This window comes from Bifidobacterium tibiigranuli (genome assembly GCF_022655035.1).
GTDB lineage: Bacteria > Actinomycetota > Actinomycetes > Actinomycetales > Bifidobacteriaceae > Bifidobacterium > Bifidobacterium tibiigranuli_A.
Genome location: NZ_JALCUA010000008.1, coordinates 1 through 57,045 on the forward strand (window position 1 = coordinate 1; position 57,045 = coordinate 57,045).

Annotated in this window: 51 protein-coding genes and 2 pseudogenes; 27 read left to right on the top strand and 26 right to left on the bottom strand. The window is 60.5% G+C overall.

The features are described 5' to 3' along the window. Positions 1 to 299: 299 nt before the first annotated feature. Positions 300 to 1,490, bottom strand: a complete 1,191-nt coding sequence (dapE, locus tag LKK40_RS08175; RefSeq protein ID WP_434735099.1) for a succinyl-diaminopimelate desuccinylase — start codon at positions 1,488 to 1,490, stop codon at positions 300 to 302. A 226-nt stretch (positions 1,491 to 1,716) separates the two neighbouring features. Here dapE and LKK40_RS08180 point away from each other — a divergent pair, with 226 nt between their 5' ends. Further along, the gene (locus LKK40_RS08180; protein ID WP_304310219.1) at positions 1,717 to 2,658 is read left to right on the top strand and encodes an AEC family transporter; all 942 of its coding nucleotides are present in this window, start codon (positions 1,717 to 1,719) and stop codon (positions 2,656 to 2,658) included. A gap of 34 nt (positions 2,659 to 2,692) precedes the next feature. On the opposite strand, the gene LKK40_RS08185 is transcribed toward LKK40_RS08180, so the two are convergent. Then, the gene (locus tag LKK40_RS08185; protein ID WP_304310220.1) at positions 2,693 to 4,135 is read right to left on the bottom strand and encodes an ABC transporter permease; all 1,443 of its coding nucleotides are present in this window, start codon (positions 4,133 to 4,135) and stop codon (positions 2,693 to 2,695) included. A 227-nt stretch (positions 4,136 to 4,362) separates the two neighbouring features. Continuing rightward, positions 4,363 to 5,382 (bottom strand): annotated as a pseudogene (locus LKK40_RS08190) (ABC transporter ATP-binding protein); the annotation flags it as partial. A gap of 294 nt (positions 5,383 to 5,676) precedes the next feature. On the opposite strand from LKK40_RS08190, the gene LKK40_RS08195 reads away from it, so the two are divergent. Beyond that, complete coding sequence (locus LKK40_RS08195) at positions 5,677 to 6,153, top strand: hypothetical protein (RefSeq protein WP_152581578.1); 477 nt, start codon at positions 5,677 to 5,679, stop codon at positions 6,151 to 6,153. A 183-nt stretch (positions 6,154 to 6,336) separates the two neighbouring features. Here the strand turns inward: LKK40_RS08195 and LKK40_RS08200 are convergent, their stop codons facing one another. The 10 genes from LKK40_RS08200 to LKK40_RS08245 all read right to left on the bottom strand — a co-directional run bounded on the left by LKK40_RS08200 (position 6,337) and on the right by LKK40_RS08245 (position 18,584). Further along, a complete protein-coding gene (locus tag LKK40_RS08200) occupies positions 6,337 to 7,815 on the bottom strand; it encodes a Maf family protein (protein ID WP_152581579.1) in 1,479 nt (492 codons plus the stop codon). 21 nt (positions 7,816 to 7,836) lie between these two features. Continuing rightward, positions 7,837 to 8,892 carry a homoserine kinase gene (gene thrB, locus LKK40_RS08205; protein ID WP_152581580.1) on the bottom strand — a complete coding sequence of 352 codons (1,056 nt, stop codon included), beginning with the start codon at positions 8,890 to 8,892 and terminating at the stop codon, positions 7,837 to 7,839. Between the two features lie 46 nt (positions 8,893 to 8,938). Next, positions 8,939 to 10,252 carry a homoserine dehydrogenase gene (locus LKK40_RS08210; RefSeq protein WP_152581581.1) on the bottom strand — a complete coding sequence of 438 codons (1,314 nt, stop codon included), beginning with the start codon at positions 10,250 to 10,252 and terminating at the stop codon, positions 8,939 to 8,941. 149 nt (positions 10,253 to 10,401) lie between these two features. Beyond that, positions 10,402 to 12,021: a diaminopimelate decarboxylase family protein gene (locus LKK40_RS08215; RefSeq protein ID WP_304310221.1), complete on the bottom strand. Its 1,620-nt coding sequence runs from the start codon at positions 12,019 to 12,021 to the stop codon at positions 10,402 to 10,404. Between the two features lie 79 nt (positions 12,022 to 12,100). Then, on the bottom strand, positions 12,101 to 13,897 hold the full coding sequence (argS, locus tag LKK40_RS08220) for an arginine--tRNA ligase (protein WP_304310222.1): 1,797 nt from the start codon (positions 13,895 to 13,897) through the stop codon (positions 12,101 to 12,103). A gap of 242 nt (positions 13,898 to 14,139) precedes the next feature. Beyond that, on the bottom strand, positions 14,140 to 15,690 hold the full coding sequence (locus LKK40_RS08225; protein ID WP_304310223.1) for a glycoside hydrolase family 30 protein: 1,551 nt from the start codon (positions 15,688 to 15,690) through the stop codon (positions 14,140 to 14,142). Between the two features lie 790 nt (positions 15,691 to 16,480). Then, complete coding sequence (locus LKK40_RS08230; protein ID WP_152581584.1) at positions 16,481 to 16,870, bottom strand: Rid family detoxifying hydrolase; 390 nt, start codon at positions 16,868 to 16,870, stop codon at positions 16,481 to 16,483. Positions 16,871 to 17,250: 380 nt separating this feature from the next. Further along, complete coding sequence (locus tag LKK40_RS08235; RefSeq protein ID WP_434734875.1) at positions 17,251 to 17,502, bottom strand: GlsB/YeaQ/YmgE family stress response membrane protein; 252 nt, start codon at positions 17,500 to 17,502, stop codon at positions 17,251 to 17,253. A 159-nt stretch (positions 17,503 to 17,661) separates the two neighbouring features. Further along, positions 17,662 to 18,261: a GNAT family N-acetyltransferase gene (locus tag LKK40_RS08240; protein WP_304310224.1), complete on the bottom strand. Its 600-nt coding sequence runs from the start codon at positions 18,259 to 18,261 to the stop codon at positions 17,662 to 17,664. 20 nt (positions 18,262 to 18,281) lie between these two features. After that, positions 18,282 to 18,584, bottom strand: coding sequence for a hypothetical protein (locus LKK40_RS08245; RefSeq protein WP_304310225.1), 303 nt, complete (start codon positions 18,582 to 18,584; stop codon positions 18,282 to 18,284). A gap of 327 nt (positions 18,585 to 18,911) precedes the next feature. On the opposite strand from LKK40_RS08245, the gene LKK40_RS08250 reads away from it, so the two are divergent. Beyond that, complete coding sequence (locus LKK40_RS08250) at positions 18,912 to 19,532, top strand: HutD/Ves family protein (RefSeq protein WP_304310226.1); 621 nt, start codon at positions 18,912 to 18,914, stop codon at positions 19,530 to 19,532. A 145-nt stretch (positions 19,533 to 19,677) separates the two neighbouring features. On the opposite strand, the gene LKK40_RS08255 is transcribed toward LKK40_RS08250, so the two are convergent. After that, positions 19,678 to 20,592 (bottom strand): DMT family transporter, encoded by a 915-nt coding sequence (locus tag LKK40_RS08255; protein ID WP_304310227.1) that lies wholly within the window; start codon positions 20,590 to 20,592, stop codon positions 19,678 to 19,680. A gap of 88 nt (positions 20,593 to 20,680) precedes the next feature. On the opposite strand from LKK40_RS08255, the gene LKK40_RS08260 reads away from it, so the two are divergent. Continuing rightward, positions 20,681 to 21,556: a LysR family transcriptional regulator gene (locus LKK40_RS08260; protein WP_304310228.1), complete on the top strand. Its 876-nt coding sequence runs from the start codon at positions 20,681 to 20,683 to the stop codon at positions 21,554 to 21,556. 90 nt (positions 21,557 to 21,646) lie between these two features. On the opposite strand, the gene LKK40_RS08265 is transcribed toward LKK40_RS08260, so the two are convergent. Further along, positions 21,647 to 21,970, bottom strand: a complete 324-nt coding sequence (locus LKK40_RS08265; protein ID WP_304310229.1) for a hypothetical protein — start codon at positions 21,968 to 21,970, stop codon at positions 21,647 to 21,649. Positions 21,971 to 22,348: 378 nt separating this feature from the next. Between LKK40_RS08265 and LKK40_RS08270 the strand changes: the two genes are divergently transcribed. Both LKK40_RS08270 and LKK40_RS08275 read left to right on the top strand, forming a co-directional pair. Continuing rightward, on the top strand, positions 22,349 to 22,771 hold the full coding sequence (locus LKK40_RS08270) for a MarR family winged helix-turn-helix transcriptional regulator (protein WP_304310230.1): 423 nt from the start codon (positions 22,349 to 22,351) through the stop codon (positions 22,769 to 22,771). Positions 22,772 to 22,846: 75 nt separating this feature from the next. Next, a complete protein-coding gene (locus tag LKK40_RS08275; RefSeq protein WP_304310231.1) occupies positions 22,847 to 24,031 on the top strand; it encodes an MFS transporter in 1,185 nt (394 codons plus the stop codon). Positions 24,032 to 24,120: 89 nt separating this feature from the next. Here LKK40_RS08275 and LKK40_RS08280 read toward each other — a convergent pair whose 3' ends face one another. Next, on the bottom strand, positions 24,121 to 25,344 hold the full coding sequence (locus LKK40_RS08280; protein WP_304310232.1) for a trans-sulfuration enzyme family protein: 1,224 nt from the start codon (positions 25,342 to 25,344) through the stop codon (positions 24,121 to 24,123). Positions 25,345 to 25,382: 38 nt separating this feature from the next. On the opposite strand from LKK40_RS08280, the gene LKK40_RS08285 reads away from it, so the two are divergent. Further along, positions 25,383 to 26,228, top strand: a complete 846-nt coding sequence (locus LKK40_RS08285) for an IclR family transcriptional regulator (protein WP_304310233.1) — start codon at positions 25,383 to 25,385, stop codon at positions 26,226 to 26,228. Here the strand turns inward: LKK40_RS08285 and LKK40_RS08290 are convergent. The 5 genes from LKK40_RS08290 to LKK40_RS08310 form a co-directional block, all read right to left on the bottom strand. Continuing rightward, positions 26,169 to 26,960 (bottom strand): IclR family transcriptional regulator, encoded by a 792-nt coding sequence (locus tag LKK40_RS08290; protein WP_304310234.1) that lies wholly within the window; start codon positions 26,958 to 26,960, stop codon positions 26,169 to 26,171. The genes LKK40_RS08285 and LKK40_RS08290 overlap by 60 nt on opposite strands. Before the next feature lie 80 nt (positions 26,961 to 27,040). Further along, positions 27,041 to 28,504 (bottom strand): amino acid permease, encoded by a 1,464-nt coding sequence (locus LKK40_RS08295; protein ID WP_304310235.1) that lies wholly within the window; start codon positions 28,502 to 28,504, stop codon positions 27,041 to 27,043. Between the two features lie 169 nt (positions 28,505 to 28,673). Then, entirely contained in the window at positions 28,674 to 29,969 is a 1,296-nt protein-coding gene (locus LKK40_RS08300; protein ID WP_304310236.1) for a type II toxin-antitoxin system HipA family toxin, read from the bottom strand. After that, positions 29,966 to 30,277, bottom strand: coding sequence for a helix-turn-helix transcriptional regulator (locus tag LKK40_RS08305; RefSeq protein WP_304310237.1), 312 nt, complete (start codon positions 30,275 to 30,277; stop codon positions 29,966 to 29,968). Before LKK40_RS08305 ends, LKK40_RS08300 begins: the two co-directional genes overlap by 4 nt. A 113-nt stretch (positions 30,278 to 30,390) precedes the next feature. Then, positions 30,391 to 30,912 carry a PadR family transcriptional regulator gene (locus tag LKK40_RS08310; RefSeq protein ID WP_304310238.1) on the bottom strand — a complete coding sequence of 174 codons (522 nt, stop codon included), beginning with the start codon at positions 30,910 to 30,912 and terminating at the stop codon, positions 30,391 to 30,393. Positions 30,913 to 31,080: 168 nt separating this feature from the next. Here LKK40_RS08310 and LKK40_RS08315 point away from each other — a divergent pair, with 168 nt between their 5' ends. The 6 genes from LKK40_RS08315 to LKK40_RS08340 all read left to right on the top strand — a co-directional run bounded on the left by LKK40_RS08315 (position 31,081) and on the right by LKK40_RS08340 (position 35,511). After that, positions 31,081 to 32,823 (top strand): MFS transporter, encoded by a 1,743-nt coding sequence (locus tag LKK40_RS08315; protein ID WP_304310239.1) that lies wholly within the window; start codon positions 31,081 to 31,083, stop codon positions 32,821 to 32,823. Between the two features lie 124 nt (positions 32,824 to 32,947). Beyond that, a complete protein-coding gene (locus tag LKK40_RS08320; protein ID WP_304310240.1) occupies positions 32,948 to 33,238 on the top strand; it encodes a hypothetical protein in 291 nt (96 codons plus the stop codon). Continuing rightward, positions 33,225 to 33,530, top strand: coding sequence for a hypothetical protein (locus LKK40_RS08325; RefSeq protein ID WP_152581594.1), 306 nt, complete (start codon positions 33,225 to 33,227; stop codon positions 33,528 to 33,530). The genes LKK40_RS08320 and LKK40_RS08325 overlap by 14 nt, the downstream gene beginning before the upstream one ends. 93 nt (positions 33,531 to 33,623) lie before the next feature. Beyond that, complete coding sequence (locus LKK40_RS08330) at positions 33,624 to 34,421, top strand: aspartate/glutamate racemase family protein (protein ID WP_304310241.1); 798 nt, start codon at positions 33,624 to 33,626, stop codon at positions 34,419 to 34,421. 142 nt (positions 34,422 to 34,563) lie between these two features. Then, entirely contained in the window at positions 34,564 to 34,950 is a 387-nt protein-coding gene (locus LKK40_RS08335) for a helix-turn-helix domain-containing protein (protein ID WP_304310242.1), read from the top strand. Between the two features lie 12 nt (positions 34,951 to 34,962). Further along, positions 34,963 to 35,511 (top strand): PIN domain-containing protein, encoded by a 549-nt coding sequence (locus LKK40_RS08340; protein ID WP_304310243.1) that lies wholly within the window; start codon positions 34,963 to 34,965, stop codon positions 35,509 to 35,511. A 60-nt stretch (positions 35,512 to 35,571) separates the two neighbouring features. Here LKK40_RS08340 and LKK40_RS08345 read toward each other — a convergent pair whose 3' ends face one another. Further along, complete coding sequence (locus LKK40_RS08345) at positions 35,572 to 36,183, bottom strand: TetR/AcrR family transcriptional regulator (RefSeq protein WP_304310244.1); 612 nt, start codon at positions 36,181 to 36,183, stop codon at positions 35,572 to 35,574. Positions 36,184 to 36,273: 90 nt separating this feature from the next. Here LKK40_RS08345 and LKK40_RS08350 point away from each other — a divergent pair, with 90 nt between their 5' ends. The 4 genes from LKK40_RS08350 to LKK40_RS08365 all read left to right on the top strand — a co-directional run bounded on the left by LKK40_RS08350 (position 36,274) and on the right by LKK40_RS08365 (position 38,718). Further along, positions 36,274 to 37,563 carry an alpha-amylase family protein gene (locus LKK40_RS08350; protein ID WP_304310245.1) on the top strand — a complete coding sequence of 430 codons (1,290 nt, stop codon included), beginning with the start codon at positions 36,274 to 36,276 and terminating at the stop codon, positions 37,561 to 37,563. Between the two features lie 90 nt (positions 37,564 to 37,653). After that, positions 37,654 to 37,923, top strand: a complete 270-nt coding sequence (locus LKK40_RS08355; protein ID WP_304310246.1) for a hypothetical protein — start codon at positions 37,654 to 37,656, stop codon at positions 37,921 to 37,923. After that, a complete protein-coding gene (locus tag LKK40_RS08360; RefSeq protein ID WP_304310247.1) occupies positions 37,920 to 38,210 on the top strand; it encodes a hypothetical protein in 291 nt (96 codons plus the stop codon). The genes LKK40_RS08355 and LKK40_RS08360 overlap by 4 nt, the downstream gene beginning before the upstream one ends. Before the next feature lie 178 nt (positions 38,211 to 38,388). Beyond that, on the top strand, positions 38,389 to 38,718 hold the full coding sequence (locus tag LKK40_RS08365) for a hypothetical protein (RefSeq protein WP_304310248.1): 330 nt from the start codon (positions 38,389 to 38,391) through the stop codon (positions 38,716 to 38,718). Between the two features lie 57 nt (positions 38,719 to 38,775). Here the strand turns inward: LKK40_RS08365 and LKK40_RS08370 are convergent, their stop codons facing one another. Continuing rightward, the gene (locus LKK40_RS08370) at positions 38,776 to 39,597 is read right to left on the bottom strand and encodes a TetR/AcrR family transcriptional regulator (protein ID WP_304310249.1); all 822 of its coding nucleotides are present in this window, start codon (positions 39,595 to 39,597) and stop codon (positions 38,776 to 38,778) included. Positions 39,598 to 39,723: 126 nt separating this feature from the next. On the opposite strand from LKK40_RS08370, the gene LKK40_RS08375 reads away from it, so the two are divergent. After that, on the top strand, positions 39,724 to 40,197 hold the full coding sequence (locus LKK40_RS08375; protein WP_304310250.1) for a flavodoxin family protein: 474 nt from the start codon (positions 39,724 to 39,726) through the stop codon (positions 40,195 to 40,197). A 92-nt stretch (positions 40,198 to 40,289) separates the two neighbouring features. Here LKK40_RS08375 and LKK40_RS08380 read toward each other — a convergent pair whose 3' ends face one another. Further along, complete coding sequence (locus LKK40_RS08380) at positions 40,290 to 40,886, bottom strand: sugar O-acetyltransferase (RefSeq protein WP_304310251.1); 597 nt, start codon at positions 40,884 to 40,886, stop codon at positions 40,290 to 40,292. A 209-nt stretch (positions 40,887 to 41,095) separates the two neighbouring features. On the opposite strand from LKK40_RS08380, the gene LKK40_RS08385 reads away from it, so the two are divergent. Further along, positions 41,096 to 41,932 (top strand): aminoglycoside N(3)-acetyltransferase, encoded by an 837-nt coding sequence (locus tag LKK40_RS08385; protein ID WP_304310252.1) that lies wholly within the window; start codon positions 41,096 to 41,098, stop codon positions 41,930 to 41,932. A gap of 71 nt (positions 41,933 to 42,003) precedes the next feature. Here LKK40_RS08385 and LKK40_RS08390 read toward each other — a convergent pair whose 3' ends face one another. Together LKK40_RS08390 and LKK40_RS08395 are read right to left on the bottom strand one after the other, a co-directional pair. Then, entirely contained in the window at positions 42,004 to 42,924 is a 921-nt protein-coding gene (locus LKK40_RS08390) for an alpha/beta hydrolase (protein WP_304310284.1), read from the bottom strand. Positions 42,925 to 43,170: 246 nt separating this feature from the next. Then, positions 43,171 to 46,419, bottom strand: coding sequence for a heavy metal translocating P-type ATPase (locus LKK40_RS08395; RefSeq protein WP_304310253.1), 3,249 nt, complete (start codon positions 46,417 to 46,419; stop codon positions 43,171 to 43,173). A 543-nt stretch (positions 46,420 to 46,962) separates the two neighbouring features. Between LKK40_RS08395 and LKK40_RS08400 the strand changes: the two genes are divergently transcribed. From LKK40_RS08400 to LKK40_RS08435, 8 genes and pseudogenes are all read left to right on the top strand, one after another. Continuing rightward, complete coding sequence (locus tag LKK40_RS08400; protein ID WP_304310254.1) at positions 46,963 to 49,935, top strand: YhgE/Pip domain-containing protein; 2,973 nt, start codon at positions 46,963 to 46,965, stop codon at positions 49,933 to 49,935. Continuing rightward, the gene (locus LKK40_RS08405; protein ID WP_304310255.1) at positions 49,932 to 52,298 is read left to right on the top strand and encodes a YhgE/Pip domain-containing protein; all 2,367 of its coding nucleotides are present in this window, start codon (positions 49,932 to 49,934) and stop codon (positions 52,296 to 52,298) included. Before LKK40_RS08400 ends, LKK40_RS08405 begins: the two co-directional genes overlap by 4 nt. Positions 52,299 to 52,346: 48 nt before the next feature. Continuing rightward, entirely contained in the window at positions 52,347 to 53,183 is an 837-nt protein-coding gene (locus tag LKK40_RS08410) for a TetR/AcrR family transcriptional regulator (RefSeq protein ID WP_304310256.1), read from the top strand. Positions 53,184 to 53,311: 128 nt separating this feature from the next. Next, on the top strand, positions 53,312 to 53,593 hold the full coding sequence (locus LKK40_RS08415; RefSeq protein WP_304310257.1) for a hypothetical protein: 282 nt from the start codon (positions 53,312 to 53,314) through the stop codon (positions 53,591 to 53,593). A gap of 12 nt (positions 53,594 to 53,605) precedes the next feature. Continuing rightward, a pseudogene (locus LKK40_RS08420) lies at positions 53,606 to 54,079 on the top strand (class I SAM-dependent methyltransferase); the annotation flags it as partial. Between the two features lie 139 nt (positions 54,080 to 54,218). Further along, positions 54,219 to 55,247: an ATP-binding cassette domain-containing protein gene (locus LKK40_RS08425; protein WP_304310258.1), complete on the top strand. Its 1,029-nt coding sequence runs from the start codon at positions 54,219 to 54,221 to the stop codon at positions 55,245 to 55,247. After that, positions 55,244 to 56,011 carry an ABC transporter permease gene (locus tag LKK40_RS08430; protein WP_304310259.1) on the top strand — a complete coding sequence of 256 codons (768 nt, stop codon included), beginning with the start codon at positions 55,244 to 55,246 and terminating at the stop codon, positions 56,009 to 56,011. Before LKK40_RS08425 ends, LKK40_RS08430 begins: the two co-directional genes overlap by 4 nt. Beyond that, on the top strand, positions 56,011 to 56,880 hold the full coding sequence (locus LKK40_RS08435) for an ABC transporter permease (protein WP_304310260.1): 870 nt from the start codon (positions 56,011 to 56,013) through the stop codon (positions 56,878 to 56,880). The genes LKK40_RS08430 and LKK40_RS08435 overlap by 1 nt, the downstream gene beginning before the upstream one ends. The last annotated feature ends 165 nt before the right edge of the window (positions 56,881 to 57,045 follow it).

The following is a 57,045-nucleotide window of genomic DNA, read 5'->3' on the forward strand; positions in this document are numbered from 1 at the left end:
AACACCATCGGAGGCTTTGGCGGCTTGCAGAACCACCGATGTCCAGTATGACACAAAAATCTGAACGCATCGGCACTTTCGCGGTTTGCTGTCGGCGATTCTGCCCCGCAGCCGTGTTCTGCCATGCCATGCTATATGCGTGCCATATGCCCGGCTCAGCGTACGTTTTCCAGCATCTTCGCGAGGTCCGTATTGGAAAACGTACGATAACCGCTGCTCAGCGTACGTTTTCCAATACGGGAGTACGGAAGGTGTGGGAAAACGTACGCTGAGGGTGGGTGCCCGTCTGTTGTTGTGACTTAGGCACTGAGCCATTCTTGGAGAATGTCGGCCAACAGGGTCAGGTCGCTTATGGCCGCCTGCTCGTCGCGCTTGTGGGCCAGCAGGGCGCTGCCCGCGCCGAGGTTCACGGCCGGGATGCCCAGCTGCGCGAAGCGGGCCACATCCGTCCAGCCGAACTTGGCCTGCGGGTCGCGGCCGGTGCGCTCCTTGACCAGGGTCGCCAGCGATGTGGTCAGCGGCGAGTCCATGCCGGGCCGGGCGCTGGGCGATTCATCGCGCATCTCGATGCCGAAGCCGGCGAACATGCCGCCGGTGGCCTTATGCTCGCCGTTGCCCAGCTGCGCGCCGCACTCCTGCCCCATCATGAGCGCCTTGGCCTGCTCAAGCGTTTTGTCCGGCGCGAAGCGGTAGTTCACGTGTACACGGCATTCGTCGGGGATGACATTCGTGCCGGTGCCCCCCGAAATCAGCGTCGCGTTCACGCCCTCGCGATAGGTCAGCCCGTCCACGAGCACATCCTGCGGCTCGTACGCCTGCAGCCGGTCCAGCACCTCGGCGGCCTTGTGGATGGCGTTGTCGCCCATCCATGCGCGGGCCGAATGCGCGGCGACGCCATGCGTGACGACGTCGAAGCGAATTGTGCCGTTGCACCCGCCCTCGATGCCGCAGCTGGTCGGCTCGGCGATGATGGCGAAATCGCCGCCCACCCAGTCGGGATGCGCTTCAATCAACCGCCGCAAGCCGTTCTTATCCGCCGAGACTTCCTCGTGATCATAGAGAATGTAGGTCAGATCGTATTTCGGCTCGCGCAGGGTCGCCGCCAAGTACAGCAGCACGGCGTCCGAAGCCTTCATATCCGTGGCCCCGCGCCCCCACATCACCCGTTCGCCAGGATGCTCCTGCGCGATATCCTCGCGGATGAGCGGGTCGCCCGGTTCAAGCCAGCGCGGCGGGAAATTGTCCGCCACCGGCACGGTGTCGAGATGACCGGCGAGCACCACATGCTGGCCGCGCCCGGCGATGTCGTCGGCGATGACCGTGTCGCCGTGGCGGCGGACGCGCAAACGCCCCAGCGAATCCAGGAAGGTTTCCACCGCATCGGCCAATGGCCCTTCGTCATCGCTGACCGAATACATGCCCATGATCTGCGCGAAGATGCGGCTCAGCGCTGCCTGCGCGGTCTCGTCAGGGTCTACGGGGTCTATCATCTGCTGCTCGTTCGCCATGCCTGCCATGGTATCAGGGTGCTTGCCGCAGCCCCCACAAGCAGCTCCACATAATCGATATCCCAACATGTACCCCACATGCACCCGCTTACGCACACCGATTTCATCGTACCCATGTCCAAATATGTGTTCACGCCTTGGGACTGCGCCACGCCGATGACGGCGCGCCATGGCACACTGGAAGCCATAGGTAGGGAAGGGAAGCGCCATGGGTTTGCTCAGCGCCATGCAGGGGTTCTGCGTCATCGGCATCGTGATCCTCGTGGGGTACATCGCCGCCCGAATGCAGATTGGCGGCCCGAGCGCGCAGATGGTGCTCAACCGCTTCAGCTTCTTCATCTCGAGCCCGTGCCTGATGTTTGCGATTATGGCGAAGGAGCCGATAGCGGAGATTTTCCACCCTTCGATCATCGTTGCCTTCTTCAGCGCAATGGCGGTCGGCGTTGCCTTCCTTGTGCTCAACCGGCTGTTCTTCCACCTCAATGCCGCCGAGGCGACCATCGGAGCGCTTAACTCGCTGTATCTCAATTCCAATAACATCGGTCTGCCGATTGCCACCTACATCCTCGGCAATCCGGGGCTGGTGGCTCCGATTCTGGTCATGCAGCAGGCGGTGTTCACGCCGATCGGGCTCACCGTGCTCGATGTGACGACCAAAGGCGAGGTCTCCGTCAAGGAGATCGCGAGCCAGCCGCTGCATCAGCCGCTGCTGCTCGGCTCGCTGGGCGGCATCGTGGTTTCGGCCATCAGCGCGCGCACCGGCTGGTTCGTGGTGCCGAAGTTCCTCTTTGACCCCATCGATATGATCGGCGCGTCGGCGGTCCCGATGATTCTGATGGCCTTCGGCATGTCGCTGTACGGCAGCCAGCCGATGCAGAACAAGCGCAACCGCGATGCGACCGTTGCCGTCGTCGTGCTGAAGAACATCGTCATGCCGGTCATCGCCTTCCTGCTCGCCTACTTCGTTATGGGCTTCCGCGGCGCGACGCTCTACGCCTGTGTGGTGCTCGCCGCGCTGCCGACCGGGCAGAACGTGTACAACTATGCGGCGCGCTACAACGTGGGGCTGAGCTTCGCGCGCGACGGCATCCTCGTCTCCACCCTCACCAGCCCAATCGTCATAGCCGTGGTCGCAGCGATATTGAGCTAGCTTTCCTACACGATGTCTCAGGCATCGTCGGCGCTCAGTCATCCGCGCGATAATCGAGCAGATCGAGTTTCGAGGCCACGCGATTCGAGGCGAAGGCGCCGATGGACACGAGCGCGTAGCACAGCGCGATGCCGCCGAAGAAAGCCAGCAGCGTCGCCGCGTTCGTCATGGCTCCGGCCATCAGCGGGAACATGAGTGCCATCGAACAGCCGCCGGCGATGAGCACCACGACGTTGAGCGGGGTGAGCACCTCGGCGAAGCGCGCCCGGTTGAGCGTGCGCGTATCCGTGCCTTCGAGCGCGAGCATGCGATACTCCTCCGCCTGCTCGTAGACGTTCCCGGCCTGCATCACCCCGCAGCTCACCGCCGCCAGAATCGCCGCGAAGGCAAGCGTCAGCAGCCCTCCGGTGCCGATATCGCGTATCAGGGTCATGCTGGAATCATCGTGCCCGGCACTCGCATTGGCGGCCTGCGAGAACATCGCGCACACCGAGGTGATACCGGCGATGAACACGGCCAGCGCGATGCCTGACACGTTGCGCCATGCGCGTTTGGGATTGTCGAGGATGCGGCGCATCGCAATCATCGTCGCGGCGTTGCGCGGCCTGCGCAGCCGGCTCTTGGCGCGGGCGGATATGGCCCATGTGCCCACGAGGTTGATCAGGAAAAAGCACAGCATGATGAATCCGATGACGATAACGACCATCACGCTCTGCCCCATATGCGCAGCCAGTTGCGGCGTGCGGAATGCGCCGATCGCCAGCGCTATCGCACCGATGAACACCACGACGCGCCATGCGGTCGGCAGCGGCTGCGACGCGCGGCTGGTCACCCCAAGCGGCGTGATCGCCACCCGGCGCAGCGCCGCCAGCGCCGACACCAATGACATAATCGTCACGCCGAGGCATACGGCCAGCAACGCCCACGGCCCGACCCAGAGCTGTACGAAGGTGAAACGCTGATTCTGGAAGGGTATCAGCATCACCAGCGGCATCAGCGCCAAGTACCCGCCGATGCCGAGCAGCGCGCCAGACAGGGCCTGACCGGCGGCGTCCAGAGCAGTCAGCCCTGAGACCTGCGGCACTGTGGCACCGACCAGTCGCAAGGCGGCGAGCCGTGCGTCGCGGCGGGACGCGGCCAGTCGCGCGGCCGAAGCGGCGAGTGCGGTGAAGGGAACCACGAGCAGCAGGCAGGCGAAGCCCGCAAGCGCTACATAGGTTCCGGCCATGGGGTCCTGCCCGGTTGCGGCCGCTGCGCTGCCCGACACATGCGTTGCCGACACGCAAGCATGTTCGTTGAGCAGGCAGGCAAGCGTGTGATCGCTCGAAGCCCGCCAAATGAACGCATGCACGCCCCCGAGCACGGTGAGGAAAATCGCGCTCGCCGAGGCGAATGCGATGACGGCCAACAACGACGTATGCCGTTGCGCGCGCAAGCCAGGGCGGTGAAACAGCCGCCACAATCCGAAAATATTCATCGCCAGGTTCCCCTTCCGGTCGCCGCTGCGATTGGTGATGACGACAGCGCCGACGCTGCGAATGCCGGCGTCGATGCCGCCGCGCCCAAGGGCGAGAAAGCCGACTGCTGCATCGCCATGAACCCGGCTACTGACGGCCGGTACACCGTCGACCGCTCAGCAGGCAGCTGATTGTTCGCGAACGTTCCGGCTTGATGCGCAGGCATGGATCGCTGCTGCGCCACAGTGGGTGCGGCATTGTGTGGCAGTGCAGAAGCGGGCTGATTCGCTGCGGATGTCGGCTGTTGCGCAGGTTGCGTAGGCTGCACAGGTTGCGCCGCCGCTTGCTGACTGCGATTCGCGCGGCGCGGCTCCGCTTGCGAAAGCCGGCCGTCGCTCATCGTGACCATGCGCGAGCAGAATCCGGCGACGTTGACATCGTGCGTGACGACGATGACGGCGGCACCGCAGTCGTGCGCGGCCTGCATGAGGATGCCCATCACTTCGCGGCCCGTGGTCTGGTCAAGCGCTCCGGTCGGCTCGTCGGCGAAGACCACGGCCGGCTCGATGCACAGCGCGCGGGCGATGGCGATGCGCTGCATCTGCCCGCCGCTCATCTCGCCCGGGCGCTGCGCGGCAAGATGGCGCAGACCGAGGCGTTCGAGCCACAGCATCGCACGGTCGGTGGCCTGCTCGTAAGACAAGCCGCCCAACATCAGCGGCAAGGCGATGTTCTCCACAGCCGGCAGCTCGGGAAGCAGCTGACCCGACTGGAAGACGAAGCCGAATGCTCCGCGCCGCAGCTTGGTGCGCTCGGCGTCTTTCATCGCGGTCAAGTCGTTGCCTTGGAAGCGCACGGTGCCGCTGGTGGGCCGGATGATGCCGGCGAGCGCATGCAGCAGCGTCGTCTTGCCCGAGCCGGAAGGCCCCATCACCGCGACGCTCTCCCCCGCGGCGAGCGCGAAACTCACATGATTGAGCGCCAAGGCGTGCGGCACAGCAGGCATGGCGTTGGGAGAGCTGTTGTATGAGGTGCTGTTATACGGGGCGCCGGCTTGCGGAGCGCCCGCTTGCAGAGCTCCAGGGACTGCCGCCACGCCGGTTGCGCCATGCTCCGACCGCGCCCGGGCGATGTCGGCGGAATAATCCATCACGAGGTCGTTCGACTCAAGGACGATGCGGCCCGGCTGTGTCGCGTCATAGTTTGCCATTGGCGATGCGCCCGGAATTACCGTGCTCTGTGTTGGAGATTGCCAGGCCGGCGGCATCGAATCGCTACGCTGCGCTGAATTACGCGCTGCCGAATTACGCGCCGTAAAAATCCGCGTCCCCGAAATCAGCAGTGCTGCGTTCCGTGTCATTGTGCTCAGTATTGTGTTCATGCCTTTGAGCCTACGTACGCAACAATTCCGTCGTTATCGGGCAACGGGATGATTCCGGTGCAATTCGGCGCTCGCGCCTCATTCTCAAGGACTATGCGGCAGCGTCTTGCCACCATTCGTGCACACTCAATCGCATCCATGACACAACGACGATATGGCACGCCGTTACTATGATTCGCTATGCCTACACTTGCCCAGAATCTTGCCATCGGACTTGCCGTATTCGCGTATATCCTCTACCGGCAGCTGCACACCCGGCCGGTGAAGGGTCGTTCGCTGCTGCCGTGGATCCTGCTTGCGCTCGGCGCGGTGCAAATCGCGGGGACGACGGGTCGTCATGGACCAGGCAGCCACGTTGGGGCGTTCAACACCGATCTGCTCGTAGTCGTGGCCGCCATGCTCATCGGCGCGGGTTTCGCATGCGCCAGAGCGTACACCTTGCGTATCTGGGTCGATAAGGGCATCGCGTATCGCAAAGGCAACGTGTGGACGGCGCTGCTCTGGATGCTGTCCATCGCCGTGCATTTCTCGCTGGACGCCTTCGTGCACACGCCCGGGCTGGCGGGCACATCGCTTGAGGCCTATTTCGGACTCATGCTGCTCATTCAGCGCGAAATCGCAATACGGCGCGCGGCGAAACTGCAATCTGCGATATAAGCCACTCGCCGGCACGTATGCGTAGCTTTTTGTACGCTAACTCGAGTCTGCCGTATGAAATGCAACGTTATGAGGCTCGATTGCGTTGCATTATGCACGTCAGCGTCGAGTTAGCGTACAAAAGAATACGCAGCAGAGCGACGCAAACCGCCAACATGGAACAGCGCATCGCGAACGCTTCGGCTATGCAGACTGTTCGACAGCAGCGTTGCCCGGTGCAGCATGCAAAACGCCATACGACGCGGCAAGCCCTTGCAGTCGCGCTGCAAAGTTGGGCCAGTCGGTGCGCAAGGCGGTCAGGAGACGGCGATCGGGGACCTGGTCGAAGGGCACCCATTCGATTTCGAGGCTTTCATCGTCGTTGGCGCAGGGCATGACGCGGCGGCCGGGCTTTTCGAAGGCGAACACGGTGGTGTAGGCCCACGGACCGTGCTCCTCGCGGTAGGAGCCGACCACTTCGATGTCCTGTGACGTGATATTGGCCTCCTCGAAGCTCTCGCGAAGCGCCCCTTCGATCGGGCTTTCGCCGTCGGCGATGGCACCGCCGGGAATGCCCCAAGCACCGCCTTCGGCACTCCACACGGCGCGGTGCTGCATCACGATGTCGCTTACGGCACCAGTCTGCGGGTCGCGACGTGCCAGCAGCACGCCGGCGGCCCCGTTCGTGCCCCAATGACGACGCCCGCACGCGCAGCTCACCCAGCCATCGCCCGGCTGATGCACGGTTTCCTTGGGCGGAACGGGCTGTGTCGCGTCCTTTTTGCTCGTACCCGCTGGAACGCCACGGCTGACATTCCACAAGTCGGTCCATTCGATGCCGAGTTGTGCAGTCAAATGGCGCAGCAGCGGCAGGCTCACGCCCATCACGCCGTGCGGGTCGCCGTCGATGCCCTCGATGAATGCGGAGCCGAAGCCCTCCAAAGTGAATGAGCCAGCGACTTCCAGCGGCTCGCCGGTGGCGATGTACCGCTCGATCTCCTGATCGGAATAGTTGCCGAATCGCACTGTGGCGTGGCTTGCGCCGCGAGACACATGCCCCGTAGCGAAATCGATGACGCAGTGCCCGGTCCACAATTCGCCATCATGGCCGCGCATCGCACTAAGCCGCCGCTGCGCCACATCGGCGTCATGCGGCTTGCCGTAGCATTCGCCATCAAATAGGAACATCGAATCGCAGCCGATGATAAGCGGCCCGACCGCGCTGTGGGCGATGCCGTCGTGGTTGGCCAGCACTTGAGCAATCGGCTCGGAAGCGGTCGGCACATCGATGCCGGAGAAATCACGAGTGAAGGTCGAGCGCTCCGCGGGCTCGGAGCCCTTGGTATCGTTGTCGTTGCTGCCGTCGTTGGCTTCGCTGGTCTCGCGCGATGACGCCACAGCCTGCAGCGGATAGGCGGTTACCTGGTCGCCGTGCGCCTCGTCGGCCGCGCCCGCCACGTCTCGGTAGGCCCGGAACACGGCCTGTGCCTTGGCTTGAGCGAGTATCATCACGCGCTGCCCGATGCTCAAATCCTGCACCGTCACCCCGGACTGCGCAGCAGCGCGTTCCAAAGCGGCCGGCTCGTCCACATGCGAGACGCGGATGATCGGGCATACGCCTGCGGTGTACAGCACGTCGCGGCGCGACGGCGACTGCGATGCGAGCACGACTGGTATCGACAACTTCAGGCCTCCTCGATGGCGTTACTTAGCTTCGACCTCGACGCCGGTGGTGTTGACGCTCAGGTGCAGCACCCGCCAGATTCCCGATGACAACTGCCGCTGCGCGATGCGTTCGATGACCTCAGAAGCCGAACCGCTGTGCAGCACCAGCACGCACGGGCCTGCGCCGGAAATGGCCGCAGCGAAGCCCTGCGCACGCAAAGCCTCGATAAGCTCCCATGACGGAGCCATGAGATCCTTGCGATAGGGCTGATGCAGGCGGTCCTGCGTGGCGGCGAATAGCAGCGTGTTGGCATCTTCACGCAACCCCGCGTCATATGAACTGGCACCACGCGGACCCATCGCCGCGGGCAGCAGCGCTATGCGCGATAGGTTGAATGCCGCGTCCGCATAAGGCACCTTCGCGGGCAGCGCCTGTCGAGCCAGCTCGGTTGACTGCTCGAAGTCGGGAATGAAGACACATGCGCGAATCGCGTCGTCGACCGGGTACATCGTGGTGTGGAACCCGACCGACAGCGGCTCGCCGTCGCGAATCGGCACCGAACCAACGCCCTCTCCAGCGTCGAAGCGCCATGAAACCGTCAGCCCGCCGAACACCGCCGGCGCGACATTGTCAGGGTGGCCTTCGATGGACGCGGCCATGTCGAATACCGACTGCCGGTCGAAATGCTCGCCATGCGCGAACGCCGCAGCCGCGCTGATGCCGGCGACAATCGCCTCGGCGGAGGAGCCCATGCCGCGCGCCTGCGGAATGCGGTTGTGCGCCTCAAGCGTGAAGCCGAGCCGCCCCAGTCCGAAGACCTGACAGGCCTTGCGGAAGGTGGAAACCACCAGATGGGTTTCATCGCGCGGCAGCGTGTCTTCCCCCTCGCCGTGGATGATCACGCGCACGGAATCATCAGTGGCGTCATCAGTGGCGGAGCCGCCAGCTGCAGCACCATCAGCCGGGCTGTCATTCAGCGTGAACTTGAGCTCATCGTAATAGTCGAGGGCCAGCCCAACGGTGTCGAAGCCGGACCCCAGATTGGCGCTGGTCGCCGGAACGCGCACATGCACCTGACGGAATAAGGGATTCATAGATGAAGTCTTCCTTTGAAGCTTTGCTGCATATCAGTGCCGCATATCAGTCAAGCACTCGCAGGATCGACGGCGTGCCGGTCACGAAATCGAGGCTGCACACCGCCTTGACGGTCTCGCGCAGGGTCAGCTCGTCGCACTGATGCGTCACGATGCGCAGCTGCTGCAATTCGCCCGAATAGCCCGGATCGTGGCGCGTTGGCTGCAAATCCTGGTTCACGCCGTTGATCGACACGCCGCGATCGGCGAACTCCGTGGCGATGGCGGCGAGTACGCCGGGCTTGTCGTGAATCAGGAAACGGACGGCAAATGCCGCCTTCGAAGCGTCGATCGGCGCCTTGGGCAGGTCCTTGTAGAGCGGGATGGAAGGCCCGGTGCAGCCCTGCGCGATATGCCGCGCCTCGGTGACGATGTCGCCCACAACTGCGGAGGCAGTAGGCGCGCCACCGGCCCCGCGGCCGTAGAACATCAGGTCGTCGGCCGCCTCGGCGTGCACGAAGACCGCGTTGAAGCTGCCATGCACCGAGGCGAGCGGGTGGTTCTCGTCGATCAGCGCCGGGTAGACGCGGGCCGAAACCCCGGCCTCGCCGTTCTCCACGACGGCCAGCAGCTTGACGACCTTGTGCTCGGCGGTCGCGGCAGCGATGTCGTCGGCAGTGATCGAGGTGATGCCTTCGACGGTCACATCGTCGATGCTCGTGGCAGTGTGGAAGGCGAGCGTGGCCATAATCGCAGCCTTGTTCGCCGCATCCTCGCCCTCGATGTCGCCGGTCGGATCGGCCTCAGCGTATCCCTTGGCCTGCGCGTCATTGAGCGCTACCTCGAAGTCCAGCCCCTTGGTGGTCATCTCGTCGAGAATGTAGTTTGTGGTGCCGTTGACGATGCCGAGCATGCTGCTCACCCGGTCGCCGACCAGCGATTCGCGCAGAGGTCGCACGAGCGGAATCGCGCCGCCTACCGCCGCCTCGAAGTAGATATCGACGCCGTGCTCGTTCGCAGCCTGATAGAGCTCCGGGCCGAATTTCGCCAGCAGCGCCTTGTTCGCTGTCACGACGCTCGCCCCGGCTTCGATGGCCGTGAGCACGAAGGTGCGCGCAGGCTCCAGCCCGCCGATAAGCTCCACAACGATGTCGGCACGTTGGCACAGCTCGGCCGTATCGGTCGTCAGCAGCGCCTTATCGATCCACGGCGCATCGACCTTGTCAGGATTAAGGCAGGCCACGCCAACCAGTTCGATGGGCCTACCAGTGCGTGCCGAAAGCTCGTCGCGCTGCTCGACCAGCAGCCGGGCGGTCTGCGAGCCGACCGTTCCTGCGCCAAGCAGCCCTACGCGGATTGGGGCCTCGTCATGCTGTGTCATAGTGTCCTTCCCAAGTGTGTCTCATGTGCCGTCACTGCCCCGCAGGGCAGCCGCAACGCCTTACGCCGATGCATACCACGTCTATTCTAAAGGTTCCCGTCGGCCTTCGCGCCGCATGCCCATGTCGGTACAGGTTAGCGCCGTAAGCATCAGTTGCTTACATCCCACGACAGCAGGTCATCGATGGTCTGGCGTCGTATCATCACATGCGCGCCGGACACGCCCACTGCCACGACTGCGGGAATCAGCGCCTGGTTGTAGTTGCTGGCCATCGTGCGGCCGTACGCGCCGGTCACTGGGATGGCGAGGATGTCGCCGCGCGTGATGTCGGCTGGGAGTTGGCATTCGTGCACGAGGATGTCGCCCGATTCGCAATGCGTGCCGACGACGCGCGCGAGCATGGTCTCAGGCGCACCAGATCGGCTCGCCAGCCGCACCGCGTAATCCGCGTCGTAGAGCGCCGGGCGAATGTTGTCGCTCATGCCGCCATCGACCGAAACGTAAGCCCGCTCGTTGATTGCGCTGCCGTCCTGCGCCGTGGTTCCCTGCGGCAAAGCGACATGCTTGATCGCGCCGACGCGGTAGAGCGTCACGCCGGACGGGGCTGCGATGTAGCGCCCCGGTTCGAAGGAGATAACCGGCGCGGGCATGCCCAGCGCGTCGTTGGTCGCGGTCACAGCGTCGGCCAGCCGGCCGAGTTCGACGTCGATATCCATCGCGTCTTCGGCGTCGGTGTAGGCCACGGAGTAGCCGCCACCCAAGTCCACTTCGGGCAGGGTGTAGGCGTTGGTGGCGTAGAAGGTCTTGCGCAGCAGCATCATGCGCTTGGCCGCCTCGATGAAGGCGTTGGCGTCATGAATCTGCGAGCCGATATGCGAGTGGATGCCGACGAGTTCGAGATCGTCGCTCAGCCCGGCAATCGTCGCGAGCACAGCATGCGCGGGGCCATCCGCCACCGCCTGCATCGCGTCGGCGAGCGCACGGTCCGTGGCTGAGACCTCGTTGCCGTGCAGGTCGTAGGGGTAGCGCACGTCGTACTGCAGCTGGCGTTCCTGCGAGTCTTGAGGCTCTTGTGATTCAGTTGCCTGTTGCTGCGCCGCTGTATCCTGCCGTTTCGGCATAATGCGGGCGTTCGTCACGGCGGGCGTGGCGGCGGCGATCATATCGTCCAGAATGCCGAGCACTGCGGTCGGCGTGCCGGCCGGCAGCAGCGCCACGCCGAATTTCTGGTCTTCGTGCGCCGTGGAAATATACTCATGCCCGCCTGCGTGGATGCCGGATGTGACGCGCAGCATGACCTTGGCGCGTTTGCCGAGCTTGTGTGCGATGGCAGCGATGCGGGCAGGCTCGCCCGGCTCATCGACGACGATTTTGGCGAAGCCCTGCTCGACGGCGAGCGCGATCTCCTCGTCGGACTTGTTATTGCCATGCAGCACCAGCCGCCGGCCCGGAACCCCTGCGGCAAGCGCAATGCGCATTTCGCCCATCGAGCATGTATCGACGAACATGCCTGCCTGGGCCACGATGCGCACGACTTCCTTGGACAGGAAAGCCTTGCCTGCGTAGCTCGCATGGGTTGTCGTGTTGCGGAAGGCCTTCGCCGCCGCAGCGACGAAGCGCCGTGCGCGCGCAGAAACCTCATCCGTGTCCATGACGTAGAGCGGCGAGCCGAATTCGCTCAGCAGGGACGAGGCGGTGCGCCCGTGGAAGGTCATCTCGCCGGAATCATTGATACCCGTGGCTTCGGGCCAAATCGGCGTCACGCCCATATGCTGCTCCTTGCTTGCTGTGTGTTGTATGTCCCGCTGTGTTGTATGTGGCCGGTTATGGCTGGTCGTAGCGTAATTCCTACATCTGCTGCGGGGCGCTGACCCCGAGCAGATCAAGCCCCGACGCGATGACGGTGCGCACGGCGTCGTTGAGCTTGAGCCGTGCCGCGGCACGCGCCGGTTCCGGATTCTTGGCGATGCGCAATGCCTCGCGCGCCTCCTCCGGCTCGCGCTCCTCAGGGTCGGTCAGCGCCATCGGCACGACGCGTTCGAGGTTGTACCACTTGTGATAGGCGGACGCGAGGTCCTCCAGATAATGCGCCACGCGATGCGGCGCACGCGAATCGCCCGCCTGCGCGAGCACCGAGGGCCACTGCGCGAGCGCTGCCAGCACCACGCCGTCCGCTTCGGTGTCCAAAAGGCTGAGATCGGCATTGTCCGTGCTGATTGCGGCGGCCTCGGCATTGCGCTCGACGTTGCAGGAACGCGCATGGGCGTACTGCACGTAATAGACCGGATTCTCGTTGGTATGCGAGGCGAGCAGGTCCAAGTCGATGTCCACGCTCGTGTTGTAATCGGTGCGCGCGAGCGAATACCGCGCCGCGTCCACGCCGACTGCCTCAAGCAAATCGTCAATGGTGACGACGTTGCCGGCGCGTTTCGACATGCGTACGGCCTTGCCGTCCTTCATCACGTTGACCAGCTGGCCGATGAGAATCTGCATGTTCTCGCCCGGCGTGTCGCCGAACGCCGCGCACATCGCCATCATGCGGCCGATATAGCCGTGATGGTCGGCGCCGAGCATGTAGATCGCCACGTCGGCCGGATCCACGGCGCGATGCCGCTTGTTCCAGTAGTAGGCGATGTCGGCGGCGAAGTAGGCGTAATTGCCATCCGATTTGATGATCACGCGGTCCTTGTCATCGCCATGCTTGGTGGATGCGAACCAGGTCGCCCCGTCCTTCTCGAAGAGGTCGCCATTTTCGCGCAAGACCGCGAAGGCCTTATCCACCTCGCCGTCCTCGTACACGCTGTTCTCGTGGAACCACACGTCGAAGTTGACGCGGAAATCGAGCATCGACTGCTGGATTTCGGCGAACATCATCGGCACGGCGCGTTTGCGGAACTCTTCGCGCTGCTCGGAATCGCCCTCGCCAAGCGCGTTGCCGTCCTTGTCCACGCCGCCGTCGACGCGCGGCAGATTCAGGATGTCGACGCCATTAGCCTTGGCTTCGGCGATCACCCTGTCGGCGATTTCGTTGATATACGCGCCTTTGTAGCCGTCAGCCGGCGTTTCCTCGCCGTGCGCCGCAGCGAGCAGGGACTTGGCGAAGCGGTTGATCTGCTCGCCGTGGTCGTTGAAATAATATTCGCGCACGACCTTCGCGCCATTGGCTTCCAAAACCCTGGCCATGGAGTCGCCGGTGGCCGCCCAGCGCACGCCGCCGATATGGATGGGCCCGGTCGGATTGGCCGAAACAAATTCGAGGTTCAGCGTCTTGCCGCTCAGATGGTCGTTGCGCCCGTATTGTGCGCCTTGCTCGAGAACCGTGTCGACCACAGCCGCAGCCGAAGCGGAGTCGAGAGTGATGTTGATGAAGCCGGGGCCTGCCACTTCTACCGAGGCGATGCCCTCGGCATCGGACAATTTGGCTGCGAATAATTGCGCGAGATCGCGCGGCTTCATGCCGGCCTTCTTGGCCAGCTGCATGGCGATATTCGACGACCAATCGCCGTGGGCGCGGTCCTTCGGCCGCATCACGGCCAGCTTCTCGACCGGCGGAATCATCGCGCCATCCAGCGCGCCAGTATCAGGGCCTCCGGCCAGTTCATGGGCAATATCGCAGATCAATGCACTCAATGCTTCGGGATTCATTCTTATCAGTGTAGCTAATACGGCGACAGCGGAGTTCTTTCACGTTTTTGGCTCACACTTTTTTGCACCCGAGGAAAAAGTGTGAGCCAATCGCACACACCACATGGTAGCTTTTATCTGCACAAATGTTAGAATAGCAACGTTTACCACTCAGCAAAAACGAACAACGAATGTTCGTTTGACTCACACTTTTTCGAGCATGCCCAAAAAGTGTGAGCCGCATTGCGGAACACCGCCAAACCTCAGCGCCCCCACACCAGTGTGCTCAGCGAGCGCGGGGGCAGTTCGACCGGCCACAGCTCGTCTCCGTCCTGCACAGCGATGCGGCACGGGACTGCGTCGCCGTTATTGACCACAAGCACCAGATGATTGCTCGGCGTAAGAAAAGCCACATGCTGCACGTCGGGCATATCGCGCGAAGCAGCACTGCCTACGCACTGCGAGCCAACTGGCACGAAACGGCCGAAATGGCCGATCACGTAGTAATCCGCATTCTTGGTGACCGCGCCGCTTGCGCGATCAATCGTGAGTAGCCCGCGGTTTTGCGAGTGCTGGCGGTCATGGCGCAGATAGTAGTAATCCGGGCCGCCGCTCGTGTCCAGCGCGACGTTCCACAGCACCACGCATTGCGCCCAGTTGCGCAGCATCGCGATGACGCGGCTGCTCATGCGCAGCAAGGCCGCCTCCCAATTGCGCGGCCCCCAGTCGCCTCCCGAAGCCTCGGTAACCCAGATGCCTTTGCTCGGCCAGCGCTCGTGAATCCGGCTCATCGTGGATGACGCCCCGCCGTAGTAATGCCACGCCGACCCGGCCACGGCCCGCAAGGCATCGTCGTGTGCGTAGAGCCTTTTCACGAACGCGCCGTCGGGATAGCGCTCGGTCGAATAGTTGTGATCCCAGCACATGATATTGACCTCGTCCAAGCCCTCGGCATGCAGCTCAGGCGCGAGATAATCGGCAATGAACACGGCCTGCTCCTCGGGGCTCATCGCCATTGAAGGCCATACCGCCTGCGCATTATCCGGCTCGTTGACTGGCGTGAGGCCGAACACATCGAGACCATAATCGCGGTACAGCCGCACGAATGCCGCCAGATAGCAGGCGTAGGCATCGTAATACGACCGTCGCAAACGCCCGGTGCGGTGTGGCCAAGCCCAGCGCCGGCCCAAGACGCTAAAATTCGTTTTCATCCACCACGGAGCGCTCCACGGCGAAGCGATGATGCGCAGGCCTTGTCGCTGCTGCTGCCCTGCGTCTCGCTGCGCGTCTCGTGTTGCAGCCCGCGCTGCTGTCCGTATCTCTGTCTGCACCACTGTCGGACTGGCACCTTGCCGCGCATCCTGTCGCCCATTCTCCTGTTCCACGCCACGTTCCATGCCTCGCAATGATGCAGCCTGAGCCGCCTTGAGCATCGGCAGAATCCGCTGCTCTTCCGGACCGAATTGCAGCGAGCGCAGCCGTCTGTCAGGCCATCGGCGCACGAATGAGTATGGCCGCGTCACATGGTCGGAAGGCCCAATCGGCTGGCGCAGCATCGACAGCCCGATGCCCTCAACCGGGTCGAACAGATCGCGAATCATCTGGTCTGGGTCACTGACCGCATGCGACCACAAGTCAGCGGTTGCCTCAGTTATCGACGCTCCGAAGCCATCAATCCGCTGCCGAAGATTCGCAGTATCCACCACGATTCGGGGCAACGAATCCACCGGTGCCCAAGCTGTTGCTGTTGCCGATTCGGCCGATGACCTCTCAGATACCGGCGCGGCCTCCCCCGGCACTTCAACTTCCTCCATGCAGTGCAGCAGGCACGAGTCATCGTCTTTAGCCTGAGTAACAACCATCCGCATGCCATTCATAGCCCAAGCATACGAACGCACGCCTACAGTGTGCGTGCGCCCACACTACGTGAATCCCTTGCCCGTCATTCGGTCTTCATCTATTAAGCAGATTGCAGTGCAAAGGTGCCTTTGTGCGGTTTCACCGAACGTTGCCGCATTCCGAAAACTGGCGGAATTCCAAGAATTTCGTGAAGGGCGATACGAACCTATAGTCGGTGGCTACTTTCGCATGTGCTGAATAGCCGAAAAAAGTGCTTAATAAACGTAACTGCATGGCAGTTGGTTGCGGATGGCCGCGTTTGCTACGATATTTCCTGATGGTTTTCATGGGGAACTCGAATATTCATCTGGATTTCCTACTTGAATGCGGCTTCGGGACGTAAAAGACCATATTGCTGCGTTTATTAAGCACTTTTTTCGGCTATTAAGCACTTCGCAAAGTAGATGACGAAATTCGCTAACACCATTTCGGCGGAATATCGCCATTCTTGAGTCCCGACTACTGTGCGCCACTGCACGCTGGACAGCGCAATCCGCCCAAATGTGCTTAATAAATTTTCAAAGAGGCTGCAGCGCATACAAATCACAGATCGTACAAGCCAACAGAGGCTTTTTGCGTTGCGACGTGGCGAAGGCCGTACTCCTAACAAACCGTATGACCTTCATACACCTACACCGCAACGTAGAACAGCCTAGATACCAGACGACGCCAAGCGAGAGCGCCTAAGCGGCCTTCCCCAAAAAATCACGCAATCGCGATGGCGTCAATCTCGACTAGCGCACCCTTGGGAATCGAGTTGCCGCCGAAGGCGACGCGGGCGGGCTTGACCGCGCCGGTGAAGCACTGCGCGTATTGCTTGTCGACCTCCGAGAAGTCCTCGACGTTGGCGAGATATATCGTGGCGCGCACGACGCGGCTGACGTCCGAGCCGGCTTCCTTCAATATGGCGGCGATGTTCTTCAACGACTGCGTGGCCTGTTCGGCGGCGCTCGCGCCTGCCAGTTCGCCCGTGGCGGGGTCGATGCCGAGCTGGCCCGAGACGAATACGAATCCGTTGGCCTTCACCGCCTGGCTATATGCCCCCAAGGCGGCTGGCGCGGATGCGGTCGCTACTGCTTCGATGGCGTCACTCATGTGCTGTTTCCTCGTTTCCTTCGATGAATCCTCAACGTATATGTGTGCCGCGCGGCCCGAGTGGGCTGGTGGGCACTGTGTTCTGAACGCTGTGTTCTGAGCACTGCGCCCTGAACGCTGTGTTCTGGACACAATGACCAATATAGACGCCTGATGTCACCGAAGGCATACTAGGCAGAAGCCAAGTGCCATGAACCCCAAGCTCATGCAAATAAAAACACCGCAGGCCCCCGCCCATAAGGACCATAAGGACCATAAGGACAGAGACCTGCGATGTACAAGACGAGCAAACGACTATATTCGTTCAACAGTCGACATTCAATAATTGCCATCCACCGATTGGCGTTCAACAGTCGGCATTCAGCTGCCGATAATCACGCCTATTTATTGACCTTGCCTACAATGAACGAGACAATCAGCACGATAATCACCGCGCCTACTATGGCAGGGATAATCGCTATTCCAGCCGCCTGCGGACCCCAAGAACCAAGAAGCGCTTGGCCGAGGGACGAACCCACAAGGCCGGCAACGATATTCGCAATCCAACCCATCGACTTGCCCTTGCTGGTGATGGCTCCTGCGATAGCACCAATGATGGCTCCTACAATGAGCACCCATATCCAATGCAACATGATCAGACCTGCTTTCTCTCAATGGCGTAACTGCTTGTGACGCTTGCAATTTTACCCGAGGGCAGAAGCTCGTGCGGGTCCGTTCTTAGCGAAAAACCCGGCTGCAAGTTGCGCATCGTCCGCACAGTGCATCCATCTGCACAACGCACCATCCGCACATCACCTCGCGGCACGCCACTGCGCTGCGGCTATCAGCCGCACCACGCCGTCATGGTATTCGTCAATCAGCGGGAAGTAATCGCGCTTCGTCGTGCACACGACCTTCATTCCGCACTTTTCCATGACGCGCCCGGACTGCGGATTCGCCGCGTAATGGCCGCCCCACACGGCATCGGCATGCAGCGTGTCGAAGGCAAATGCAAGCACCGCGTTCAGCGCCTCGGGCATGTAGCCCTTGCCCCAGAATGGCCGGCCAATCCAATAGCCCAGTTCCTTCGCATTGTGCAACGCCCCGCCATACTTCGCCACGAGCTCGGCAGCGGCGGCGATCGGATCGGCAATGTAATGGCTGACCGGCTTCAGCGCGATGCTGCCGACCGGCTCGCCGCAATCCTTGATGGTGATGGCCCAATTCCCGTCGACCGCAAGAACATTCTTGATAACGGACATGCTGTCTTCGACGCTCGTATGCGGCGGCCACCCGCAGCGCGGCCCGATTTCGGGGTCGCTGGCATAACGGAACAGCGACTCGGTCTCGGCCCGGTCATCGGTTTTCCAAGGGCGCAACAGCAAGCGCTCGGTTTCGATTGTGCTATTCATGCCCGCATCCTATCGCAAACTCAAGCAACTGGAACGTGCACACGGTATTCGAAGGTCCATGCGACGCGGGCATGCTCACAAGCCAAGGCGAACCTCGGCGATGTGGGATCCATGAGATTGCACAGTTTCGCCCAATCGTCGTCGTCCAATGCGGCCCGGGCGGATGCACCGTGGAAGCACGCGAAGTCCTGCAGCACATATTCCTGCACCGGATTTCCCGCGCTGTCAGGCGTCGAGGCCACTTCGGCTAGTCGCGAGTGATCGATGAGCTGAAGTTTTTCGCGGACATCCATCAAGGTGGGGAGCTGCGGTTCATCGGCCATGCTGCCGTCCTTTTCGCTGGGTCTCGTGGCTTTCGTGCGCTGCATTGCGCTGCATTGCGTTGTTTCGTGATATTGTACTATGCCGCCTCAGGCCTGTTCGCCGCCATAATGCTGTCATACTGCTGCCATGATTGGCTGTGCAGCGCGGAGACGGCTTGCTCGATTCGTCATAGTCGCGCTGTCCATGTCCAGACAGACCATGTAGCCATATTTCCAGCCAAAGGCATGCTGGTAACAATGCTGATGACGCAGGCAATGCCACCGAAATCAGACCGCAAGCAAACGCTACCAAACCGCTACCAAACCGCAATGCATAGGAGCCCAACCATGACGACGACAGTGCTGCACCACGACGACTACGCGCAGTCGCGCTGGAAGAACGGGCTCGGCGTCACGCGCACAGTCGACATCGCACCGGAAAGTGCCGACTTCGACACCTTCGCATGGCGGGTGAGCATGGCGGATGTCGGCGATCCGACGCCGTTCTCGCCGCTTCCCGGCGTTGACCGCTGGCTCATGCCCATCGCCGGATCGGGATTCGAGCTCACCATCAACGGCGCGTCATACCGCCCTGCGCGGGGCGAAGTCGTGCGCTTCTCCGGCGATGACGAGGCTGCAGGCGGCGCGTCTGGCTCTGGGTCGCGCGACCTCAATCTTATGGTGCGACGCCCCACGCCGCTGCCGACCTGCGCACACTTGCGATTGCAGCAAACGCACCACTCGCCGCCCGCACGCTTGCGGCGCATGGCGGTACCGTGCTGGCTATCCTGCTCGACGGCGATGCCGAGGTCGCCGGTGCCAAGCTGTCCACATTCGACGCCGTACGCCTCGGCGAGGATGCGTGCGAAACCTTTGAGACCGCCGCAGGCTGCCTGCTCGCCGTCGTCTCGCTGGCAGGCCGCTAGCGCATCTGTCGCATCCGCCGAATCCACTGTATCCGCCGACTGAGTTGCAGCGAGTTGAGGGCGGGGAGATACGGTTGCGGAACCGTGCAAATCGTATGGCATCACGACATTTTGCCTCGCCATCTATGGCGCAACTATACCGAAAACGGTAGCGTCGCGCCGTCGCGCCTCCCTTTGCTCGCCTATCGCTACCGGCTGCAGGCAATGGCTATCAACACGGCTGCCGTTCCTGCGATGTGGTGGAACGCGATGGGCTCGTGCAGGATGATGGCCCCTAGGGCGATTCCCACGAGCGGCGTCAGATAGGTGACCTGCGAGGCACGCAATGATCCCCATCGCGCGGTGATGTCGGTGTTCCACAGATAGCCGAGGCCGGTGGAAAACACGCCAAGTATGAGTATTGCGATGATTGTTGACACGCTGAGCCGATGGATTGAGTCGAATGCGCCGTTCCATGGCGAGATTGCCGCGGTCAGAGCTGCGGCGATAAGCAGCTGCACAGCGGTGAGTCCAACGGGATCGCGCGCCGCGCCGGTCGGCACGAGAAAACGACGCATCCACACGTATGCGCACCCATAGCAGCATGTGGCAGCGAGGCATGCCAACGCTGCGAGCCAGAACCGGGGACTACCGGCTACCACCGTCAGCCGTTCTCCGCCGGGCTGCTTTTCCCACGGTGCCAGCACCAGAATAATTCCGGTCGCACCAAGCAGGACGCCTCCTATCTGCCTGGCGGTAAGGCGCTCGCTGTGTAATGCGATCGCGCCGACGATAAGCGTCATCAACGGCGTGGTCGCGTTGAGTACTGCGGAAAGGCTGGACGGGAGAAACTGCCCGGCCCAAGAGTAGAGCGCGACCGGAAGCACGAACATGAACACCGCGATGACCGCGAGATGCTTGAAGATATTCGCGTCCCGAGGCCAAGGACGATGCGTCACCAGCATGACAGCGGTCAGCGTCGCCGCGCCGAGCGCCAGACGACACAGCCCCACTTGAGCCGGGTTGAGTCCTCGCAGACTGATCTTGATCAGCAGAAAACTCGCGCCCCACAGCAGCCCGAGCAGGCTGAACAATACGACCGTAGGCGTTTTATGGTTCTTCACATGCTTCATGTTCCTCATGTGCTTCAGATTGCGCGTATTATTGACATGAATCAAATCAATCGAATTCACCTAAACATGAAGGACGCTCATGGCAGTCACGCTTGCACAGCTCCGCGCGCTCGTTGCCGTGCATGATTTCGAGGGCTTCGCCGCAGCAGCGGATGAAATGGGAGTCTCCCAGTCGGCGGTTTCACATGCCATCACTGCGTTGGAGGCCGAGCTTGATGCGACATTGGTCATTCGTAGGCCGGCAATCGCACTCACCGCGCTTGGCTCCGAGCTCCTTCCTCACGCGCGTTCGGCGCTTTCCTCCGCTGACGCCCTCGTGGCTACAGCGGCACGCGCGGCAGGCAATCTCACCGGGACAGTGCGATTAGCAGCCCCGTCTACGGTCTGCTTCGGATTGCTGCCGAAGCTTCTCGCCGATTGGCAGCAGGCGTTTCCATCCATCACGATAAGCGTCTTCGAGGGCGACGACCCGGAACTGGTCGAATGGCTTGACGACGGCGCTGCGGATGCCGCCATCCTCGTCAATCCGAGTCATATCCCCACCGGAGCCGTGACGGTCGGCAAAGACCGCTATTGCGCCGTCCTGCGCGACGACCACCCGCTGGCCGCAGCCGAGAGCGTCATCGCCCGTGATCTCCTTGACGACCCGATTCTGATTTCCGGCGGCGGATGCGGCCCCGAAGTCACCGCGATGTTCCGAGCTGTAGACCCTCGTTTCGTTCCTGCGCAACGGGTGTATGACAATGCCGCACTGCTCAACTTCGTCGCGGCCGGGTTGGGCGTGACGGTTTTCCCCTCGATTGGCATGGGCATGCTTGCGCCCAATACCCGAATGGTTCCCCTCGCCCCGGCCAAGGAGCGAAAGCTGATCTTCAGCGGGCCGTCGAACCGCCCTTGGAGCCCACTCGTTCAAGTCCTCATCAACACCGTCACGCCTTCTTTCGCCAAACTGTAAGAAGGCGGCAACAAATGAATGCACTCTCCTGGCAAATGACGAGGAGTCCCCGCACACATAGCTAAGCGTGGCTTTCGGACGGAAGAACCATCATCGAATCGCGAGATTGAGCGCCTTGTCGATACGCTGATTGACGGAATCAAAGCGTTGATTGACGGCGATGAACTCATTGCTGAATTTAGCATCCATAGCCCGTATCTCGCTGCTGTTCCCGTCAATGCGTTTGCCAAGATTGGTCTCAGCGCTGTCGATGCGAGCAGTGAGGTTCTTTTCAACACCGTCGATACGGAGGTTCGTGTCATCGATGCGCTTGGCAAGGCTTCGGTTGCCGGTTAGGACGATCCTAGCCAAGGCTGCGCCGATGGCGAGGATTGCCGCGAGGGTGGGGATGCTGCTGATGAGGAGCGTGTTCATGGCCGGGTTCCTTTCGTATGCCTTCAAGCATAGGTGATAGTTGCTACCTACGCTATCGGCCGGGTTCTCAGTCATACAAGCGAAAAAGGGTTATGTGGTCGAACGCTCGGACTTATCCACACCGTCGGCGTGTCGCAAGTAACACAATGTGGACAACTCGCTCGGACGGACACACCTTTACATATCTGACCCACAATTGCCTCATATGCTTCGGCATCTCAACATGACAAAAGTACACCAAAAAAATAGATTACTTTTGACACGCCAACATTCCGCTGAAGCGATTCCCCGACTAGCGAAGCCACTTCCAAATACTTAATATCCACCAATTTTTCTGCACAGTTTGACATTACTTTGACATCAAAGTATATTGTAAGCATGCAGATAGATAACACCATCTTCCTCATGGGCAGAATCAGCGAGAAGTCGAATAGATACCTCACGCAGGAGATGGGCAAAATCGGCTTGGCCGGCTTGGCACCTTCCCATGGGGACGTTATCGCCAATCTATTCAAATATCAGGAAATTTCGATGAGCCAGCTTTCCAGCGCCATCTTCCGCGACCCCTCGACGGTTACGGCGTTGGTGAACAAGCTCAAACAGCGAGGCTTCGTGCAAACCCGCAAGGACGAAGAAGACAGCCGCGTCACCATCGTCTCCCTCACCGATAGCGGCAAGGCGCTCGAACCGCATTTCCAAGCGATCTCCCGCGACCTGTACGACATCGAATATCAAGGGGTGACGGATGAAGAAAGGAAGACCCTGCAATGCCTTTTGGCAAAGATCAATAGCAATTTCTAATTTTTTTAACTAAATGCTTTGATATCAAAGCATAATTCCTGAGTCAGTTGTATTTCACCACTGGAAGGATTTTCCATGCACAAGCAAGTACCCATCATCGCAGCGCTGTTCCTCGTTTTCTTTCTGATCGGATGCGATACCTTCGTCATCTCCCCGCTCATCCCCGGCATCACCGCAGACCTCCATATTGCCGCCGGGAGCGGCGGCTACATGGTTTCGGCATATTCGCTGTTCTATGTAATCTTTACCTTTGCCTTGGGGCCGCTTTCGGATCGCGTCGGACGAAAACCGATGATCGCCATTGGCATGGCGGTGTTTGCGGCGTCATCCTTGATTACTGGCATTGCCGGGAGCTTCGCCGTCATCTTGGCTGCGAGGTGCGCCACCGGCGTCGGGGCCGCATTCGCTGCCCCGAACATATGGGCGTTCATCGGGGATTACTTCGATCAAGCCATACGCGCCAAGGTGACGGCAGCGGTGTCATCGGCGTTGTCGCTCGGTTTAATCATCGGCGTCCCGATCGGAACACTGATAGAGCAGAAACTGGACTGGCAGGAATGCTTTTACGCACTGGCCGCATTCGCCTTGGCAGCGACTATCACGATCCTGTTGCTGCTTCCCAACAGCAACGACCCCCAACAAACGGTTGCAATAACGGCAAAGGAATATCGGACGATTCTCGCCCAACCGCAGATCATCTACAGCTACATAACGACCTTCCTCATCAATTTCGCGAATTTCGGATTGTACACTTTTTTGGGTTACTGGCTGCATCAGCAAGCACAACAGCAGCTGCAACCGCATCAAACCGCAATGCCCGTAGGCATCATATTCATTCTGGCGGGAATCGGAAATCTGGCCGGAGTACTGCTGAGCGGTGCGTTGAGCAGCAAAGTTCCATCAAAAAAGCTGGCAACCGTCATGACACTGATATTGGCCGTTTCGTTCGTGACATTGCCGTTGCGGAAGGCGTATATAGCCCTTACGATTACGGACATAGTCATCTGGATGATGGCAGGCGGCGCGGCTTTTTCCGCGATGCAGTCCTTCGTCACGCAAATCAGCCACAAGGGCAGAGGAACCGTTCTCGCCATGAACAACGGATTCATGTGGATGGGAACCGCGGCTGGCTCAGCCGCAGTTTCAATCATCATCGGGCACTGGAATTTCCCGGTTGCCGCCTATGTCTGCGCCTGTCTGGCTGCCTTCGCATCGTTTATTCTCAGGTTCAAGCTCAAAGACAACGGCGACATTCGATAAATTCCTCGGCCGCGCAATCAAGCTATGAGAAAGGACGACTTCTACTCTTTGCTACAGCGATCACGACAACCACAGATTTGAATGAATGACTATACGGGGAAAGTCTCGTCGAGCGCCCCGGAGATATCAGTCACAAGGTCGCCCGCATCTTCCAAGCCGACCGAAATCCTGAGGTGGCCATATGTGCGGAACGGCTCAGGATAGGCCTTGACTTGCGCCCCTTTGATTCCCGTATAGACTATCAGCGAGTGATCTTCTCCAAGTGAGAACGCTGAGGTAATCAGCCGAAGTTTGGAAACGAATCGATTCTGCGCGTCGTGGTCTCCACGGACGGCGAATGCAATGGTGCCGCCGAGATTCCCAGCACCGAACTGCCGAACAGCCAGATCATGCTGGGGATGGGAAGCCAGACCCGGGTAATAGACATATTGGATGCGCTCATCCTGCTCAAGAAACTCCGCTATGGCTTGGGCGGAGTCGTAGCATTGCCTCAAACGCAGCGGAAGAGTGACCGATCCGCGCTGAATCTGCCAAGCATTGAATGGGGAAATGATGCCTCCCACGTCAACCATGGCATCTGCCTTTATCGGATCAACCAATTCCTCGGACCCAATCACCGCACCACCCGTGGCATCGCCATGACCATTGATGTACTTCGTCAGGGAATGCACAACAAGGTCAGCTCCATGTTCGAGCGGGCGGAAAAGCGGCGGCGGCGTGAACGTCGAGTCGACCATGAGTATCGCATCATATTCGTGCACGATTTTTGCAATGGCATCGATATCGGCGACCTTCGTGGTCGGATTGGCTATGGCTTCAGTACACACCAGTTTCGTGTTGGAACGCATTGCGGCACGCAGCGCATCAAGGTCGGTGATGTCAACAAATGTGGCTTCGATGCCGTAACGCTGCGGCAGCAGCTCGGACCATAGCCGCCAAGTTGATTCATAGACGACATCGCTTACGACGACATGATCGCCGGCGCGAACATGGGTGAAGAAAACCGAGTGCAGAGCCGCAACTCCCGAGGCCAGCGCCACAGCCTCCTCACCATGTTCCAAAGCTGCAAGCTTCTCTTCAAGCGCGACCTGATTATAGCCACTGTTGCGTGTGTAGAGGCTTGGATCTGTGGCGGACCAGCTGATTTCGCTAGGATCCTCCGGAAGCTCATAGGCGTTTGCCATGACAAGTGACGTGCGTATCGCCTTGGTGCTATCGATGAGAACACCACCGTGCACAGCGAGACTGAGTTCGCAAAGGGTTCGGGGCAGGTGCCGGTCAGGACGAGGGACGGCTGGATCGTTTTGTTTCATGACCACAAGCATATATCGTGCATTATTAACATATTGTAATGTTTTTATTACACAGTTTATTGAACGAGTCTGCGAAGTACAATAAAAAAATGATGAACCGTACAAGCATGGGACGCGGCATGGAAGTGCTTCAGGCACTTGCAGCAGCAAGCCGAACCAGTGAATCACCTTGGAAAGTCAGCCAACTCGCTCGATGCATGGGCAGAGAACGTTCTCAGGTTTCAAGGGTTCTTTCCCGGTCGGCGTCCAGCGGAATAGTCGAAGTCAACAGGCAGGGGTACCGACTATGCGTGAGCACCTACGCAACAGCCCAGGCGCTCACCGAGCAACGCCTGCGCGGGGACGGTCTCACCGTCCTTGAGCAGCTGTCGCGCACAGTGGGAGAATCCTGTTTCTTAGGCGAACTCTATGCAGACAGCACAATAACCGTCGTTGAATGTATCGCCGGCAATACAGACTTGTTCGCTTCATGGCTCGGCCGCGCCTACCCCGCGTTCAACAGCGATGCCGGCCAAGCCACGCTCTGGGACGCCAGCGACGAGGAAATACGCGATGTTTTCTCGCATACCCAGTTCGGCAACGGCGGACCTCGCGCAGCCAAAGACGTTGAAGAGTTTATTGAACGGTTGAAGAAGGCTCGCGAACGCGGCTATGCAATCATCGACGAAGAAGCCGAGGCCGGGCTGCTGTCCGTCGCGGCTCCGGTATTCGACTTCCGAGGCGAGAATATCGCCGCTCTCCAAATCGTGGGCGAACGGACACGTCTCGCCGACCGAATCAGCCTTCTGGGAGAAAGCTGTGCACATGCAGCAGCGGAACTCAGCTCACTGCTTGGCTGGGTCGCGGCTCCGACCGGCGATGTCCCCCAGCCGGTGCGCAAGTAAAGGCAGCTCGCGCGCCAGTCCGTCTCTAGCTTCTGCATCTTCGATGCGGCACGCCGCACTAACCGAGGCAATGACATCATGGTTGACACATATAGGAGATGCAAGTTCAACCACGCCATATTCAAATTCCTCAACGGCTTCGACGATGCCTCGGCTGCGATCGCATCGAACCCTGTTCGCAACCTCCGTGCTCGATTTTACGGCGTTGGGACCACCGATTCCGATAAAACGGCTGTCTTTGAGAAGATCCACAATCTCGTCGTCGTTCATTTCCCAGAGTAGGGCGCGACCTCCGCCCGTACTCCAAATCGGAGTGACCATTCCCGGCCGGATTGCTGAATCAGGAGCGCCCAGCCCCGATTCGAATCGCAAAAGAACGGCCAATGAACCATCCGCCGCAAGTATCCGCAAGCTTGCCTTATAGCGAGAGGCAAGGCCCCTCAGCTCTTGTCGCGAAGCACGCAGCCAAGCATCCTGTCGCGAAGCGCCCAATGCAAAATAACCCGGACCGGCACGAAGTCTTCCATCCGAGGCCTTTTCTAGCATCCCAAGTTCAAGAAGCTCTTGCGTCAATCGAGATGCACGGCTCTTCTCTATACCGGTCAAATCGGCAAGTCTGGAAACACTCAGCCCCAATCGACCACTGCGTTCATGCCTCACAACCGCGTCGATCAGCGCAACACCCTGACCAAAAGAAGAAACTTCTCCCGGTTTACGTTCTGAGGCATTCACAAGTGCAAGCGTACCACTCAGACGAAATACGAGCTTAGCAAGCTCAGGGGGTACAGCAGGCCAATGTAGCAGCACGCGCCCTACGAACGTGCATTGCCATTTTTCGCCTTACGCCCATACCGCCACCAGAACCAGAGATAACACGCTGCAGTAAACGGCACGCCGAAATAAAGCGCAGCCACTTGATTCGGATCGAAGGCAACGCCAACGAGAGAAATCGCAAGCAGCACGAATGCGACTATCGGCACCACCGGATACCAAGGCGTCTTGTATTCCAGCGTATTGATATCTCCGCCATTTTTGATGAACTTGCGACGATGAAAGAACAATGAAGCGACAATCGACATCCATACGGCAACGACTGCGAACCCAGCGACCGACACGAGCACCAGATATACGGTCCCGGGTGCGACGACACTTGAAATGAGTGAGGCGAGACCACCGACCATGCTCACGCTCAACGCGATGAACGGAATGCCCCGTTTAGTGAGGCGGGAGAAGGCACGAGGTGCATATCCCTCTTCAGCAAGCGAGAACAACATACGCGCGCATGAGAACAGACCGGAGTTGCCTGCGGAGAGAAGCGCGGTGACAATCACGAAATTCATGATATCTGCCGCATATGGGATGCCAATATAATCGTAGACAGTTACGAAAGGACTGTTGGTAACGCCGGTTTTCTCGTAAGGCACGATTGCTGCGATGACCGCAATCGCGCCAATGAAGAAAATTACCAGCCGCATTACAGTGGCGCGAAGTGCTTTCGGAATGTTCTTACTGGGATCTTTCGTCTCACCAGCGGCGACGCCGACCAGCTCGGAGCCGCTAAACGAATAGAACACCGCGAGCGAAGTAATCCCGATTCCTCCGATTCCCACCGGGAACAGACCTTTGCCAGTATTGAAGTTATTAAAGAAAACAGCTTGCGGATGGTGTGGGGAAAGTGGCGTAAAGCCGAAGATCGCCATGCCTCCAAGAACAATGAGGACGAGAATGGCAGTCACTTTGATCAGTGAGAACCAGAATTCGGTCTCGCCGAAGACTCTTGCCGAAATCGCGTTGACGCCGAACAACAGTGATGCGAAAATCAGGCACCATACCCATACAGCTACCTGGGGAAACCAACGCTGCATAAGGATGCCTGCCGCAGTGAACTCGGACCCCAGCGCCACCACCCAGCAAAGCCAGTAGAGCCAAGCCGTCGTGAAACCAGTAGCGGGGCCAATGGAACGTGCCGCATAGATATGGAAAGCCCCAGACACCGGATAGGCGACGGCGAGCTCACCAAGGCAGGCCATGACCAAGTACACCACAACGGCACCTATCAGATAGGCGATTATTGCTCCGAGCGGCCCAGCCTGCGAAATCGTATAGCCCGAGCTCAGGAAGAGACCGGAGCCGATTACGCCGCCCATCGCGATCATTACCAGGTGCCGAGCACCCATCGATCGCTGCATCTTGCGCCGCTCCGTCCGCTGGGCTGCTTTTGCGTGAGGAAGAATATTGGTATGCGGTATCTTCGGTGCCGATAAATGGTGTGTCATGAACCTCACCTTTCAATGAAAACTGCTCGGTGATGTTCAAAATAAGCATCTTTTATTGCCAATAATGCTTATTATGATTGCGGAATTGTAAATTACAAGATCAGTTACCAGGCAAAGCTTCGTTACATTAACATGTCACAGGCTGCAACGAGGCACGGCACCGATACGACTAGAACCTTCCCAGCGCCTCGGGGTGGAATTGCCGGGAGATGGCATCGGCGCGCGTTGCGGCAAGTCCAGCTTCATGCACGTACTCATCCCAAGAATCCAGCGCCTCATGGATGCCACGCAGGGTTTCGCGCACCCGCTCGACGGCGAATTGGTCCGCGAGAACCATGAGATCGTCATAGCCGATGTCTCGGAATTTGCCGTTGACGCTCATCTGGTGCATATTCGTCCATTCGCCTGTCGGATTGTACGCGAAGGTCACATCGTACGCCGGGGCGAGCCTCCAGCGCCCTGTCCTATCGGCGAGGAAGGAAACGTTCTTCGCATGGTCATCGTTGTTTGTGGCTGCGATGTTGAACGCCATGCGTCTGAATAGTTCTGTTTTCGTTTCGGCATCCAGACGCAGCGCCTCGGCTGCAGCGAACACTTGTGCATAGCTGTTGGCTCCCGACGCACGGAAATCGACTGCGGACAAGCCGGTCAGCGATTGCATGTGAATCTTTCCAGTGCTGTCGCGGTCGAAGCGGCGTGTCATGAAGTGCGCGCGGCCATGTTCTTCGAGCAGTCTCGTCTGCGCCATGTCGATGCCGGCGCCGCGAGCCATCAGCGAATACGCATATTCCACGCGACCGTAATCCTGCCCCTTGCCCAGCTGCTGGTCGCCACCGACACCGTCGAACTTGAGCAGCCAAGCCTCATATCCGGGTTCCAAAGGCAGCTGCCCCGAACAGATCTCATTCGTTTCCGGATTCAGGTTCACGATCGCCTTCGCCCGGGCACCGCCCGCGGATATGCCGACACTGATAATCTGCTGCAGCGCATGCCGCGCCGATTCGTCATCCATGAGGCTGCCTTGCACGGCGGCACGCGCAGCGATAATCAGTTCGCTCATGTCCAACGCACTCGGCTCAGAGGAGCGCGGCGACCAGTCTGGTTCGTACTCCAAGGCCCCCATGCCCCGATTGCCGAGGTACACCAGCCGATCGAGCGGCGTAACTGCGGAGGCCTCGATGCCCTGCTCGGCCATCCATGCATTGATCAGCGCATTGCCAAAGCTATCAGGCAGACTGTCGGCAATCATCGGCGGCAGTCCATGGAAAGTAGCCTGCGCAAGATTCGCGAAGGCATATGGCACTCGGCGCAATGGCATCTGCAACGGCGATAATTCGATGCCGGAGCGTATCCATTCCGGTGCGTACTGAAAGACATATACCGCCCGGTTCCGCCCGCGCGTCAACGCTCCAACCAGCCGGTTCCACGCCCTGACCTCCACCACATCGACCCCGGTGTAGCTCATCGCCTCCCCCTTGCTCTCGATACGCGTCGGGGACGGGCCGCAAGACCTTCCTGCTGGCGCAGCAATTCCATAGGCGAAGGGCCAGCCCCGATGGGATCAAGCTCGTCGAACCACTCAATCCGGCCAAGCACACGAACGATGGCAGCAAGCGTTCCCAAGGCGACGTCATGCCCGGCTTCCAGACGACGCACCGTTGCCACGCCCACATTCGCCCTCGATGCCAAATCAGCCTGAGAGAGATCCGCTGCGATGCGCAACTGTCGAATCTGCTCACCGACCGACAGCAAGGTATCGGTTATGGTTGTCATGCAATTTATAATATCAGATATGAGTGGATAGCATGATATATCCATATAAACAATCATATATGATATATTATATGAGCCTCGTCATGTTCTTTTATAACAGAACCTGAACGCACCTATTCTGGCTGCGGCACGGGGTGCTGCTGCAGGAAATCGAGCTTGTCTTGGTAGAAGCGGATGCCGAAGTCGTAGGCGTATCGCATGCCCGCGCTCATGAATTCGTCCTTGACGCCGTCGTAGTCCTGCATCAGCTGGTCCAGCCTGCTTTGAATGCTGCGTTTCTCCGATTCGATCAGCGAGGTATAGTCTTCTCTCCCCATGTTGATGCCCAGATAGGTGCGGAAGAGGAAATCGGACCGGAACTCGTCGGGCGCAATAGGGCTGGCGAGGAACTTCTCCGCCTTGGTCTTTCCCGCCGGGGTGATGGAGTAGACCTTCTTGTTGGGCCTGTCGGTCTGAATGACCGTTCTGGACGTCGCCAGCCCATCCTTTTCAAGATTGCGCAGTACCGGATACACGGTGCCTGATGTGCCGGGCATGAAGTGGCTGAACCGTTTGGTGAGAATCTCGTTGATGTCGTACCCCGACAGATCTTGCTGATACAGCAGCGAGAGGATGATATCCCGCCCCTTTGCCATGCCACGCTCCTTGCCGCTTTTCATATTTGACATTTCGACTACTTCTCTATTATCTTATCATTAGTAATATTATTACTATAAATATTATAAATAGAAAATTGCATGGAGGGGCGTATGAAATTGCACATAACATCTCGCGGTGAAGCAGCGGACACAGCTGCGAACCCTATGAACGCTGCAGGCACCGCGAACATGCCCGGCGCGGGCCGGCACGGAACGATTCTCGTCATCGGGGCGATGTGCCTGGGAATCTTCCTATGCATGCTTGATACGACGATCATGAACATCACGCTTCCGGCCATCCAGACGGGGCTGGATACCGACCTGAACTCCCTGTCGTGGGCGCTGAACGTGTACACGATCCTGTTCGCGGCGCTGTCGATACCGCTGGGTCGCGTGGCGGAAATCGTGGGCATGCACCACACCTACATCATGGGGCTTGCGGTGTTCCTGCTCGGCTCCCTGGGGTCGGGCTTGGCATGGGGGCTCGCCCCGCTCATCGCGTTTCGCGCTATGCAGAGCCTCGGCGCGGCCATCGTGTTCCCCAGCTCCATGACCATCGGCATCTCCAGTGCCTCGCTGCAATCGCGCACCGGCGTGATAGCAGCCCTGGGCGTCACCCAAGGGCTCGCCTCGGCGCTCGGCCCCGTCATCGGCGGAGTCCTCACCCAGTATCTGGGCTGGCGCTGGGTGTTCTTCGTCAACCTTCCGCTCGGGCTGCTCGCGCTCGTGGTCTGCCTGACCCAGCTGCGCATCAAGGGAGAACCCAAAGTGAAGGCAGGCATTGACTGGGCCGGCTCCCTGCTGCTCATGGCAAGCCTGTTCAGCCTTGTTCTCGCGCTCATCCAGGGCTCGACGTGGGGTTGGGCCAGCCCGGCGATCATCGCGCTGTTCATCGTAGCGGCGATTGGCCTTGCAGCGTTCGTCGCCGCGGAACGCAGAGCACGCAGCCCGATGATCGACTTGCGGCTGTTTGCGAACCGACAGTTCGTCGGCTCGTCCATCGTCATGCTCGTGGGCTACTTCTTCCTCATTGGCGTGACCGTGCTGCTGCCGACCTTCTTCACCAAGATTCAGGGAACCAGCGAACTCAAAGCCGCACTTCTGGTCACCCCCGTCAGTCTGCTCATCTTCCTCGTCACGCCGATATCCGGCCTTTTGCTCGCGAAAATAGGGCCCCGCATCCTACTCGCCGCCGGATTCGCCGCACTCACCGGCGGCTACCTGCTGCTGGGGCACATGGATCCCACGGTCCTCGTCCAGGTCATCACGGCCGGCGCTCTCGTCGGAGCCGGCTTCGGCATGATCGTCGCGCCGCTCACCATCCTGTCTGCAGCGGACTTCACCGGGGAGCTGCTCACCGCCTCGCAAAGCGTCATCGGCGTGATCGGGCGAATCGGCATCGTACTCGCCGTCGCCGTCTTCGTCACCACGCTCACGGGAAACATCGCCACCCAGCGAACCGCAGCAATCGCGGACACGAAGGCAACCGTCGACTCGCTGACCAGTCTTCCCCAGCAGACGCGAGACATACTCCTCAAGGAATCTCTAGCCAGCATCGAATCGGGAGCCACGAAAACCTCGGCCATTCCGACCAGCCATGTCACTCCAGCTCAGCGGCAGCAACTCATCGACGCGAACACCCGAAAAGCCATAGTTGAGCAGCACTTGGAGCAGGCGCCGGAAAGCGTGAAAAGCCAGGTGGCAGCGCAAGTCGCAATCCAAGTCGACAAGGAAATCAAGCACACCAACGAGACGGTTAACGCCGCCATCGCCACAATCAAAACCCAAGCCACCACACGATTCGAAGCCGCCTTCACCAGCATCTACAGCATCGGAGCCTGCGTCATCCCGTTCGGTCTGGCGACCATCTTCCTCTTCCCACGCAAGAAGGCGAGCGGGAAACAGTAACCATGCCTTTTGGATCGTTGCCGTATGCGAGATTGGGAATCTATGCTCAGGAGTCGATCTGAAATTCGCCAATTGCAATGAGCACAAACTTGCATGTACTCTATTATTGTCGTACAGTTATTTCATGGTACAGCAGTTCGGCATCGAGTTCACCGAATCCGCGGGAAAGCACGGGTTCACGCTTGACGATGTCCTATATGCGGCAAGACACATCATCCATAAAAGAACGTATCAAGAGAACGGCGAAACATATCTCAAAATCACAGGACGACATCATGGCGACCTTTTAGTACCGAGTTTGGAAATCATCATGAAGATAACGGGCTCCGGGCAGCTTGTAGTCTTTCATGCGAATGCTGAACAGGCAGGGTTCTTGGACAGAGGCCAGGAAAGGAATAACGATGAACGACGATAACATTTGGCGCTGGGATGATACTAAAGCTGTCGATTCAGAAGGCGAGCAGGCCCAGAAGGAAATGGACGCGCTGCTCATGAGGGCCACAGGTGCGAGAGACCCGGACGAAGCGGTAAACATGCTGCTAGGCCGCCCCCGCGCAGGCCAGCCTCATGAGGAGACCGTGCGACTTCAGGTGCGCGTGCCCGAATCATGGCAGAAAAGCCTTGACAGGCAGGCCAAAACAAAGCATCTGAGCCGGTCGGAATACCTCCGCCAACTGCTCGGAAAAGCCGCGATGCAAACGGCCTGACGAACAGAGCGGGTTGTGGCATTCCTGCCGTTGCCCTCAGTTGAACAAAAAGGGCGCGATTGGGCAAAACGTGCGCGGCGATACACTGGCCGCATGAATGATGGCGATTCGCAATTGGCCTCAGCCGGAACTACTCCTGTGCCCGCAGACGCGTCCGTGCCCACACCATCTGCACCGGCCGACGCCTCCCTCGGGCATATCGGCGTAGCGGGCGTGACGATTCCGGGCACGCTGCTGTGCGTGCAGGAGATTGTGGCCGAATGCGCACGACTGCAGGGCCGCCCGGGCGCGCATCCGCGCATCACGATGACGAATCCGGAGCATGAGCGCAACGAGGCGCTGATGCTGGCCCACGACTGGGACGGCCTGACCGCGCTGATGCTCGAATCCGTGGATGTGCTGGCACGGGCAGGTGCCGATTTCGTGGTGATCCCGTCGAATGCGCCGCATTTCGTCATCGGCCGCATTCAGCAAGCAGCGGCGATTCCGGTGGTGAGCATCGTGGCGGTGACGGTCGCCGAGTGCGTGCGTCGCGGTTTCCGCACGGTGGGCGTGCTAGGCGTGAACACGACGGTCGAAGATGGTCTATATGACGCGCCGCTCCGGGCGGCAGGCATAATACCAGTACGGCTTTCGACCGAGCGTCAGCACGAGCTGGATAAGTTGCTGCATGATGAGGTCATTAACGGCCCGCAGACGCCAACGACGCATGAGCATATGGTCAATCTCATCGGCGACCTGGTGGACGCTGACTGCGACAGTTTCATCGCCGGCTGCACCGAAATCCCCGTGGTGATTACGAGCGAAGACGAGTCCCCGCTGCCGTTCGTCGACACGACGCGGCTGCTCGCTCACGTCGCCGCCCGTCGCGGACTCGGGTTGGAAAGCTAGCAGCCAAGCTTCTCTGAAGGATCATGCCTTCACCAAATTTCTCATAAGACGCGCGGGATTTAAGCCGTTCAAACTATAGTCTGACAGCAAAACCGAATAATGATAAAATTGGTCATATTGGACATTTCTGTAGAGGAGGCCGATGATGAGCATCGCGATGATTGAGGCGAGGCCGGTGACTGATGATGCGCCGTTCATTCTGCAGGGCAATGGACGAACCTACCAATTGGATGAGGCGGCATTTAACGCGGCCGTAGACGCTGCCATGGCCGCGTCCGGGCACAGCCGCACTATAGGTACCGGCGAGGCGGCCCGCATTCTCGGCGTTTCGCGCAAAACGGTCCAGCGCATGCTTGACGACGGCAAGATCCCGTTCCGCCGCAACGGCGAGGCGGGCAATCATATGATGCGCGAGTCCGACATCATCGCCTATCGCGATGCCATGCGCTCTGACCGGCGCAAGGCCCTTGACGCCATGCGCGACCTGGCCGAAGACATGGGCCTGTACGGCACGCCTCATAGCAACTAAGGAATCATTCGCATGAAAACCGCCGTGCTCGATGCCAACATCTTCTTCCACATCTGGATTCTCGACACGCTGCTCACCGTAGCCGACGACGGCCTGTTCGAGCCACTCTGGTCGGATGAGATCATGGCGGAAATCAGACGCAATCTGCCCAAAGCGTGGAGGCACGCGACAACAGCCGAAATTGACGCGTTCCTGAGCACAGTGAATGATGCCTATCCTTATGCCCAAGTACCGGATTGGCGAAATCACCTGGACGGATTCACGTTGCCCGACCCGGATGACAGGCATGTGCTCGCTGCGGCACGAGCGGGAGGAGCTACGATCATCGTCACTATCAACCTTGCCGACTTTCCACCGAAAACACTGGAAAAGTACAGCATCAGAGCAGAGCATCCCGACGCATTCCTCTCACGAATCTACGACGAATCACCTGAAGCCGTTCGTCATGCGATAACACGGATGGCATCGCGCAAGAGGCATCCACCGCGCACCATGGTCGAAGAATATGCCGGGCTGAGAAAGGCCGGGCTGCCGGCTTTCGCCACGCGACTTGAAGCGTAACAGCAACTTCTTTCATACGTTCATATGTTCCGGCGAGATTCGTTTGAGCATATAATCCCCCTACGCACTCCAATCGCCCAGCGCGCCTTGGAGCGAGCCTAGGGCGGCATCGATGAGCGGCCATCGCTCGGCGTCGGGGCAGCCTTTGTCGACCCAGCGCAGGCAAGCGGCGTCGATGAAGCCGAAATAGCCCCACAAGGCATACCCGTGGCGCTCCTGGTCACTGGGGTCAAGCAGTCTGTCGAGACCCTGCACGTAACGGCGACGGGCGTCAGCGCGCAGTTCGGCGGCAGCGGGCGGCTCGCCTCCCGGCTGGCGCATGGGCATGGCCCAGGCGTCCGGGTGATGAGCGATGTGGTCGAGGTAGACTTCGGTCGCCGCCGCGATGCGATCGCGCACGGGAGTTCCAGTCGGCAGTGCCTTGAGCGCGGCGGTCTGGCGACTCATGAGATCCGCTATGGCCAGCCGCACGACTTCGGCGTAGAGGTCCTCTTTGTTGGCGAAATAGCGGTAAACCAAGGCGTTTGAGGCGTCAGCATCGGCGGCGATCGAGGCGATGGTCACTTCGTTGTAGGGGTGCTCGGCGAAGGCGTTCGCCGCCGCATCCAGTATGGCACCGCGGCGGGAGTCGGGGTCGAGCCGGTGACGCGGCTTGCGGTCAATACGTGTCATGTTGACAGTCTACCTCTAGTGAACTACAGTCACTAATTGTTAGTAAACACAGTTCAGTAGCAGGACGACTGGTGATCGAGAGGATGCCAAATGAGTGAAACAGCATCGCTGGCCGCGAGGAAACCGCAGACTCCACAGTGGACCGAGCACGCTATCTGGTGGCACGTCTACCCGCTGGGATTCTGCGGAGCGCCGATACGCGACGCGGACATGACGCCCGTTCCGCGCTTGCACAGGCTCACTAACTGGCTGGATTATGCGGTGAAGCTCGGGGCTTCGGGGCTGCTGCTGGGGCCGATTTTCGCCTCGCAGTCGCACGGCTACGATTCGCTGAATCAGTTCCGCATCGACCCCAGGCTGGGAAACGACGCGGACTTCGACGCCTTCGTTGCCGCCTGCAAGGAACGCGGCCTGCGCATACTGCTCGACGGGGTGTTCAGCCATGTCGGCGCGCAACATCCCGACGTGCTCCAAGCCTTGGCCGAAGGACCGAACGGCCCGAAGGCCGGCTTGTTCGATATCGATTGGAATGCGCCGATCGGGGCCATTCCCCGGGTTTTCGAGGGGCATTCCTCGCTTGTGCGACTCAATCACGCCTCCGAGCAGGCCGTGGAATACACGACTCAGGTTATGAACCACTGGCTGGCGCGAGGCATTGATGGATGGCGGCTCGACGCAGCTTACTCCGTCAGCACCGACTTCTGGGCGCGCGTCATTCCTCAGGTACGGCGGCAGCACCCTGATACGTGGTTCCTCGGCGAAATGATCCACGGAGACTACAGCCGATTCGTCGCCGAATCCGGCGTCGATTCGGTCACCCAATACGAACTCTGGAAGGCGATCTGGTCCTCCCTGAAAGACAAGAACCTCTTCGAACTCGATTGGACGCTGACCCGCCACAACGAGTTTCTTGCCTCGTTCACGCCGAACACCTTCATCGGCAACCACGACGTGACCCGCATCGCCAGCACCCTCGGCCCCGACGGCGCAGTAACCGCGCTGGCCATCCTGCTCACGCTCGGCGGCATACCGTCGATATATTATGGCGACGAGCAGGGCCTCACCGGCATCAAGGAGCAGCGTCTCGGCGGCGACGACGCCGTGCGCCCGGAATTCCCTGAAACGCCAGGTGAACTGTCCGCTCAGGCACAAAACATCTACCGCGCTCATCAGGATCTCATCGGTCTGCGCCGCCGCAATCCTTGGCTCACGACCGCCGCCACCACCAAGCTGCACCTCGACAACAAGCGCTACCGCTACCGCAGCACGGCAGCCGACGCGAGCGCCCATCTTGATGTGGACATTGACCTCACCACAGTGCCTTCAGCGACCATAACCGATGCCAGCGGGCAGGTTTTGTGGAGGCAGAAACGGGTGTAGTCCGCGAGCAGCGGAAGGCGTGAAACAGTGGTCGTCCATGAGCGTCTCATAGCATTTCGTTCCGTATTACGTTACGCTATACTTATTGTTATGCATATCGTCATCCATCCACATGCTCGCAAACACGGGCTCAGTGATGAACAAATCATCGCCGCTTATGAGACCGGTAGCTGGGCTAGGCGGGTGCGGTGGCGAGATGTCGAAGCCGATCCGCCACGATGGGCGACGATCGGATTCGATGCACAGGCACGGCAGATCGAGTTGGTCGTCGTAGCGGGCATGGGTGATGAAAATATCATCATTCACGCCAACTATTTGACCAAGGGATTCCTCAACGAAATCGAAAGGAGCGGACGATGAGCAAGGAACAGGCACAGCAATACATTGCATCGGATGGTACAGTGCTGACTGATGAGCTGATTGACAGGCTTGCCGCCGAGGCAGAGAACGGGTTTGCAAACAGTACGCTCGAAGCCGTCGGAGGCCGGCCGTGGGAAGCTCCCCGAGAGCCGATGAAAAGCCACGCGATTCGCATGCCGGATTCCCTGTGGACGCTGGTCGAGCGCGAGGCGAAGCTCCGCCATATGAGCGTAAGCGAGTATACCCGCCAGTCGCTCATCAGAAACATCACCCCACAAACCGCTTAAACAGAGTATCGTCCCCGGGCGCACAGTCTCGTGCGCTCAAGGTCGGCGGCGTACGCGCTGCGAGTGACGACCCTTGCTTTGCGTATTCCGCCTGGATTCCTGACGTGCTATCAGCTCTGTCGTGCTACACTTGGTACTTGAACATTGAAGTACCAATATCAAAGTGAAGGATGACATTATGCACATCGACTTTTCGGATCCTCACGTCTGGGATGCAAGCCCTGCGGTTTGGCTGTTCGTCATCGCTATGGGAATTGCGTTTCTCGTAGCGCTCATAGCGACAATATGGGCCGCACTGCGGAAAAACCGCGACGCGAAACAGCAAGGAACGCTGCGCTGGCGGCTGAATCTCGCAACGTGGGGCGGATGGCTCGTGCTGCCCCTGCTCCTCGCCGCGTACCCTTGGCACGGTTCAGCTGTGTCGATACGAGGGTTCTTCCTAGTATTGTCAATCGTCTCGCTCGTGATGCTTGTGCGAGTATGGCGCTGGCCCGCAATCAGTCGTTGAATGCCAGTCTGCCAATAAGTAAACAGACGAATCAGCGAATCAGACCATCAAAAAAAATCAGAACAAGTCCGCCGTGCCGTTCAACGTCGCCCTGATCGAGTCAATGCGACTATCGTCCCACAAGACCGTCGGGTCGTTTTCGAAGCAGTAGGCGACAATCGCCGCGGCGCCGCGCGAAGCAAGACTGCTGCTGCGCGAGGGGCTGTCAGCGCGGTTGCGCAGCACCAGACCGCGTATCAGGGCGATGAGCAGGTCGGCGACGTCATCCAGCGTCATATCGAGCTGCCCGCGCAACCGAATGCCGAACATGTTCATCAGCAACGCATAATTCGCGACAAGCCGCTCCCGGTAGCGCTTTTCGGCATTGCCGATTTCCTGCTGGGCGATTTCCTTCACATCGCTGTCGGGGAGGCTCATCGTCAGGCTGGTCAGCGCGAAATAAGTGCGCCACTGCCCCGCCAGCGCCGCCGTGCGCTCAAAGTCCGGAGTCGTGGCGGATGCGACGAGGCTGATGATGAGCTGCCAGCGGGCGTCGGCATCCTGCAGCTCTCCTATCCGCGGCAGCAATGATTCCTTGAGTTGACTGGTCGCCTCGGCGCCTTGGGTATTTTGTGTCGGAAGCGCTTCCTTGGCCAGCTCCACGATGAGATCGCCGATGAACTGGTCTTTTTGCGGCCAGAGCCGATAAAAAGCAGTACGAGAGACTTCCGCCTCGCGGATGACGTCCTCCATGCTCAGATGCTCCAACCCAAGCGGCAGGCCATTCTCGCGAATTTCGGCAACGGTCGTTTGCAGTGCGGCTTCTCGCGTCTGCGCCTCGCTCATACGAGGCCGCCGATTGCCGATTCTGGTGCGTTCGCGTCGCTGCCCGGTTTCCATTCGTTTGCCTCCCGATAATCGCCTTTGGCTATACGTCTACAAACATGCTACACTTTGTAATTGGACATTGAAGTACCAAATTCACAATACTTATTGAAAATACCGATTGAGTTGAAACGAGGAATCATGAAAGCCCTCATCGTAATCGAATCGTGCTTCGGCAATACCGAGCAGGTTGCCCAAGCCGTCGCCGCAGGCCTGCGCTCCCGCGACATCGAAGCTGCTGTCGTGCAGGCAAGTCAATCACCGAAAATCGACGATATTGAACTCCTTATTGTCGGAGCTCCGACGCACAGCCTCGGTCTGCCGAAGCCTGCGACCAGGCGTCAGGCCAACGCCAAAGGCGGCCATGCCGAAGAATCAGGTACATCGGAATGGCTTGACGCGCTGCCGAAATTGCAAGGCCGCCGCGTCGCCGCATTCGCCACCGTTACGGGAGGGCGCTTCACAGGATCGGCAGCGCGCGCGATAGCCAAGAAAATGCGCCGGCATTCGGCTGATATCGTCGCATGCGAGGATTTCCTCGTCAGCGGTACGCAGGGTCCAATTGCTGACGGCGAACTCGCGCGCGCCGAGCAGTGGGGCGCTGCGCTGATCTGAGCAGCGCCTCGAAAGCGCTCAAATCGCGTGGGCTATCATCGAGAGAATGAGCAATCACCCTATCGAAGAGCGCGACCTCACAGATCCCGAACTCAAATACCGCTGAGATAATCGGTGCGGTCTGCGTCGGAGATGGCGCGCAGCGGACGAGCCGGCACGCCGACAGCTATGGTCCGGGCGGGCACGGAATGGGTGACGACGCTTCCCGAGCCGATGATAGCGCCTTCGCCAATGGTGACGCCTTGATTGATGGTGACGCCGCCGCCAACCCAGACGTTGTCACCAATGACGACCGGCTTGGCATAGCAGGCACCGGCAACGCGTTCGGCGGGATCCATGGCGTGATTGCTGGTGTAGATGCTCACGCGCGGCCCGAAGAGCACATGGTCGCCAATGGTGATGCCGCCGCCATCAAGCATCACGCAATCGAAGTTCGCGTAGAAATGCTCACCGAGAGAGATATTGAAACCGAACTCGCAGCGGAAGGTCGGCTGGAACGATGCGCCTTCGCCGGCATGCAACACCAGCTCGCGCAGCAGCGCCTCCCTGATTGCAGCGGACTGGCCGAAACTGGCGTTGTATCGGTCGGTAGCCAGCACGGTGCGTTCGCGCGCCTGCACCAGCTCATCGGTAAGATCGTTGTACATCGCGCCGGAAAGGATGCGCTTCCGCTGTTCTTCGAGATTCATACTAGGCAAGTGTACAAAGACATAAGTACGAACGTACAATGATTGTGACGACGTTGCTCTAGCGGCGGTCAGAGTTCCTAATCAGAGTTCCCTGTCAGGATTCCTGATCAGGATTCATCGGACCGGGCCAGCGCTATGCCGCTGAAAACGCTGTCGAAGATGCTAGCGAAACGCTATCGAAAATATCGGAAATACCGGAAAGGTTCACCATGAATGTAAACGCAATAGAGACGACAGCCGATTCTCCCGCTCCCGGCGAATCTCAAATTGTGCAGCCGATAACGAAGCAGGATATCGTTGCCGACCTGCGTGCGCTCGGCGTTCGCAGCGGGTCGACGCTTATGGTGCACACGTCCTTGAGCGCGCTCGGATGGGTCGTCGGCGGCGCGCAGACGGTTGTGGAAGCCCTGCAAGCAGTCGTCGGGCCGGAGGGCACACTCGTGATGCCGGCGCAGTCGTGGCAGCTGTGCGACCCTGCGTTCCTCAAGCAGACGCCTGCCGAATGGTGGCCCGTTATCCGCGCCAATCAGCCATTCTACGACCCAGCTATTACGCCGAGCCAGACTATGGGTGCCGTGGCCGAGCTCTTTCGGACGCTGCCCGGCGCGCTGCGCAGCCCGCACCCGCATCGCTCCGTCGCCGCTCTCGGCCCCAATGCCGAGCAAATCGTTGCGAGTCACCCATTCGATAGCCCGACAGGCGAGCAATCGCCCCTCGGAGCATTGGTCAGATTGGATGCAGATATACTGCTGCTTGGCGCAAGTTCAGCCAAAACAACGGTGCTGCATCTGGCCGAGCATCGGGCGTCCTATTCCGGCAAACACACCGTCACAAACGGTGCCGCCGTGCTGGTTGGCGGCAAGCGCGAGTGGGTCTCCTGGCAGGAATTCGCCGTCCGCGACGACGATTTCCCGCAGGTCGTCGATGCCTTCGGAGCACAAAACGGTCTAGTCCGCACGCATCAAGTCGGCAACGCCACGGCTCGACTTATGCCAGCACACGAATTGGTGGATTTCGCCAGCGATTGGTTCTCGAAGCATCGGTGACGGCACCGCGATGGTGATGGTGCAATGCTGCGCTATCTTAGCGGCTGCGTTGCTGTGCTACTTCAGCGCTTTCAGCACTTCGGCTCATTGCTGTGTTCCGCTATGAACTCGCTGATGATGTCGAGCACGCGCTGGCTCCAGAAGTCGTGTTCGTGGTCGGCACCGTCGACCAGCACGAGACGCGCATCATTGCCGTTCTCAACCAACTTGTCGCACATTTTGACCGACTGCTGGTACGGCACCACGCGGTCGCCGGTGCCATGCAGCAACAGCATGGGCGGGTAGCGCCGCTCCGACTCCACCTGCAAGTAGGGACTCATATCCGTTGCACGCTGGCGTACCTTATCAGTGATTCCCGTCTGCGGCGTGGCACCGAGCACGGCTGCGAGCGGGCCTGCGTAGTACAGCCGAAAAGCCTCATTTTCCTGCCCGAACGCTTCAACCGCCTCGGTCAGATCGGTGGGAGGGAAGCAGGCGACCACGTAGTTGACCGCATCGCTCACGCCGGGATTCGTGCCATCCTCGTAGCGCGGATCGTCGGCGGTCAATCCGATGAGCAGCGCGGTGTTGCCTCCCGACGACGTGCCCCAGATGCCAACGCGGTCGGCGTCAATCTGCCACTCATCGGCATGGGCGCGCAGGAAGCGCACCGCCGACTTCGCATCTTCAAGATACGCCGGGAACACATACTCCGGGTTGCGCGAGGCATCGCGATGGTTCACTGTAGCGACCACATATCCCTCGCGAGCCAGCTGGGAAAGCTGCGCAATCTCCGTGTCGCGGTCTGGCGTGGTCCACGCGCTGCCTTGCACGAACACCACGGCCGGGTATCGCCGCGCGTCGTCATCGCCAAACGACTGCGGCGCAATAATATCCATCACCAAATGATCGGCACCGGTTTTGTACGCCACATCACGAGTCAATCGCGCCATCTTCGCCAGCGTCGGATTCGATGGCACATGGACAGCGGAGGACTCGGCAGGAGATGGCATCGGCGTTGGGCGAGCGGATAGGTTCCCCAGCTTCGCCTCAGCGCCATCCGATACGGATACATTGCGCTCCGGCTGATCTGCGCGACTATCATGCATATCGTGTTCCATACGCTTTGCCTACCTCCGATACGGGCCTAGACTGCTTTGTACCACTCAACTCATGCCAATAGTACCGTCCGAGACATGAAAAGCGCGAGACTGATACCTTAGTGCCAATCCCGCGCATTCATATGAATCAGTCCATCTTCACTTGGCGAAGCTGGCCGGATCCTTATCGAAACTGGCGGCGCAGCCTGGGTTGCAGAAGTAGTAGGTCGTGCCGTTGTAGTCGCGAGTGTCGGAGGCGTCGGCAGGGTTGATGGTCATGCCGCAGACCGGGTCGGTGACTTTCGCGGGTGCTTCGGTTTGAGGCTTGGAGCCGATGGGCGGCAGGCCTTCGGACGGCTCAGGTGATTGGGCTGCTTGGGACTGTTCCATCGTCGGCGATATCTGGGACTTCTGAGTTGCAGGTGCCGAATCGGCATCATCCGGGCCGCAGCATGCGCAATGCTTGCTATTCATAGTCATGGTGCCGCGGCGGTGGTCCGCAGCGGGCGAGCTAGAGGAGCTGGTCGAGGCGGCGTGGCAGCAGCCGTCATCATGATGCATATGGTCCATATCCATATGATCCACATGATGATGCATCTCGCGGGAATCCATGCCAGCGGCAGAATGAGGCTTCGGTTTCTCGCCCGAAGCTATGCCCGAAGCCGAAACCGCACGCTGCTGCCCGATTGTGGCCGGACGGAACCCGCGCAGGCGGTTGGCGTTGATGACGACCGAGAGCGAGGAGAAGGCCATGGCAGCTCCGGCGATCATCGGGTTGAGCAGCAGCCCGGTGAACGGATACAGCACGCCCGCGGCGACCGGGATACCCAAACCGTTGTAGCCGAAGGCGAACCAGAGGTTCTGCACGATGTTGCGCATCGTGGCCTTCGACAGGTCGTAAGCGGTCACGAGTCCGCCCAGTTCGCCGGAAATCAGCGTGATATCCGAGGACTCGATGGCGATATCGGTGCCAGTGCCGATGGCGATGCCCACATCCGCTGCGGCAAGCGCGGGGGCGTCGTTGATGCCGTCGCCGACCATGGCGACCGTGTGCCCCTGCGCCTTGAGCCTGGTCACAACAGCACCTTTATCTTGCGGCTTCACGCCCGCCTCGACCTGCTCAATGCCGACCTGACGGGCGACGGCCCGCGCGGTGATATCGTTGTCGCCGGTCACCATCACCACGTCAAGCCCGCGCTGCCGCAGCGCCGCTATAGCCCCAGCAGAACTTGGCTTGATCGCATCAGCAACGGCCAGCACCGCGGTGAGTCGGCCATCGACCGACAGCAGCACCGGCGTCGCGCCTGAAGCGGCGAAACGAGTGGCAGCCTGCTCGGCAGCAGTTACATTGTCGACATTCGCATGCCGCAGATAGTCGGTATTTCCGACCATGACTTCGTGATTGTCAATACGCGCCGAAACCCCGCCGCCCGCATCCGATGAGAAGGATTCGGCGTGCAGCAGTGTCAGCTGATGATCGCGAGCGCCGTGCACGATGGCCTGAGCGAGCGGATGTTCCGACGATTGTTCGGCGCTGGCGGCCAAGGTGAGAAGCCGGTTGCGCGAATCGTCACCCGCTTCATCTGCTCCATTCGTTTCGCTGGTTTCCGCAATCACCTGCATATCGGTCAGGCTCGGCTGACCAGCGGTGATGGTTCCGGTCTTGTCGAGGATGATCGTGTCGATCTTGTGCATGGTCTCAAGCGCCTGCGCCGAACGAATCAGGACGCCGTTCTGCGCGGCCTTGCCGGTGCCGATGGTCACCGAAAGCGGTGTGGCGATGCCGAGCGCGCAGGGGCAGGCGATGACCAGCACCGACACTGCGGCGACCAAGGCATGGACCCCTTGCGGAGCCGGGCCGAACGCCCACCAGGCCACGAAGGTCCAGATGGCGATGAGGAAGACCGCCGGCACGAAGTATCTCGCGATGCGATCGGCCATGCGCTGGATTGGCGCCTTGGAGGTTTGCGCCCGGCGCACCAGTTCGATGATCTGCGAGAGCATCGTGTCCGCGCCGACCTTGGTCGCCCGGAATCGCAAGGCTCCCGAGCCGTTGACCGTCGCGCCAGTCACGGCGTCGCCGACCGTTTTGCGCGCGGGCAGCGGCTCGCCGGTCACCATCGATTCGTCGATGGCGGACTCCCCCGCGACCACGACGCCGTCGACCGGCAGCTTCTCGCCCGGCCGGATGACGACGATATCACCCACGCGCACGTCATCGACAGAGATGTCCTGCGTTTGCGTGGATTCGATGGCGGATTGCACCGATTGCCCGGATTGCGCCGCTTCGAGCACGCCTCTATCCACAATCCGAGCGGTCTTGGGTTTCAGCCCGATCAACCCACGAATCGCCTCGCCTGTGCCCAGTCGGGCTTTGGCCTCAAGCAGCTGACCGACGAGCATCAGCGCGATAATCGTGCCGACCGCCTCGAAATACGGCTCGCGCGAACCTACTGGCAGCAGTTGCGGCGCAACGGTTACGACCACGCTGAACAGATAGGATGCCGCCGTGCCCAGCGCCACCAAGGAGTTCATTTCAGGCGAGCGGTGGAGCAGCGAAGTCCAGCCGGTGCGGTGAATCGGCCAGCCGGAGTAGAACATCACCGGAGTGATGAGCACGAGTTGGATCCACGGACTCATATGGAACACCATGAACATCGTGGCGACGAACACCGGCAGCGTCAGCACGACGGCGACGATCAGCCTGCGCCACAAATCGCGGATCTCCTCCCGCCGCGCGGCGTCGGAACGCTCCTGTTCGTCGGGCGAGGCAGCGGAACGGGGCAAGTCGACTGCGCTGACCGCACTGGGCGTATCGAGTGAATCGGGCGAGTCGGCTGAAACATGACTCAGCTGTGCTTTGCCTTGCGCCTGAGGAGCACGTGACACATGGCAGTCGCCCGGAACAAGAGTCCACGTTTCAGTTTTATCTGCGGCATCGCTTCCGTCGGCTTCGCGCGTTTCATCAGCAGCACTCTTTTCGCCGCCCGCATTCCCCATCACAAACTCGCCATCAGCCTCATTCGCATCGCGTACGATGAGCTTGCCGTGCAGCATGTTCATGCCGCAGGCGAACTCGTACTCGCCCGGATGCTCGGGTGTGAACTCGACCGGGGTTGTTTCGGAGGCCGGCAGCGTCCTGTCGATGCCGAAATCCGAGAAAACCACATGCGAGGAGCATTCGCCGCTTTCACGCCGGTCGAACATCAGCCGCACTGGGGTGCCCGCCCGCACGGCAATCGTCGAAGGTGAATAGCCGCCTTTGACCACCACATCGATCTGCTGCACGCCGCCATCGCCTACCCCAGCTTGCGTCGCCGGCGCATCCTTGCGCGGCAGCAGCAACAGCCACACAATCGCCACGGTGAGTAGCACCGCCACAGCCACCACTGCAATCGTTCCCAGCATCGGTGTCATCGCTCCTCCTCTACCTTCCTTCGCACAGGCACGGCATCACACGAGCGGCCTGTCATGCAGCCGCTTACACGCATTCGCATTCCCTCGTCGCTAAGCACAGATACGCCCAACGAACCATTTCAGCGCGTCGCGCCCTGCATTTTCACATTCCTTATTATACCCTATGGGGGTATATTTACAGACCCAGAATATACCGACACGGGCTGCCCCGCAATCGCTCAGGCCCTCAGCGAACACGGCCGCGCTACCAGCCCCACGAATCGTTCTTGCAGGGTGCGATGCCCAAATAACGCCTCACATAAGCGAGATACATGCGTCGCAGCCGAACGATTCACGACTTCGGCTATTACACCCGCCTCTTATTGAGCCGACAGCGTCATCTTTGGCGTAAGTTGTCGCAAAGTTCCATTACGCTACTAGATTCGTAGCGCTACGGTATCCGTATCGTTATAGAATGACACAGCCAGACATATGGACACCCCAAATAGCCAGACAACCAACAACCCACGTCCCCGAAAGGACCACACACCCAGCATGAGCAACGCCTTCGCCATTTTCCGCCGCGACTTGATGCGGCTGCTGCGCGTGCCCGCGGCATGGGTGATCCTGTTCGGGCTCATATTTCTGCCGCCGCTGTACGCCTGGTTCAACATCATCGGGTTCTGGAATCCGTATGGCAACACGCACGGCATCCATGTGGCGGTGGCGAACGAGGACCAGGGCGCGAACAACGATGTGATGGGGCGCATCGAGCTTGGCGATCAGATCGTCAGCCAACTCAAAACCGACAATACGCTCGGATGGCGCTTCGTGAGCCAGCCCGAAGCCATGCGTCAGGTTTATTCGGGCGACAGCTACGCGGCGATCATCATCCCGAAGGATTTCAGCAGGCAGGTCAGCGGCATCACGACAGGGACGGCCACCAAGCCGGCCACAGCCACATCCACAGGGCCGGAATCACAGTCGGCAACAGGAACAACATCGGGAACATCATCGCGCCCAACGCTCGAATACTACGTCAACGAGAAGAAGAATGGCATCGCGACGAAAATCACCGACACCGGTGCGAATACCGTCGACCGGCAGGTCAATGATGCCTTCGTGTCGGCGGTCAGCAAGGCCATAACCTCGGCAACGAACAATGCGGCCGGCGCCATCAACGCGCAGACCGACAGCACCACGAATCAGACGCTGCGCGACCTACGCACCGCCAAGCAGGACATAACCGACATCAGAGCCGTCATCGCTCATCTGCGCGCCACGCTCGCCGCAGCCCCGCAGCAGACCCAAAGCGCGCGCGCCGCACTGCAATCAGCCGATTCGGCGGGCAAGCAGGCCGGATCCAGCCTGCAGAACGCGTCGAAACTGATTGGCGAGACGCAAAACACGGTCGGCGGATTGCTCGCTTCATCCTCCACAAGCCTCGATCAGGGTTCAGCACTGCTCGCACAGGCCAGCGGGCAGACCAATCTCACGGTTTCCTCGCTTGCCGCACAACTCACCCAGGCGAACGGCAAGGTCGCCACGGCGCTGGACACCGCAACAGCCCTGAACACGAGCAACGCGCAGCTTATCGCTGATCTCAAGCAGTTGCAGCAGGACTCGGGCGTGCAGGGCACGGACGGTATCATCGCCAAATTGCAGGAGCAGAACACGGCGCTCAGCAATTCCATCAACGGCCTCTCTCAGCTCAACACGGACACCGGCAACACCGTCACCGACACTGCGAATTCCTCGAAAGCCCTGAATTCCGCCACACAGGCCACATTGAACGACTTCGGCAAGGCACATGGCAGCCTGGTGTCCGGCACGCTGCCGAATCTGAACAATTCGCTGACCTCGCTGGCTAGCTCCGCCAACGATTTGGGAGCGGGCTTAAGCACCCAAGGCGCGCTGATCGCGCAGGCGAATGTGGTGCTCAATCAGCTCGATCAGGCGATTTCCACCGCCGACTCCTCGCTGGCGGATACGGACGCCGGCTTGGGCGGCCTTTCGACACGGCTCGATACGCTGATTGTCGACCTCGGAACCCTCGACAGCTCGAATCTGCTCGCTGACGTACTCGGTGATGCCGGACTCGGCGGTGCAAATGGCACGACCGGTGCGAACGCGCTCGGTCCCAACGGCCAGCTCGACGCCGGCGCCATCGCCTCGTTCATGCTCTCCCCCACCCTGCTCAACACGCAGATCGTTTACCCGGTCAACTCCTACGGCTCGGGCATGGCCCCGCTGTTCACAAGCTTGTCGCTGTGGGTCGGGGCGTTCATGCTCGTTCTGCTCATCAAGCTCGAAGTCGACGACGAAGGTCTCGGCGCGCGCAAACCGACGCTGAATCAGCGCTACTGGGGCCGCTGGATGCTGCTGGCGCTCGTCGCCGCGATGCAGGGGCTGGTGACGGCAATCGGCAACCTCATCATCGGCGTGCAGAGCGTGAATGACTTCGCCTTCGTCGTCACGAGCCTTATCACCTCGCTGGTGTACGTGAGCATCGCGTACGCGCTGTCGGTTTCGTTCATGCATATCGGCAAGGTGCTGTGGATCGTGCTGGTGATGGTGCAGATACCCGGCTCTTCGGGCATGTATCCGATCGAACTGCTGCCCGGGTTTTTCCGGGCCATGAGCCCCTTCCTCCCCTTCACGCACGCCGTCAACGCGCAGCGCGAGACGATCGGCGGCTTCTACGATGGGCATTGGGCGGCCGACATCTTCCGCCTGCTGCTGTTCGCCGTCGCGGCCTTCCTGCTCGGTTTGGTGGCTCGCCCGCATCTGATCACGCTCAACCGGCTTGCGGCGAAGGAAATCGCGCAAAGCGACATGATCGTGAGCGAGCCGGTGATGTCGCACGGCCGCGAATACCGGCTTTCGCAGGCCATCGGCGTGCTGGCCGACAAGACAGAATACCGCGCGATGATCGAACGCAGAGCTGCCCGGTTCGCCGAGCTCTACCCCCGGCTTCGCCACGGCGCATTGGTCGCCGGGCTGGTGATTCCGCTGGTGCTGGCCGTGACCTTCTCGCTGACCACCGGCACAAAACTCGTCGCGCTGGCCGCTTGGCTCATTTATTTGTTGCTCATCGTGCAATTCCTCATGGCCATCGAACTCATGCGCGACAGCCTCGAACGCCAGCTGCGGCTGGGCACGCTCAGCGACGAGCGCGTGCGGGGCATCGTGCGCGAATACGCCGCGTCGAGGTGGCACTACGGGACGCATGCGCGGGGTGACGACACGAGTGCAAGTGCCGGCGCTGACGCTGGTGCTGGTCTTGTCAGCGGTATCGCCGGGGCTGCAGTGCTTATTTCAGGCGCGGCTGACGAGGCTGACGGAGTTGGCGAGGCTGACGGCGGCGGTAATGGCAGCGACACCAGCGATATCGAGCAAACCCAGCAGCTTCCTGCGCTGCATGACGCCGCACCGAGCAATGATGACGGGCACCCTGCTAAACGCGATACCAACACCGCCAAACCAATCCACGACCCGACCCACGAAGAAAGGGGGCACACGGCATGACCATGATAGGAAAGCTGTTCGTCGACGACGTGCGCCACCTGCTCAGCACCGTCGTGACCATCGTGATCACCGTCGGACTCGTGATGATACCGGGTCTGTTCGCCTGGTTCAACATCGCGGCCAGCTGGGACCCCTTCGGCAACACCAAAAGCCTCAAAGTCGCCATCGCGAACACCGACGCGGGCTATTCGAGCGACAATCTGCCGATAACCGTGAACGTCGGCGACCAGGTCGTAAGCGAGCTGCGGGCCAATACGGAGCTTGACTGGGCTTTCACCAGCAAGGACGAGGCCATCAACGGCACGAAATCCGGCAAATACTATGCGGCTGTCATCATCCCGAAGGATTTCAGCGCCACCATGCTGACCTTCTTCTCGCCGGGCGCCAAGCACCCCAAGCTCACCTATGTCACCAACGAGAAGCTCAACGCGGTCGCGCCGAAGCTCACCGGGGAAGGCGCCGACCAGATTGCGGCCGAAGTCAATACGACCTTCTCCACGACGCTGACCGGCACGGCGCTGCGCCTCGCCAGAACCGTCGTCAAACAGCTTGACGCCCCACAGGCCCAGCAGCGGCTCGGGAATTTCAGCGGCAATGTGACCGATCTTGCCAATCAGCTCAATGACACAGCCTCCATGCTGCACGCCTACCGCGCGATGCTCGACGCCTCGGGGTCGCTGCTCACCAGCTCCGACCAATTGCTTGCCGCCACGGCAGACAGCGCCTCCAAAGCTGGCAATCAGCTCAAAAAGGCCCGCAGCTCAGTCGGCGATATCGGCTCGGCGCTGTCAGCCAGCGCGACAACGCTGTCAGGGGCGCTGTCAGCCAGCGGTTCCAGCTTTAACGCGGTCAACGGTTCCATCGACAAGACTTTCGCTGATGCTTCGGCGAGCGCAGGCGACGTGTCGGCCGGTTTGCGCCGGCAATCCACAGCCGTGCAGCACCAGCTCGACCAGTATGGCGCTCTGCGCGATGCCGTGCAGCAGCTCGCCAACGCGACGCCTGAATCTTCGCCGGCCCATGACCAGCTTGTGCATGTTGCAGGCGGGCTGCAGACCGTTATCGATCGGCTCACCGCGCTGCGCGATTCACTGGGTGGCGCAGCCAACGATGTGGATGCCAAAAGCTCTGATGTCGCCGGGCAGCGAGCGCAGATCAAACAACTGGCGTCGCAGGCCTCGTCAACCATTGACGGCGTGCATGCGGATGTAGACGGCACGCTCAAGCCGCAGATCGCCAGCATCGCCGCAAGCCTGAACGATGCGGCATCGACGCTGGACGCGAATTCCGGAGCATTGCAGGGCGCGGTCGACTCGCTGCACAGCACCGCCACGTCAGCCGACGCCGACATGGCCAGCATCAAGAAGGTGCTCGATTCGATGGCCGATCTGCTCACCGGTACGAGCAAGACGCTGTCCGAGTTCAGCGGCAAGCTCAGCGCTGCCTTGTCCAGCGGCGATATGCAGGCCGTGCGGCGGCTGCTCAGCCAGGATCCCTCGACGCTGGCTTCGGCGCTGGCCGCCCCGGTGCAGCTGGAGCGCAAGGCCGTGTTCCCCGTGGAGAATTTCGGCACCGCGATGACGCCGTTCTACACCATCATCCCGCTGTGGGTGGGTGCGCTGCTCGCTGTACTGATGCTGAAAACCGGGGTGTCGCGCCAGCGGCAGCAGGCTTTGCTGGATGCTGCGCGCGGAGGCAACGGCGGCAAACGAGGCAAGGCGCGGGGTACCGGTGCCGGTTCTGACGCTGGCGATGGTACCGGCAAATCAGGCGATAACACATATGACATCAGTCATTCCAGCCGAGCCATGCATGCCGCTGCATCCGGCACCGCAGCGGACGAAACGAAGGGACAGCGGCTCAAGCCGCATCAGCTTTTCCTCGGCCATTTCGGTATTTTCGCGCTGATCGCACTGGCGCAAAGCACCTTCTCCTGCGCCGGAACCCTGCTGTTCCTGCGCGTGCATGCCGCGCATCCGTGGCTGTTCATGCTCTGCGGCTGGACGAGCTCACTGGTGTTCATGTTCTTCATCTACACCGTGCTGGTGAGCTTCGGCAATGTCGGCAAGGCGATAGTCGTCATCGTGCTCGTCATGCAGGTCTCCGGCACCGGCGGCGCGTACCCGCTGCAGGTCGTGCCCGGCTTCATCCAGAACTTAAGCCCCTTCCTGCCGGCCTTCCACGCGATCGAGGCCACGCGCGCCGCTGTCGCGGGTATTTACATGAACGACCTGTTCCAGCAGCTCGGCATCGTGCTGATATACGCTGCCGCGATGCTGCCTGTCGGCCTGCTCCTGCGCAAGCCGCTGGTGCGCTTCAATCGCTGGGTCGAACGGCAGACATCCAGCACGAAGGTGCTGTGAGCCATGCGTGTATTGAGCGAGAATTCAGCAGTCAAGGAAGGAGACACCATGAAACGCAGCAACGACGCGGCGTTTGATGACACAGTATCTATTCGCGCAGTATCCACTCACGCTGTATCCACTCACACAGTCGCCACGCTATCTACCAAGTCAGCTGGCACAACGATGGACACGGCAGGTAACCAAGCCGCCAAGGCATCAGCCGATACGGCAGCAAGTGCAACGTCCGGCATGGCGCTAGCGCTATCGACATCGGCGCATGCAGCAGACGGCGCGACCACGGACTCCGCTTCCCACGATGCTCCGACTGCCGGCAAGCGCGGCAGGAGGATGCGCGCGGAAACCGACCGCAAGATACTGCAGGCATGTTTGCAAATCGCCATCACGCAGGGCATCGGCGCAGTCAGCATCGAGGAGGTGGCAAAGCGCAGCGGCGTGGCCAAAACCACGATTTACCGCCGATATCGCAACTCCGAGGACATGCTTGCGCAGGTGCAGACCCTGGAATTCGGCCGCACCCCGGAGCTGGCGGAGCTCAGCGCCACACACCCGAATCTGCAGCTCATGCTCGAACGCATCGTGCAGCATTTCAGCTCGCAAATCGGCATCGAGGCCGTCGGGATGGTGCTCTCCACGCGCAACCGCTATTTCAGCCGCATCGTCGAACAGGCGATTCTGCCCGAACGCCGACGTTTCGCCGATTTCCTGCATCGCGGCGAACGCGCCGGCGTGCTGCGAAGCGGACTGGACGCCGCATTCCTCTTCAACACCATCATCGGCTCGATGATCGCCAGCCAGGCGCTGCCGCTGCAGAGCACCAGCATGGCTGACACCCAATGGGCCAAACGCATGGCCGACCTCATCTGGCCCGCCATCGCCGCATAGCCACATAGCCGGGCAACCGCCTCGCGCGACATGCCCGATAGCCCATACACACGTCGGGCTATAGCGATTTTCTATTATTAATGATAATCGTTTGCAATTTATGGATTTCGAGTGTACGCTCCGAAAATATGACATTTACAGAGCAGCAATGCGATGGTTCGGTCACTGCTGCGCGTGAATCGCGCAGTAACCCGGCCCAATCTGCGCCAATCCAAAAGGCGAGTGAGCCTGCGAAGCGGCGTGGCGCTGATATGCCTTCGGCACCGACCTTCTGGAACGACTTCTACGCCAATAACACTTGGTCGCACGAGCACGGCACCGTGGGGCGTCATCTCGTCACCGAAGTGGCACATCTCAACCCCGGAACGGCTTTGGACCTGGGCTGCGGCGAGGGATCGGACGCTATCTGACTCGCACAGCAGGGTTGGCACGTGCTCGCGGTCGACGCCGCCAAAACCGCGCTCGACCGGGCGCGGGAGCATGCGGCCGCGCTTGGCCTCGACCACAGCATCCAATTCGCGCAATGCGATCTCGCCGCCGACTTCCCGCGCGGGCAGTATGACCTGGTTTCCGCGCAATACCTGCATTCGCCCGTCTCCCAGCCCGGCGAGCGCGAGCGCATTCTGCATCGCGCCACGCAGGCAGTCGCGCCGAACGGCCATCTGCTTGTGGTCTCCCATTGGACCGTGCCTTCCTGGCATCCGAAGATGCCGAACGCCAGCCAGGCAGCGCATCTCACCTTGCCCTCGCCGCAGGAGAATCGCGCCGCGCTCCAACTCGCCGACGACCAGTGGGAGATTCTGCGCGACGAGCTCGCCGATTTCGAGCAGATCGGCCCCGAAGGCCAGCGCGAGATCCGCCAGGACCATGTGCTGCACGTGCGCCGATTGAATTGACGGCGCGCCAGAGTTTTCAGCCGCATCAGTCCACGTATCGCATTCTGCGCACGAAATCCAATCATCCCCCGAATCACCTAGCAAACTCCCCAACCACACCACATATATAAATATATAGAGAGAGAAAGAAACAACCATTATGGAGCACATTGCCCAGACGCCGGACCCGGTTCTGGTCGTCAGCGACATCCACAAGTCATACGGGACAGGCGCGAAGCGCAAGGAGGTGCTCAAGGGCTTGAGCCTGAGCATTCCTGCGGGCTCGATTCTTTCGCTGCTCGGCGCGAACGGCGCGGGCAAGACGACGCTGGTCACCATGCTTTCAACCCTCATGCTGCCGACTTCCGGCACTGCGAGCGTGTGCGGCTATGACGTAGTGCGCGACGCGAAGCAGGTGCGCGAGCTGATCTCGCTCACCGGTCAGTTCGCCGCCGTCGACGCCGAGCTGACCGGTCGAGAGAATCTGATCTTCTTCGCGAGGCTGCGCGGGCTGAGCACATCAGCCGCAAAAATACGAGCCGACGAACTGCTGGAACGCTTCCGGCTAAGCGATGCGGCGAAGCAGCTGGTCGGCAGCTACTCGGGCGGCATGAGGCGACGGCTCGACATCGCTGCGTCATTGATTGTCAAGCCCCGGCTGCTGTTCTTGGACGAGCCGACCACGGGTCTCGACCCCCTGTCTCGCCGCGAACTGTGGGACTTGGTCGAGGAGCTGCGCGACGACGGTGTGGCGATTCTGCTGACCACACAGTATCTCGATGAGGCCGAGCGGCTTGCCGACACCATCGTGCTGCTGCGCGACGGTCGCAGCGTCTTGGAAGGTTCGCCGGCTCAGGTCCGTTCGCAGTTCGGCTCGCAGATCTGCCGGCTCGAACTGGACTCGCACGAACAGGCGCTCCGCGCTTGCAGCGACATCCTGCCCGCGCGTCTGGGCCTGCCCGCCGAAAGCTTTACCGCCGAAGGGCTTACCGTTTCCTTTACGGCAGCGGGCGGGGCCGACGATCTCACACGCGCAATCGGCGCGCTCAAGGACGCAGATGCGAACGTCGATTCCGCCACGCTCGCTATGCCCTCGCTGGACGATGTCTTCCTCGATATGGCGTTTGAGGACAGCGCTGGTAGCGACGCGGCCGTGCAAGGCAACCAGTCGGCCGGTGATGCGCGATGAGCACAACTAGTACACCCCCGCTTTCCGGCACGGCCGGAGCCCTATGGCGTAACACGGTGCGATTCTTCCGCAACCGGGCCTCGCTGATGTCGGCGTTCATCATGCCCGGCCTGTTCATGGGCGCCTTCCTCATCGTCTTCGGCCATGCCGCCTCTCAAACAGGCCTCGACTACGCGCTCTTCCTGTTGCCTGCGGCGATGTTCCAAGCCGCGATGTTCTCCGCCGCCGTGCCCTCAATGGCTTTCGCCGTCGACGCCGAAAGCGGAATACTGGCACGACTGCGCTCCATGCCTACCTCGGCGCTGGCCATCGTGCTGGGCCGACTGGGGACCGATCTCATCCGCACGGTGGCCTCACTGGCGACCGTATCCGTGCTCGCACTGGTCTGCGGCGCAAAGCCGCACAGCTTCGGCGCGCTGGCGTTGGCCTTCCTCGTCGCGGCAGCCATCAGCGAAATACTCTCCATGTTCTTCGGCGGCATCAGCCTGCGGGCCAAACACCCCGTGTCCGCATCGGGCGTGATTCAGAGCCTCGAAGTGCTGGTACTCATGCTCTCGACCGCGTTCATACCCGTGGGCACGCTGCCACACTGGCTGCAGCCTATCGTGCGGCATCAGCCCTTCTCGCCCTGCGTCGACACGATGCGCAACATCCTCACCGGCAAGCCGCTCGGCTCGACCGGGTGGGAGGCCCTCGCCTGGCTGGCCATTGGGCTGTGTATTGGCGCGATATGGGTGACACGCTCATTGAGAAGGAGCAAATAATGCAGACGACTTCAACATCTCAGAACATGCAGCCGCTTATGCAGCCGCAACCGTCCGGTGGCCCGCGCTACTCCGCCGCTGCAATCGCAGCCGCTGCAGCCGCGCCAAACATCACAGCATGGCCCGTGGCGGTGTGGATTCACGCCGGGCGCATGCTGCGCCGCTGGTCGCGCTCCACGACGATACTGATCAGCTCGGTAGCCATGCCCGCCATGATGATGGCAGTCGTCGTCATCATGTTCCGTGGCATGATCGAGCAGTTTAGCGGCAAGCCCATGGATCTGCCCGGCATGAGCGTGATGATCGCCGTCACCGCCATGCTCAGCGGCGCGCTTACGAACGCTGGCAGCACCGTGCGCGAACGGCACGAAGGGCTCACCGACCGCGTCCAGACCTTCCCCGGCCGGCCATCCGCCAGCTACATCGGCCGCATCCTGGCCGAGTCGATTCGCTCATTCATCGCCGCGCCCATCGCCATGATTGTCGCACTCATGTTCGGCGCTGACTTCGGCAGCCCCATCGCCGCACTGCGCGTGCTGCTCGTGATGCTGCTCACCGCAATCGCCAGCGGCGCGTTCGGCGTTATGATGGGCTACCTGGCCGAAACGCCCCAAGGCGCAGTGAGCGCTGCGCCACTTATCATGGCCGCGATGTTCTTCAACACCGCCATGATGCCGCGCGATCTCTACGCGCCCGCGCTACGCCCCATCGTCGACGCCTCACCCATGACCGCGCTGGCCGAGCTGACCCAAGAGGCCATCGCCGGGCACATCAATGCCGGCCATATCGGCATGTTCGCCCTCTGGTTCGGTGGGCTGGGCGTCATCAGCATCGTCGTGGTGACGCTCAAGGCACGACGCCGGTCGTAGCAACGATGCCGATGCACCTTGGCAGCCCCCGAATCAGGTGTATCTCGGTTATGTGAGGCGCTATTGAGGCGCTGCGGAGGTCTATCTACGTTACGTGAGGCGCTAATTCCCTAGCACCTCGAGCATCGCTGGCTAAAAAGGCGGCTTCTTGCCGCCCGATACTCG

Excerpts from the sequence above, each read along its gene's own strand:
- LKK40_RS08330 (WP_304310241.1), top strand. The coding sequence starts at position 33,624 with ATGAATGATGGCGATTCGCAATTGGCCTCAGCCGGAACTACTCCTGTG.
- LKK40_RS08280 (WP_304310232.1), bottom strand. The coding sequence starts at position 25,344 with ATGAAACAAAACGATCCAGCCGTCCCTCGTCCTGACCGGCACCTGCCC.
- LKK40_RS08310 (WP_304310238.1), bottom strand. The coding sequence starts at position 30,912 with ATGGCAAAGGGGCGGGATATCATCCTCTCGCTGCTGTATCAGCAAGAT.
- LKK40_RS08405 (WP_304310255.1), top strand. The coding sequence starts at position 49,932 with ATGACCATGATAGGAAAGCTGTTCGTCGACGACGTGCGCCACCTGCTC.
- argS (WP_304310222.1), bottom strand. The coding sequence starts at position 13,897 with ATGAATCCCGAAGCATTGAGTGCATTGATCTGCGATATTGCCCATGAA.
- LKK40_RS08350 (WP_304310245.1), top strand. The coding sequence starts at position 36,274 with ATGAGTGAAACAGCATCGCTGGCCGCGAGGAAACCGCAGACTCCACAG.
- LKK40_RS08430 (WP_304310259.1), top strand. The coding sequence starts at position 55,244 with ATGAGCACAACTAGTACACCCCCGCTTTCCGGCACGGCCGGAGCCCTA.
- LKK40_RS08395 (WP_304310253.1), bottom strand. The coding sequence starts at position 46,419 with ATGCTGGGAACGATTGCAGTGGTGGCTGTGGCGGTGCTACTCACCGTG.
- LKK40_RS08285 (WP_304310233.1), top strand. The coding sequence starts at position 25,383 with ATGTTTTTATTACACAGTTTATTGAACGAGTCTGCGAAGTACAATAAA.
- dapE (WP_434735099.1), bottom strand. The coding sequence starts at position 1,490 with ATGATAGACCCCGTAGACCCTGACGAGACCGCGCAGGCAGCGCTGAGC.
- LKK40_RS08375 (WP_304310250.1), top strand. The coding sequence starts at position 39,724 with ATGAAAGCCCTCATCGTAATCGAATCGTGCTTCGGCAATACCGAGCAG.
- LKK40_RS08295 (WP_304310235.1), bottom strand. The coding sequence starts at position 28,504 with ATGACACACCATTTATCGGCACCGAAGATACCGCATACCAATATTCTT.
- LKK40_RS08240 (WP_304310224.1), bottom strand. The coding sequence starts at position 18,261 with ATGAATAGCACAATCGAAACCGAGCGCTTGCTGTTGCGCCCTTGGAAA.
- LKK40_RS08315 (WP_304310239.1), top strand. The coding sequence starts at position 31,081 with ATGAACGCTGCAGGCACCGCGAACATGCCCGGCGCGGGCCGGCACGGA.
- LKK40_RS08300 (WP_304310236.1), bottom strand. The coding sequence starts at position 29,969 with ATGAGCTACACCGGGGTCGATGTGGTGGAGGTCAGGGCGTGGAACCGG.
- LKK40_RS08380 (WP_304310251.1), bottom strand. The coding sequence starts at position 40,886 with ATGAATCTCGAAGAACAGCGGAAGCGCATCCTTTCCGGCGCGATGTAC.
- LKK40_RS08360 (WP_304310247.1), top strand. The coding sequence starts at position 37,920 with ATGAGCAAGGAACAGGCACAGCAATACATTGCATCGGATGGTACAGTG.
- LKK40_RS08265 (WP_304310229.1), bottom strand. The coding sequence starts at position 21,970 with ATGAACACGCTCCTCATCAGCAGCATCCCCACCCTCGCGGCAATCCTC.
- LKK40_RS08235 (WP_434734875.1), bottom strand. The coding sequence starts at position 17,502 with ATGTTGCATTGGATATGGGTGCTCATTGTAGGAGCCATCATTGGTGCT.
- LKK40_RS08260 (WP_304310228.1), top strand. The coding sequence starts at position 20,681 with ATGGCAGTCACGCTTGCACAGCTCCGCGCGCTCGTTGCCGTGCATGAT.
- thrB (WP_152581580.1), bottom strand. The coding sequence starts at position 8,892 with ATGAATCCCTTATTCCGTCAGGTGCATGTGCGCGTTCCGGCGACCAGC.
- LKK40_RS08185 (WP_304310220.1), bottom strand. The coding sequence starts at position 4,135 with ATGAATATTTTCGGATTGTGGCGGCTGTTTCACCGCCCTGGCTTGCGC.
- LKK40_RS08340 (WP_304310243.1), top strand. The coding sequence starts at position 34,963 with ATGAAAACCGCCGTGCTCGATGCCAACATCTTCTTCCACATCTGGATT.
- LKK40_RS08345 (WP_304310244.1), bottom strand. The coding sequence starts at position 36,183 with ATGACACGTATTGACCGCAAGCCGCGTCACCGGCTCGACCCCGACTCC.
- LKK40_RS08425 (WP_304310258.1), top strand. The coding sequence starts at position 54,219 with ATGGAGCACATTGCCCAGACGCCGGACCCGGTTCTGGTCGTCAGCGAC.
- LKK40_RS08275 (WP_304310231.1), top strand. The coding sequence starts at position 22,847 with ATGCACAAGCAAGTACCCATCATCGCAGCGCTGTTCCTCGTTTTCTTT.
- LKK40_RS08335 (WP_304310242.1), top strand. The coding sequence starts at position 34,564 with ATGATGAGCATCGCGATGATTGAGGCGAGGCCGGTGACTGATGATGCG.
- LKK40_RS08225 (WP_304310223.1), bottom strand. The coding sequence starts at position 15,690 with ATGGAGGAAGTTGAAGTGCCGGGGGAGGCCGCGCCGGTATCTGAGAGG.
- LKK40_RS08245 (WP_304310225.1), bottom strand. The coding sequence starts at position 18,584 with ATGGCCGATGAACCGCAGCTCCCCACCTTGATGGATGTCCGCGAAAAA.
- LKK40_RS08305 (WP_304310237.1), bottom strand. The coding sequence starts at position 30,277 with ATGACAACCATAACCGATACCTTGCTGTCGGTCGGTGAGCAGATTCGA.
- LKK40_RS08230 (WP_152581584.1), bottom strand. The coding sequence starts at position 16,870 with ATGAGTGACGCCATCGAAGCAGTAGCGACCGCATCCGCGCCAGCCGCC.
- LKK40_RS08410 (WP_304310256.1), top strand. The coding sequence starts at position 52,347 with ATGAAACGCAGCAACGACGCGGCGTTTGATGACACAGTATCTATTCGC.
- LKK40_RS08325 (WP_152581594.1), top strand. The coding sequence starts at position 33,225 with ATGAACGACGATAACATTTGGCGCTGGGATGATACTAAAGCTGTCGAT.
- LKK40_RS08210 (WP_152581581.1), bottom strand. The coding sequence starts at position 10,252 with ATGACACAGCATGACGAGGCCCCAATCCGCGTAGGGCTGCTTGGCGCA.
- LKK40_RS08390 (WP_304310284.1), bottom strand. The coding sequence starts at position 42,924 with ATGCCATCTCCTGCCGAGTCCTCCGCTGTCCATGTGCCATCGAATCCG.
- LKK40_RS08385 (WP_304310252.1), top strand. The coding sequence starts at position 41,096 with ATGAATGTAAACGCAATAGAGACGACAGCCGATTCTCCCGCTCCCGGC.
- LKK40_RS08180 (WP_304310219.1), top strand. The coding sequence starts at position 1,717 with ATGGGTTTGCTCAGCGCCATGCAGGGGTTCTGCGTCATCGGCATCGTG.
- LKK40_RS08215 (WP_304310221.1), bottom strand. The coding sequence starts at position 12,021 with ATGGGCGTGACGCCGATTTGGCCCGAAGCCACGGGTATCAATGATTCC.
- LKK40_RS08370 (WP_304310249.1), bottom strand. The coding sequence starts at position 39,597 with ATGGAAACCGGGCAGCGACGCGAACGCACCAGAATCGGCAATCGGCGG.
- LKK40_RS08435 (WP_304310260.1), top strand. The coding sequence starts at position 56,011 with ATGCAGACGACTTCAACATCTCAGAACATGCAGCCGCTTATGCAGCCG.
- LKK40_RS08320 (WP_304310240.1), top strand. The coding sequence starts at position 32,948 with ATGGTACAGCAGTTCGGCATCGAGTTCACCGAATCCGCGGGAAAGCAC.
- LKK40_RS08400 (WP_304310254.1), top strand. The coding sequence starts at position 46,963 with ATGAGCAACGCCTTCGCCATTTTCCGCCGCGACTTGATGCGGCTGCTG.
- LKK40_RS08195 (WP_152581578.1), top strand. The coding sequence starts at position 5,677 with ATGCCTACACTTGCCCAGAATCTTGCCATCGGACTTGCCGTATTCGCG.
- LKK40_RS08355 (WP_304310246.1), top strand. The coding sequence starts at position 37,654 with ATGCATATCGTCATCCATCCACATGCTCGCAAACACGGGCTCAGTGAT.
- LKK40_RS08415 (WP_304310257.1), top strand. The coding sequence starts at position 53,312 with ATGACATTTACAGAGCAGCAATGCGATGGTTCGGTCACTGCTGCGCGT.
- LKK40_RS08270 (WP_304310230.1), top strand. The coding sequence starts at position 22,349 with ATGCAGATAGATAACACCATCTTCCTCATGGGCAGAATCAGCGAGAAG.
- LKK40_RS08250 (WP_304310226.1), top strand. The coding sequence starts at position 18,912 with ATGACGACGACAGTGCTGCACCACGACGACTACGCGCAGTCGCGCTGG.
- LKK40_RS08365 (WP_304310248.1), top strand. The coding sequence starts at position 38,389 with ATGCACATCGACTTTTCGGATCCTCACGTCTGGGATGCAAGCCCTGCG.